Here is a 55365-nt window from a genome sequence, read left to right on the forward strand (position 1 = left end):
CCACGACCCGGGCAGCCGACCCCGGCAGGCTCCCCCCGGCGGACCTCCCCGCGCCGCTGACCAGCTTCATCGGCCGTGACGACGAGCTCACCCTCATCGGCGCCCTGCTGGCCCGCGGCCGCCTGGTCACCGTCCTGGGGCCGGGTGGCGCCGGGAAGACCCGGCTCGCGCTGGAGGCCGCCCGCCGCCACCGCCGCGACTACCGCGACGGCGTCCGGTTCGTCGACCTCGCGGCCGTCACCGAACCGGTGGAGCTCGCCTCGACCGTGCTCGCCGCGACCGGGTCGCGGGGCGGCCCGGTGCTCGACGCCCGCAAGCGGGCCGGAGAGGACGAGCTGGACGTCCTCGTCGGCGTGCTCGGCGACCGGGAGGGCCTGCTGCTGGTCGACAACTGCGAGCACCTGATCGACGCCGTGGCCCACCTGGTCGCGGCGCTGCTGCCCCGCTGCCCCCGGCTGCGCGTGCTCGCCACGAGCCGGGAACCCCTCGCGGTCGACGGCGAGTCACTCGTGCCGCTGGCCCCGCTCGCGCTGCCCGACCCGGCCGATGGGGTCGACCAGGCCCGGCAGGTGGCCTCGGTGCGCCTGTTCGCCGAACGTGCCGCCGCCGTGCGACCCGGGTTCGAGGTCGACGAGACCACGCTGCCCGACGTCCTGCGCGTGGTGCGCGGCCTGGACGGCCTGCCGCTGGCCCTCGAACTGGCCGCCGCCCGGTTGCGGACCCTGGCGCTGCCCGACCTGGCCGACGGCCTCTCCGACCGGTTCCGGCTGCTCACCACCGGCCACCGCACCGCGCCGGCCCGGCACCGCACCCTGCGCGCCGTCATCGCCTGGAGCTGGGAGCTGCTGGGCGAGCACGAGCGCACCGTCGCGGAACGGATCGCCACCCTGCCCGGCGGCGTCACGCCCGCCTCGGCGACCGCCGTCTGCGCCGGCACCGCCGTGCCCGCCGCCGACATCCTGGACCTGCTCGCCACCCTCGTCGACCGGTCGCTGCTGCGGCTCGCGCCCGGCTCCGGCCGCCACCGGATGCTCGACACCGTCCGCGAGTACGGCGTCGGCCGCCTGGCCGCCACCGGCGACCTCGGACCGACCCGCGACCTGGCCGCCGCCCACTTCGCGAAGCTGGTCGCGGAGCAGGACCCGCGGCTGCGCGGGCCCGCCCAGCTCGAGGCCGCGGAGGTCGTCGGCGCCGAGTACGACAACACGCTCGCCGCCCTGCGCCACCTGTGCGCCACCCACGACGCGGCCGGCGCGCTCCGCCTCGCGCTGGCCCTGACCTGGTACTGGCAGATGTCCGGCCGCCACGCCGACGCCACCCACTGGCTGGCCGAGGCACTGGCGACGCCCGGCGGCGGGCCGTCGCCCGAACGCGACTGCGCCCGCGCCGTGCACCTGCTCACCCGGGCGGACGCGCGGTCCGGCATCACGGCCGGGGAAGCCGCGTCCGACCGGGCGCAGGCCCGCGAGCTGGCCGGCCGGGTGCTCGCGCACGAAGAGCTGCCCGGCCACCACCGGGTGTTCGGCGCGGCCCTGCTGTTCCTGCACGACCCCGCGGCCGCGGCCACGACGTTGCGGCGCCTCGCCGGGGCCGACGACCCGTGGCCGGCCGGGCTGGCCCACCTGTTCCAGGCCGAGATCGCCGAGAACGCGGGCGCGCTCGACCGGACGCGGGCGCACGTGGAAGCCGCCCTGGACCGCTTCCGGCAGGTGGGCGACCGGTGGAGCCAGGCCGCCGTGCTGCCGATGCGCGCCCACCTGCGCCGCTACGACGACCTCGACGGCGCGGCGGCCGACCTGGCCGAGGCCGGTGCGCTGGCGGACGGGTTCGGCTCGCCCAGCCCCGGCGACCAGCTCGACCGCGACCTGCGCCGGGTCGACCTGCACCTGCGGCGCGGCGACACCGACCGGGCGTTGGCCCTGCTCGGCCCGGCCCGGGAGCGGGTGTCCTCCTCGGAGCCGCCGGCCCTGGTCGACGCGCACGAAGCCGCGCTGCGGGTGCGGCTCGGCGACCTGGACCGGGCGGGTGACCTGCTCGACCACGCCGAACGGGGGCTGCGCGGCGCCACCGCGTTCCACGCCCGGACGCTGGTCGGCGTCACGCGGGCCGCGCTCCGCCTGGCGCTCGGTGACCTGCCCGGCGCGGACCGGGCGCTGCGCGACGCGTACGCGGCCGCGCGGGCCACCGGGGAACTCCCGGCGCTGTCCCCGGTGGCGGTGCAGGCCGCCGCGCTCGCCGAGCTGTCCGGGCGGCCCCACGAGTCGGCCGTGCTGCTGGGGGTGGCGGCCCGGCTGCGCGGCGCGCACGACCTGACCGACCCGCGGGTCCGCGACCTGACCGGCCGGGGCCGGGCCGCGCTGGGCGGGGACGGGTTCGCCGCCGCGTACGCGGCGGGCTGGGAGCTGGACCCCGCGACGGCCGTGCGGCGGGCCGCGCCGCAAGACCTCGGGCCCGCCCGCACGGAGCACGAGCGGGACACGTGAGCAGCGGGCTCAGTCGTCCTCGTCCTTGTCCTTGCTCTCCCGGCCGGTCGACGCGAGTGCCGTCTCCGTCGCCTCGTCCGGGGCGACCCGGTGCTTGCCCGGCCGGGTGATCGAGAAGTGCGACTCGTCGCGCATGCGCTCCACCATGTGCGGGTAGTGCAGCTCGAACGCGGGCCGCTCGGACCGGATGCGCGGCAGCTCGGTGAAGTTGTGCCGGGGCGGCGGGCACGTCGTCGCCCATTCGAGGGAATTGCCGAAGCCCCACGGGTCGTCGCGCCCGGCCGGGTCGCCGAACCGGTAGCTGCGCAGCACGTTCCACACGAACGGGAGCACGGACGCGCCCAGCAGGAATGCCCCGATCGTGGAGATGGTGTTCATCAGGGTGAAGCCGTCGCTGTGCAGGTAGTCGGCGTAGCGGCGGGGCATGCCGATGTTGCCGAGCCAGTGCTGGATCAGGAACGTGCCGTGGAAGCCGAGGAACGTGGTCCAGAAGTGCAGCTTGCCCAGCGGCTCGTTCAGCATCCGCCCGGTCATCTTGGGGAACCAGAAGTACAGGCCCGCGTAGGTGGCGAACACGATCGTGCCGAACAGCACGTAGTGGAAGTGGGCCACCACGAAGTACGTGTCGGTGACGTGGAAGTCCAGCGGCGGCGACGCCAGGATGATGCCGGTCAGCCCGCCGAGCAGGAACGTGACGAGGAACCCGATGCTGAACAGCATCGGCGTCTCCATCGTGATCGACCCCTTCCACATGGTGCCGATCCAGTTGAAGAACTTGATGCCCGTCGGCACCGCGATCAGGAACGTCATCAGCGAGAAGAACGGCAGCAGCACCGCGCCGGTGGCGAACATGTGGTGGGCCCACACCGCCACCGACAGCGCCGCGATGGCGAACGTGGCGAAGACCAGTCCTTTGTAGCCGAACAGCGGTTTCCGGCTGAACACCGGGAAGATCTCCGACACGATGCCGAAGAACGGCAGCGCGACGATGTAGACCTCGGGGTGGCCGAAGAACCAGAACAGGTGCTGCCACAGGATCACGCCGCCGTTGGCGGGGTCGAACACGTGCGCGCCCAGGTGCCGGTCCGCGGCCAGGCCCATCAGCGCGGCGGTGAGGATCGGGAACGCCAGCAGGATCAGGATGCTGGTGACGAAGATGTTCCAGGTGAAGATCGGCATCCGGAACATGGTCATGCCGGGCGCGCGCAGGCAGCACACCGTCGTCACCATGTTCACGCCGCCGAGGATCGTGCCGAGACCGGACACCGCCAGCCCCATGATCCACAGGTCGGGGCCGACGCCCGGCGCGTGCACCGCGCTGCTCAACGGCGTGTAGGCGGTCCAGCCGAAGTCCGCCGCGCCGCCCGGCGTGAGGAACCCGGCCATCACGGTCAGCCCGCCGAACAGGAACAGCCAGTAGGAGAACGCGTTGAGCCGCGGGAACGCCACGTCGGGCGCGCCGATCTGCAACGGCAGGATGTAGTTGGCGAAGCCGAACAGGATCGGCGTCGCGTACAGCAGCAGCATGATCGTGCCGTGCATGGTGAACAGCTGGTTGTACTGCTCGTTGGACAGGAACTGCAACCCCGGCCGGGCCAGCTCGCCCCGGATGAGCAGCGCCATCACGCCGCCGACCATGAAGAACACGAACGACGTGCTCAGGTAGAGCAGCCCGATCTGCTTGGGGTCGGTGGTGCGGAGCAGCCCCAGCAGCACCGAGCCCTTCGACCGTCGCCGGGCCGCACCGGGGTGGGTGATCACGGGTTCCGGCTTGAGCGCGGTCATGCCGCCTCCCTCGTCCCGACGACGTGAGCCAGACCACATCGTCCCCCCGTCCGTCGCACGGGGCAAACGCTCAACCCCGCCGGGGGACCGTGACCTGCTGTTCCCTCGCGCCTGACCCCCGTTCGAGGACGCGGGGCAACCCGACCGGGGACGGCGGCACGAGGGACGGGTTCTCCCCGCGGCCACCTCGGACAGCTTCTTCGACGCCGAGGGCGGGCACGCCCGGCGCGCCGATGGCGATGGCGATGGCGATGGCGAGGATCATCGCGACCTCTCCCAGGTCAGAGGGTGCGCCCGGGTGGTGGGGAGTGGACGTTAGTCCACGATCCGATCGGCGAGTTAGGGTCGTTCACATGCAGACCTGGTCATCCACTCCTGTCCCGCGGGTAGCGGGGGAGCCGCGTCCCCTGCGGCTGTTCGACACCGCCACCGGCGAGGTGCGCCCGACCGCCCCCGGCGCCACCGCCAGGATGTACGTCTGCGGCATCACCCCGTACGACGCCACCCACCTGGGGCACGCGGCCACCTACCTGGCGTTCGACCTGGTCCACCGGGTGTGGCTGGACAACGGCCACGACGTGCACTACGTGCAGAACGTGACCGACATCGACGACCCGCTGCTGGAGCGGGCCGAGCGCGACCAGGACGACTGGGTGGTCCTGGGCATGCGGGAGACCGCGCTGTTCCGCGAGGACATGGTGGAGCTGCGGGTGCTGCCGCCGCGCGACTACGTGGGCGCGGTCGACGCGATCCCCGAGGTGGTCGAGGCCGTCGGGAAGCTGCTGGCCGGCGGCGCGGCGTACCGGGTCGACGACCCCGAGTACCCGGACGTGTACTTCGACCACACGGCGACCGGGCGGTTCGGCTACGAGTCGAACTACGACCTGGAGACGATGGGCAGGTTCTTCGCCGAACGCGGCGGCGACCCGGACCGGCCGGGCAAGCGCCACCCGCTGGACGCGCTGCTGTGGCGCGCGGCCCGGGAGGGCGAGCCGTCGTGGCCGTCGGAACTGGGTCCCGGCCGGCCCGGCTGGCACATCGAGTGCAGCGCCATCGCGCTGAACCGGCTCGGCACGTCGTTCGACGTGCAGGGCGGCGGGTCGGACCTGATCTTCCCGCACCACGAGTTCTCCGCCGCGCACGCCGAGGCGGTGACCGGCGAGCACCCGTTCGCCCGGCACTACGTGCACGCGGGCATGATCGGGCTGGACGGCGAGAAGATGTCCAAGTCGCGCGGCAACCTGGTGTTCGTGTCCAAGCTGCGCGCGCAGAAGGTCGACCCGAACGCGGTGCGGCTGGCGTTGTTCGCGGGCCACTACCGCGCCGACCGGCCGTGGAGCGACGCCCTGCTCGCCGAGGCGGAGGCGAGGCTCGCGACGTGGCGGCTCGCCGCGGCGCGGTCGACGGGGCCGAGCGCGGACGCCACCGTGGCCCGCCTGCGCGACCACCTCGGCGACGACCTCGACACGCCCAGGGCGTTGGCGGCGATGGACGCGTGGGCGGCCGAGGCCCTGTCGACCGGCGGGTCGGACCAGGCGGGCCCGACGCTCTTCCGCACCGCGGCCGACTCGCTGCTGGGCGTGGAGCTCTAGCCCGCCCGGCCTCGTCGGCTCGACGGCGGCGGGGCCGCCTCCGAGGAGGCGGCCCCGCCGGTCGCGTCAGGCTCAGACGTCGAGCGTCCAGCTGTTGATGTAGCCCGTGTCCAGGGTGGCCTGGTCGCGGACGCGCAGCTTCCAGGTGCCCGCGGCGGCCTCGGAGGAGGCGTTCACGGTGAAGGTGCGGTTGATGTTGTCGGTGCCGCCGCCGCTGCGGTTGTGCAGGTTGTAGACCGAGCCGTCCGGCGCGACCAGGTCGACGACCAGGTCACCGATGTAGGTGTGCACGATGTTGACCTGCACGCTCGTGGTCGACGAGGCGTTCGTGGCGCAGGACAGCGAGATGGGGCTGTTGACGTCGGAGTTGTCGCCGATCGTCACGTCGGTGTTGTTGGTCACCGCGTCGCAGGACCCGCCGGTGGACGAGACCGTCCACGAGAACGTGGTGCTGCCGGTGCGCGCCGCCGCGTCGGTCGCGGTCACCGTGACCGTGGACGTGCCGGTGGCCGTCGGCGTGCCGCTGATCAGGCCCGAGGAGCTGATCGACAGGCCGGCGGGCAGGCCCGAGGCGGTGAACGCGTACGGCGCGGTGCCGCCACTGGCGGACAGCTGGAGGCTGACCGCCGTGCCGACGACGGTCGACTGGTTGCCCGGGTTGGTCACCGACGGGCCGCCGGGGGTGGCGGTGCCGGTGAACAGCAGCTTGTTCGGCGAGCCGGTGCCCGGGCTGGTGATCTTGTCGGCGGTGGCGGCGGCGACGATCGCCGAGTGCACCGCCGGCGGGGTCGCGGTCGGGTTGTCCGCCAGGTACAGCGCGGCGGCGCCCGCCACGTGCGGCGACGCCATCGACGTGCCGCTGATCGTGTTGGTGGAGGTGTCGTTGGTGTTCCACGACGACGTGATGCCCTCGCCGGGCGCGAAGACGTCGGTGCAGGTGCCGTAGTTCGAGAACGACGCGCGCCCGTCGGTGCGGGTCGAGGCGTTCACGCTCAGCGCCTCGGCGACCCGCGCCGGGGAGTAGTTGCACGCGTTGGCGTTGGAGTTGCCCGACGCGACCGCGTAGGTGACGCCCGAGGCGATGGAGTTGCGCACCGCGGTGTCCAGGGCGGTGTCGACGCCGCCGCCGAGGGACATGTTCGCGACGGCCGGCTTGACGGCGTTCTGGGTGACCCAGTCGACGCCGTTCACCACGCCCGCCGTGGTGCCGGAACCGGCGCAGTTGAGCACCTTGACCGCGATCAGCTGCACGCCCTTGGCGACGCCGTGCGCGGTGCCGCCGACGGTGCCGGCGACGTGGGTGCCGTGGCCGTTGCAGTCGGTGTTGTTCGTGTCGACGGTGTTGGTGCCCCAGGTCGCCCGGCCGCCGAAGTCGGAGTGGGTCGTCCGGATGCCGGTGTCGATGATGTACGCCCGCACGTTGCTCGCGGTCGTGGCGTAGTTGTAGGCGCTGTCCAGCGGCAGGTTGCGCTGGTCGATGCGGTCGATGCCCCAGGACGGCGGGTTCGGCTGGGTCGCGTCCACCGAGATCGGCAGGTCGGCCTGCACGAACGCCACGCGCGGGTCGGCGGCGAGGCGACGGGCCTGCGCCGCGGACATGGAGGCGTGGAAGCCGTTGAGCGCGTGCCGCCAGGCCACGCGGACCTGGCCGCCGTACTTGTCGACCAGCGAGGACGCGGTCGAGGCGGACGCGGACCTCGGTGAGGCCGCCTCGTTGAGGGCCACGATGTAGGAGCCGGGGACGGCGTCGGCGCGCTGCGCGCCGAGCACGTCGCCCTCGGCCGCCGCCACGCCGACGTTCGACAGGGCCAGCGCGGCGGCCGACACGGCGGCCAGGCCGAGCACGGCCAGTCTTCTGGTGGTACGGGCGTCTCCCATGGAGGGTTCTCCCTTTTGGGCAGGGCTGCGCGGCCGTGCCGGGCGGGTGCGCCGGTCGGCCGTGCGATGCAGGGGATGGGACGTCCGCGCGAACGGGGTGTAGCGACCTGGTCACATGCATGGTCGGGAGAAAACCGACCGGCCAGTAGCGCCGTTAGTCGTAACTACGTCGAATCGGTCCCGATCGGGACCGATCAGGACGGCTCGGTGGGCCGGTCGGGTGAACCCGGCGCGCCCAGTCGCTCGTCCCGGTACGTCCGCCAGTGCCGGAGCATGTTCGGCAGCTCGGCGTGGAAGAACTCGAAGAACATCAGGGTCTCGGAGATCCGCCTGCCCGCGGGCGTGCCGGCGCCGAGCGCGCTGATGCCCTCCCGCAGCGGCCCGGTCATCCGGCGGAGCATCTCGTCGCGGCGGAACAGCGCCTCGTACCAGAGGTCGTCGAGCACGCGGTAGATGTCGCGGCGGGTGCCCGTCTCCCGCTCGCGGCTCACCAGGCCGACCTGGGTGAGGTAGCGGACCGCGCCGGAGATGGCGGCGGGGGAGACGCGCAGCAGGTCCGCCAGCTCGGCGGAGGTCATCTCGCCGGAGTCGGCGGCCAGCAGCGCGACGAACACCCGGGCGGGCATCCTCGCCATGCCCGACTCGGTGAACACCGAGGAGAAGCGCTCGATGAAGCGCAGCACGGCCTGATCGTCCCGCTCGTCCACCTGTGTCACCGCCGGATCATCCCTTCGAGGTCCGCTGAACGGGTGGCAGTTTATACGCTTCCTTAACTTCACGACTTTGTGAAATGACTGTAACTTTCCGCGCATGACTGCTGCGATATCCGTGTCGGGCCTGGTCAAGACGTTCGGCCCGACGCGTGCACTGGACGGTCTCGACCTGACCGTCCGCGAGGGGGAGGTGCACGGCTTCCTCGGCCCCAACGGGTCGGGCAAGTCGACCACCATCCGGGTCCTGCTGGGTCTGCTGCGCGCCGACGCGGGCTCCGCGTCGCTGCTGGGCGGCGACCCGTGGCGCGACACCGCCGAGCTGCACCGCAGGCTCGCCTACGTGCCCGGCGACGTGAGCCTGTGGCCGAACCTGACCGGCGGCGAGGTCATCGACCTGCTCGGCAGGCTGCGCGGCGGGCTGGACGAGAAGCGCCGCGCCGACCTGCTGGAGCGCTTCGAGCTGGACCCGCGCAAGAAGGGCCGCACCTACTCCAAGGGCAACCGGCAGAAGGTGGCCCTGGTCGCGGCGCTGGCCTCGGACGTGGAGCTGCTGATCCTGGACGAGCCGACCTCCGGGCTGGACCCGCTGATGGAGGCCGTGTTCCAGGAGGCGGTGCACGAGCTGCGCGGCGAGCGGACGGTGCTGCTGTCCAGCCACATCCTGGCCGAGGTCGAGGCGCTGTGCGACCGGGTGAGCATCATCCGCAACGGCCGGACGGTCGAGACCGGCACGTTGGCCGACCTGCGCCACCTCACCCGCACCAGCGTCTCCGCCGAGCTCGTCGGCGCGCCCGCCGGGCTGGCCGGGCTGCCCGGCGTGCACGACCTGGTGGTCGAGGGGAACCGGGTGCGGTTCGAGGTCGACACCGACCACCTGGACGCGGCGCTGCGCGCGCTGGTCGGCAGCGGCGTGCGCACGCTGACCAGCCGGCCGCCCACGCTGGAGGAGCTGTTCCTGCGCCACTACGAGGACGAGCTGCCCGCCGGGCGGGCCGAGGGGGCGATGTCGTCGTGACCGGCCTCGGCTCGCTGGTGCGCCTGGCGCTGCGCCGCGACCGGCTGCTGCTGGCCGTCTGGGTCGTCGGGCTCGTCGGCATCACGCTGTCCACCGCGTCGACCGTCGGCGAGCTGTACGGCTCGGTCGAGTCGCGGCAGCAGCTGGGCGCGACGGCGGGCGGCAACCCGGCGTTCCTGGCCATGCTCGGCCCGCTGTACGACGCGTCGAGCACCGGCGGCGTGCTGGCCTGGCGGTGGGGCGTGTTCGGCGGGCTGCTGGTCGGCCTGATGTGCGCGTTCCTCATCACCCGGCACACCAGGGCGGAGGAGGAGACGGGCCGGTTGGAGCTGATCGGCTCGGCCGTCGTCTCCCGGCACGCGCCGTTGGCCGCCGCCGTGGTGGTCGCGCTGCTGGCGAGCACGGTGATCGGGCTGCTCGTCGCGCTCGGCCTGACCGGCCTCGGCGAGTCGGCGTCCGGGTCGTTCGCGCTCGGCCTCGCGTTCGCCTCCGTCGGCTGGGTGTTCACCGGTGTCGGCGCGGTCGGCGCGCAGCTGTCGGAGAGCGCCCGCACGGCCAACTCGATCTCCGGCGCGGTGCTCGGCGTCGCCTACCTGCTGCGCGCCGTCGGCGACGCGGCGGGCGACGAGGGCCCGACGTGGCTGACCTGGCTGTCGCCGCTGGGGTGGCTGGAGCGGACGCGGGCCTTCGCGGGCGACCGGTTCTGGGTGCTGGTGCTGCCGGTGGTGTCGTTCGCGGCGCTGATCGCGGTCGCGGCCGTGCTGGTGACCAGGCGCGACCACGGCGGCGGCCTGCTGCCGACCCGGCTCGGCCCGGCCCGCGCGCCCGGCTCGCTGGGCAGCGCGTTCGGCCTGGCCTGGCGGTTGCAGCGGGGCACGCTGATCGGCTGGACGCTGAGCCTGTTCGCGCTCGGCGTCGTGTACGGGTCGGTCGCGCGGGGCGTCGAGCAGATGCTGGAGGCCAACCCCGCCCTGCAGAAGATCATCTCCCAGATGGGCGGGGCGGGCGCGATCGTGGACGTCTACCTGGCGTCGATCATCGGCATCATCGCCCTGTTCAGCGCGATCTACGTGGTGCAGTCGACGTTGCGGCTGCGCACCGAGGAGACCGCGTTCCGCGCCGAGCCGGTGCTGGCCACGCCGGTCAGCCGGTTCGCGTGGGTCGGCAGCCACGTGCTGTTCGCCACCGCCGGCACGGCCGTCGTGCTGGCCGCCGCCGGGCTGGGCGCGGGGCTGGTGCACGGCGCGCGCGTCGGCGACGTCGGGGGCCAGGTCGTGCGGCTGGTCGGCGCCGCGGTGGCGCACGTCCCGGCGGTGTGGGTGGTCGCGGGCCTGGCGCTGGCGCTGTTCGCTCTGGTCCCGAAGCTGGCGTCGGCGAGCTGGGCGGTGATCGTGGTGTTCCTGGTGCTGGGCCAGCTCGGACCGCTGCTCCAGCTCGACCAGTGGGCGATGGACCTGTCGCCGTTCACGCACATCCCCAAGGTGCCGGGCGCGGAGCTGACGGCGACCCCGTTGCTGTGGTTGACGCTGGTCGCGGCGGCCCTGGTGGCGATCGGGTTCGCCGGTTTCCGCAGGCGCGACATCGGCTGAGGATCTGAAAGAGGTCTTTCGAAAGATTGCTTTCAGGTATACCGTCGGGGTCATGGACCTCCCAGGGCCCCGACGGGTCACCGATGTCGACGCGCTCAAGGCGCTGGCGCACCCGCTGCGCGTGTCGTTGCTCAACCACCTGCTGGCCGTCGGCCCCCGCACGGCCAGCGAGTGCGCCGAAGCGGTCGGGTCGACCGCGTCCAACTGCAGCTGGCACCTGCGCCAACTGGCGAAGTCCGGCCACGTCGAGCGGGTCGAGGCGGGCGACGGGCGCGAACGGCCGTGGCGGGCCACCTCGGTCGGCTACGACGTCGGCGCGTTCGACGACGACCCCGAAGTGCGCGCCCAGCAGGACGCGCTGATCGCGATCGGCCTCAACGAGGACAACCGGCTGGCGCAGCGGTTCCTCGACCGGCAGCACGAGCTGCCGCGCGAGTGGCTCGAAGCGTCCGCGATGCACGGCTACACGGTCAACGTGACCGCCGAAGAGCTCTCCGGGCTGCTCGGCATGATCGACGACATCCTGCGGCCGTACCTGGCGCCGGTGCGCCGGGACGCGCCCGAAGGCGCACAGCCCGCCCACGTCGGCATCCGGGCGTTCCCCCGGTGAGCGGTCGGGCGAACGGCCCGCTGGGCGTGCCCGCGTTCCGCCGGCTGTGGATCGCCGGGTTCGTCTCCGAGATCGGCGACTGGGTGGTGCTCGTCGCCCTGCCGGTCTACGTCTACCAGCGCACCGGGTCGGCGGCGGCGACCGCGACGACGTTCGTGGTCGCGCTGCTGCCGGGCCTGGCGCTGTCACCGCCGGCCGGCGTGCTGGCCGACCGCTGGGACCGGCGGAAGCTGATGCTCCTGGTCAGCCTCGCGCAAGCGGTCACCCTGCTGCCGCTGCTCACCGGCGACCTCGTGCTGGTGAACGTGGTGACGGCCGTGCAGGCCGCGCTGGCGGCGCTGTTCGAACCCGCCAAGAACGCGTTGCTGCCGACGCTGGTGCCACGCGAGCAGGTGCCGGCGGCCAACGGGCTGGTGGCGCTGAACGCCAACCTGGCGCGACTGGTCGGCGCGTCCCTGGGCGGCCTGCTCCTGGGCTGCACCGGGCTGCCCGGCGTGGTGCTGGTGGACGTGGCGTCGTTCCTGCTCGCGGCGGCCCTGCTCGCGACGCTCGGCACCACCGACCCGGCGCGCGCCTCGGGCGGACCCGCGTGGCGGGCCTGGCTGGACGGCCTGCGCGAGATCCGCGGCCCGTTGCGGCCGATGGTCGCCGTGGTCGGGTTGATGGCCACCGGCCAGGGACTGTTCGTGGTGCTGTTCGTGGTGTTCGTGACCGAACGGCTCGGCGGCGGCGCGGCCGAGGTGGGGCTGCTGCGCGGCGTCCAGGCGGTCGGCGGTCTCCTCGGCGGCCTGCTGGTCGGCGCGCTGGCCCGCCGGCTCGAACCCGGCAGGCTCCTGGGCGCGTCACTGGTCGGTTTCGCCGCGGTCGCCGCGCTCGGCTGGAACGGTCCGCACGTGACCACCGCGCTGGTGTTCTACCTGGCCGCGTTCGTCGTGGTGGGCGTGCCGGGCGTGGTCGCGGGCGCGGGGATGATGTCGGTGCTCCAGCTGCACGCCCCCGACGAGGTGCGCGGCCGGGTGATGGCGACGTTCGTCAGCCTCTACGACGGCGGCCAGGCGCTCGGCATGGTGCTCGCCGGCGCCCTCACCCCCGTCCTCGGCCTGTCCGCGCTGCTCAACGCCCAGGCCGCGCTCTACCTGGCGGCCGGTGTGCTGGCGCTGGCCACCCTCGACACCCGGACCCCGGTCAGCCGTCCAGGAACGTGATGTCGAGCCGGGCCGGCCGCTCCGGGTCGCGCGAGGTCTCCAGCACCACGATCCGGCCGCGCGCGGTGGTGGGCACCGCCACCGGGATCACCTCGCCGCCCACCCCGGCCACGGCGGCGGGATGACCGTCGACCAGCGCGGGCCGGATGCCGTCGGTGAGCGTCGTGAACAGGATCGCGCGACGGGTCCGGCCGGCGAGCGTTCGGCCGGGGTGAGCGCCTCCAGCACGACCAGCAGCGCGAGCCCCACCGAGTCCGCGAGCAGCACCTCCTGCTCCGGCGTGACGCCGTCGGCCTGGTCAGCGGCACGCGCCGTTCTTCACCGACGCCGAACGACGTGTGGGAGGAAGCCGCGGCGCACTACGACGAGGAGCAGTTGTCGGCCATCGTGCTGATGATCGCCACGCTCGACTTCGTCAACCGGGTCGACGTGACCGTGCGGGAGCGGGCCGACCGGGCCGGCCGGCACAGCTGAGGCGCTCACCGCCGCGGTCGGCGGCCGAGCAGCAGCACGGGCGGCACGGCCAGCACCAGGCCGGCGGGCACGAGGAACGCGCTCACCGGGTCGAGGTGGTACAGCGGCACGAACGCCACCGGCGCCACCGCGCCACCCAGGAACCGCAGCGACTGCACCACCGACACCGCCCCGCCCCGGTTCGCCTCGCCCGAGGACAGCGCCAGCGCGTTCAGCCCGACGATCACCGCCTGGCTGAACGCGCCCGCCGCCGCCCACAGCGCCCCGACCGCCACCACCGACGGCAGCACGCCCACGCCGACCAGCAGCACCCCGCCGACCGCCGCGCCGAACACCGCCCACCGCCGCGCGCCGAACCGGTCGATCGCCCACCCGGTCAGCCGCGCGGTGAAGATCCCGACCAGCCCGAACCCGGTCAGCACCAGCCCGCGCTGCCCCGCGCTGAACCCGAACGTGTCACCCAGCCGCAGGGCGACCAGGAACGACACCCCGCCCAGGCACCCCCAGGCCACGAACCCGACCGCGGCCAACCGCAACGTCCGGGCCCGCCACGCGCTGCGCAACCTCGGCCGCTCGCCCTCCCGCGGCAGGTCGGCGGGCAACCCGACCACCGCCAACGCGGCCGCCACCACCGCCGCGCCCACGAACGCCCACCGCCACGACGCCTCGGCCGCCAGCCCGCCCAGCAGCGGCGCCGACGTCTGCCCGGCGGCCTGCATGGACGCGAACACGCCCAGCGCCCGCCCCAACCGGGCCTTCGGCGTCACCGCCGCGATCGCCGCCAGCAGCAGGGGAGTGGTGAACGCGTTCGCCGCCCCCTGCACGGCCCGCCCGCCCATCAGCACCGGGAACGACCACGACACCGCGCACAACGCGGACGCCAGGACGTAGACGGCGTAGGCGACCCGAACGGTCCGCCGCGCGCCCCACCGCTCACCCAACGTGCCGGAGACCAGCATGAGCAGCGCGAACGGCACCAGGTACCCGGTCAGCGTGGCCGCCGCCGTGCCGGCCGGGACACCGAAGTCCCCGCCCACCTCGGGCAGCACGGACGCCGTCATCGCGCCACCGAAGGGCCCCAGGAACCCACCGGCGTACAACGCCGCCACCCGGACCCGGGACCGGGACTTGTCCACAGGAGCCGACTTCACCGGCGACATCGCCGGCCCTGCGTGGCAGGGTAAAAGCAGGGGTCCCCTGGGCGAGTACCTCTGCGAAGCCGCGCGGTCCGGCCGCGCCGGGCGGCTGTCCCGCCGAGCCAGGTCGCTGTAGGGCCGAACCTGGTCGTGGTGGGGCCGCGCCGGGTGGCTGTGCGGTCGCGCCGGGTGGCTGTGCGGTCGCGCCAGGTCGCTGTGGGGCCGAACCTGGTCGTGGTGGGGCCGCGCCGGGTGGCTGTCCCGCCGAGCCGGGTGGCTGTGGGGCCGAGTCGGGTAGCGGTGGGGCCGAGCCGGGCGGCGGTCCGGTCGAGCCCGGTCGCGGTCCGGTCGAGTCGCGTGGCTGTGCGGCTGAGTCGGGTCGCTGTCCCGCCGAGCCGGGTGGCTGTGGGGCCGAGTCGGGTAGCGGTGGGGCCGAGCCGGGCGGCGGTCCGGTCGAGCCCGGTCGCGGTCCGGTCGAGTCGCGTGGCTGTGCGGCTGAGTCGGGTCGCTGTCCCGCCGAGCCGGGTGGCTGTGCGGTCGAGTCGGGTCGCGGTGGGGCCGAGCCGGGTGGCGGCCAGGCCGAGTCGGAGCCTGGTCCGGCCGAGTCGGGCCGTGGGCCGGCGAAGCCGCGTGGTCCGGCCGGGCCCGGTCGTGGTGCGGCCGGGCCCGGTCACATCCCGGTCGGCCCGCGTCCGGGGCCCCGGCCACGCCGCCGCAGGTACCGCTCGAACTCGGCGGCGATCGCGTCACCGCTGGCCTCGGTGATCTGGATCTCCGCGTCCCCGCGCTCCTCCAACGCCCGCACGTAGTTGCGCACGTCCTCGTCCTCGTCGGCCATCTCGCTGACCGTGCGCTCCCACTCCTCGGCCTGCTCGGGCAGCGCGCCGAGCGGCACCTCGACGTCCAGCACCTCCTCGACCCGGTGCAGCAGCGCGAGCGTCGCCTTCGGCGAGGGCGGCTGGGAGACGTAGTGCGGCACGGCCGCCCAGAACGACATCGCGGGCACGCCCGCCTGCACGCACAGGTCCTGGAACACGCCGACGATCCCGGTCGGCCCCTCGTACCGGGACCGCTCCAGCCCGTACTTCGCCGCCGCGGCCTCGTCGTACGCCGTGCCCGTCACGGGCACCGGCCGGGTGTGCGGGGTGTCCATCAGCAGCGCACCCAGCGTGACGACGGTGGTCACGCCCAGGTCCTCGATGTGGCCGAGCAGCTCGGCGGCGAACTTCCGCCACCGCATGTTCGGCTCGATGCCGTGCACGAGCACCACGTCGGTGGACGACCCGGGCGGCCGGCAGACGGACAGGCGCGTCGTCGGGAATTCAACCCGTCGGGTGACGCCGTCCACCATGCGGACCGTGGGTCGCGTCACCTGGAAGTCGTAGTAGTCGTCCGGATCGATCTCCACCAGCGGCGTCGCGTCCCACGTGAGTTGCAGGTGTTCGATCGCCGTGCTGGCGGCGTCGCCAGCGTCGTTCCACCCCTCGAACGCCGCCACCATGATCGGGTTGGTGAGCGGTTTGCTGGGGTCGAAGGGGGTCTGGGCGGCCTCGTCCGGATCGGTCACGCGGCCAGACTACGACCACTGCCGCACACCCGACGCCGTAGGCTTGGCGCATGTCGGTTCGTGTCACGCCGCCTCTCGCGGGCGCGCCCGCCGACCGCGTCCCCGTCGCGGGCCGCGCGACGAACCCCATCACGCGGCCCGCCGCCCCGATCCGGAATGATCGCGCAGGTCAAGGGGGTCACACCAAGATCCTCGCCGGCACGGGGGCCGACAGCGCGCGCCGGGTGGTCGGGCCCGCTGTGGGGCGGGCGCGGTCGCCGTGGGGACCGACACCTTCGGGGCCGATCGCGCGGACCTGGTCACGTCCGGCGGCCCGGGGAAGATCGTCGGACCGTCACGTCGGGGTGCCGAACCCCCACGTGAGGCCTTTGAGGAGCACGGCCGCGGCGCCGTCGCCGGTCCGGCCGGAGCAGGTCCAGCCGACCACCCTCGATCACACTCCGTGCGCAACACTGCGGGATACTTACGTCGAACAGGTGAATGGCGGGTTCGTGGCGCACCACCCGGAAGCGAAGTACTTCAACGAAGGACGTACATGACGGTCGAGGCTGTGCTGTGGGACATGGACGGCACGCTGCTGGACTCCGAGAAGCTGTGGGACATCCCGCTCTACGAGTTCGTCGAGAAGCTGGGCGGCACGTTGTCGCTCGCGACCAGGCAGGCGATGGTCGGGTCGAGCGTGCCCCGGACGATGTCGATGCTGTTCGCGGAAGTGGGCGTCGAGCACCCCTCGGAGGAGGAGGTCGCCGACGGCGCGGCCTGGATCATGCGGCGCACCGAGGAGGTGTTCCGCGCCGGCCTGCCGTGGCGGCCGGGCGCGCGCGAGGCGTTGCGCGCGGTCCGCGACTCGGGTGTGCAGATGGCCCTGGTGACGTCGACCGAGCGGCAGCTGACCGAGGTCGCGCTGGACACCATCGGGCGTGATTTGTTCGACGCCACGGTGTGCGGCGACGAGGTCGAGCGCCGCAACAAGCCGCTGCCCGACCCGTACCTGCGGGCCGCCCGGCTGCTCGGCGTCGACCCGACCCGGTGCGTCGCGATCGAGGACTCGCCCACCGGCGTCGCCTCCGCCGTGGCCGCCGGCTGCACCGTCCTGGTCGTGCCGTGCGACGTGCCGGTGGAGCAGGGCGAGCGCCGCGTGTTCCGCGAGTCCCTGGTGGGCGTGGACCTCACGACGCTCGCCTCGCTGCTACAGCGCTGACACCCGCTTCGCCCGGCGCGTGGCCGGGTCCACGAGCAGGCCGAACACGACGCCGAGACCGAGCCACAGCGTGGCCGTCTCGGCGAGCGACGCGAGCCGGAACTCCCACAGCACGCCGCCCGGCAGGTCGGACGGCACCGCGTCCGGCGTCGCCGGGAACACGACGAGCAGCACGACCACCGCCGCCACCACGGCCGACGCCACGGCGGTGGCCCGCACCGGCGCGCCGAGGTGGCCCAACCGGGAGGCCAGGTGGCTCGCGCCGACCGCCACCAGCAGCCCGGCCGCGATCAGCCCCAGGTAGAGCACCGTGCGGTACCCCACCGTGTCCGGGTCGCCCACCGCGGGCGGGTTCGCCGGGTACTTCACCGCCGGCAGCAACGCCGCCGCGCCGAACGCCGCCGCCGACAGCGCCACCGCCCGGACGAACGGGGCCTGCGACGTGAACCAGCGCCGCGACCCCGCGTAGGCGGTGGCGAACAGCGCGCCGACGGCCAGACCCACCACCACCGCGGCGAGCACGCCGCCGACCACCTGCGTGCCGCGGCTGAACAGCTCGCCGTGCCCGTGACCCGCGTCGGGCCGCGCCTGCTCGACGGCCAGCGCCGCCCGGATCGGCGCCTCGACCACCAGCACGCCGACCAGGCCCGCGAGCAGCCCGGCCACCGCGCCCGCGCCGACACCGCGCAGCAGAAGGCCTTTGTACGTGTTCGTCGACATGGCGGCCGCGCCTAGTGGCACGGGACGCCGAGCGCGTGGCGCCCGTCGTGGAAGAACTCGTGCACGGTCTCGGCGGCGTGGCCGAGCGCGATGCCGTTCTCCTGAAGGACCAGCCAGGTCACGGTCAACGCGACCAGGGCGACGGCGTAGGCCCACCTGGGGATGGGAGTGGGAAGGGGGTGCGCGGGGCTCGTCATGACGGCCTCCTCCATACCTCGTGGAAGGTCAACAACAACTCGTGCCGCAGCCGGTCTCCTGACTCCCGGATCGACGCCGTCCCCGCGTCTTCCCAGCCGCCTCACGCGGCCAGTGACGTTCTCGGCGGGTTGGCTCCCCGGTCACAGTGGCGAGGACCGCGCCGGATTCACACCGGCTTCCCGTCCACTGCGGCGCTGCGACCGTAGAGGCGGATCGCGGGCCGGCACAACCGACCAGACGAGTTGTCGTGCTCCTCCCGCCTCAGCGCGGCGACAGCGGGCAGTCCCCGCACGTGCCGCCGCCGTCGAGCCGGTAGTACAGGCAGCAGCTGCGCCGCCGGAACGCGATCTCGCCGGGGAACGGGATGAACTCGCCGGTACCCTGGAGCGGCGGGTCGGCGAACAGCTCGTCCGCCGACGCGACGCAGTCGACGCCGCTGCGGCTGATCGTGCGCAGCGCGCCCGCCGCGGACGACCCGGCGTTGCCCCAGAGCAGGCCGCGGGCCACCGACGTGGCCGCGTGCACCGCCTCCACCACCGGCTCCAGCGACTCGGCGACGCCGACGCCGGCGACCGGGTCCTTGAGCCGGACCTGGAGCCCTTCCGGGGTGTAGCGCCACCACAGGTTGCCGGGTCGGATGTCGGGCACCGCCCCGCCGACCGCGCGCGCCGCGACGACCGGGCTCAGCAGTCGTGCGGTGTAGCCGAGGAAGAACAGCGACCCGGCGACCCGCCGTTCCCGGGTGCGGTAGCGGGCGGAGATCAGGTCTAGGGTGTCGGGCAGGGCGGTGCCGTGCGACAGGGCCGCGCCGTCGTGCCAGGTGTCGTCGGGCCGGCCGACGTCCAGGGCGAAGAACGGGCTGAGGCCGCGGATCTGCCGCAGGGTGGCCAGGACACGGGCGAACTCGGACACGTGGCCTAGTCTGCCGCCGTGGACGCACTGGGGTTGGGACTGGCCCTCGGTCTGGCCGCGAGCATCAGCCCCGGCCCGCTGTTGGTGCTGGTGGTGACGTCGGCGCTGAGGTCGGGCTGGAGGGCGGGCAGCCTGACCGCCTGCGCGCCACTGCTCTCGGACGCCGTCGTGGTCGCCGTGACCCTGCTCCTGCTGGACCGCCTGCCCGGACGCGCGCTGGGCGTGCTCGGCGTCGTCGGCGCGGTGTTCGTGGTGTGGACCGGCGTGCAGACCGTCCGGGACGCGCGATCCGCCTCCCTGACCGACCGCCCCCCGACTCCGGGGGACCGCGCATCGCGGCAGACCCCGGACCCCCTCGCTTCACCGGCGACACCGGAAGACCGGACTTCACCGGCGCTGGAAGACCACGCTTCGCAGGCGCCGCCGGGAGACCAGGCTCCACCGGCGCTGGAAGACCATGCTTCGCAGGGGTCGCCGCCCAGGGGATCCCTGAATTCGATTCTACCGCCGGGGTCCGACAATTCCGGCTCCGCGGAGTTCGCGGTCCTGCGGCGGGCGGTGGTGGTGAACCTGCTCAGCCCCCACCCGTGGATCGCGTGGGCGACGGCGCTCGGTCCCCTCACCGTCACCACCTGGCGCGCGTCGGCGGGCGCGGGGGTGGGGTTGCTGGTCGGGTTCTACCTCACCCTGGTCGGCGGCAAGGTGGTGATCGCGCTGCTCGTCGCCCGCGGCCGCCGCCGGCTGACCGACACCGGCTACCGGCGGGCCCTCACCGCCGCCGGCGCGCTGCTGGTGCTCGCGGGCGTGGCGATGGGCGTCGAGTTCGCCACCCTGTGGTCGAGCTGACGCGGTAATCGAGCTGACGCGACCCCGGTCCCGGGACTATGCATGTCGGCGTGCACCCGACCGACGCGACGTTCCTCGACCACCTCGCCGACCGGCTGGCGGCCCTGCCCGCCGTGCACGCCGTCACCCTCGGCGGGTCGCGCGCCCAAGGCACCCACACCCCGGACAGCGACTGGGACCTCGCCGTCTACTACCGGGGCGGCTTCGACCCCGCCGACCTGCGCGCGATCGGCTGGCAGGGCGAGGTCTCGGAGGTCGGCGCGTGGGGCGGCGGCGTGTTCAACGGCGGCGCCTGGCTCACCGTCGACGGCCGGCGCGTCGACGTCCACTACCGCGACCTCGCCGTGGTCGAGCACGAGCTCGCCGAAGCCGAACGGGGCCGCTTCCACTGGGAGCCGCTGATGTTCCACCTCGCCGGCATCCCGAGCTACCTGGTCGTCGGCGAACTCGCGCTCAACCGGGTGCTGCGCGGCACCCTGCCCCGCCCGACCTACCCGGAGGCGCTGCGCGCGGCGGCGCCGCCGGTGTGGCGCGGGAAAGCGGCCCTGACCCTCGACTACGCCCTGTCCGCGCACGCGCCCAGCGGCCGGCTGGCCGAAGTCGCGGCCACGCTGGTCACCGCCGCCCTGCAGACCGGGCACGCGGTCCTCGCGGCCCGCGGCCAGTGGACGACGAACGAGAAGCGGCTCCTGCGGGACGCGGGACTGCGCGGTGTCGACGCGATCGTGGCGGGACTGCGGCCGGAGCCCGGGGCGTTGACCCGGTCGATCACGCGGGCGCGGGAGCTGTTCCGGACCGCCACCTGACCTACACCAGGTAGAACGTCATCAGGTCGCCGCGCACCGGCGGGAACAGGGCGCGCATCAGCTCGGCGTCCGGGCCCGGGTACACGTCCGGGAACCGCTCGGTCAGGCCCTCGATCCCGTGCGGCCCGAACAGCAGCGACGCCAGCAGGTCCGGCGCCACGCCCGCGCCACCGGCCGCGCCCGGCGCCTGCATCCGCCCGCCCTGCAACACCGGGCCGACCTCGCCCGCCCCGAACGGCAGCCGCACGTGCGACCGGTAGAACGAGACGACCGCCTCGCCCACCCGATCGGCGAACCCGGCCGCCGCCAACCGCCGCCCGAACACCGGCCGCAGGCGCTCCAGCACCGCGACCGGGTCGCCGATCCGCACGTAGTACGAGTTCGCCTCCCTCGCCGCGGGCCCGAGGAACGGCTCCAGCGCCGCACCCGCCACCGACCCGGGCCGCTCGGTCACCTCGGCGGCCCCGGTCAGCGCGAGCAGCGCGTGCGCCGCCGCCTCGTCCACGGCCGCCGGCTCGCCCAGCCGGCCGCCTTCCTCCGGCGGGGTGGTGCGACCCGTGGCGACCGGCACGCCGTCGCGCTCCACCAGCCACTGCGTGCTGCCGTCCCGCGCCACCAACCACCGCCACAGGGCGGGGGAGTGCGGCATCCGCAGGTCGGCCCGCGCCTGTTCGGCGTCCTGGAGCCGGGCCATCGCCGGGATGTCCGGGACACCCGCCTCGCGCAACGCGTGCCCGCCGCCGTCGGGACGGCTCGTCACCGGCCGGGTGGGCCGGATCGGGATCGCGTAGGTGTAGCCGAACAGGCGGTAGAAGTACGGGATGCCGAGCATCACGTTCACCAGCTGGCCTCGCGCGGCGGACCGCTCGTGCGCCCAGCCCATCAGCGCGCGCACCAACCCGCGGCCCTCGTAGTCGCGGTGCGTGGCGACCAGCTCGACCTGGCCCGCCGGGAGCCGCACCCCGTCGAGCACCAGCGTCTCGTCCAGCAGGGTCGCGGTCGAGACGACCTTGTCGCCGTCCACGACGACCGCGCACGCCTCCCAGCCCGCGTCCGGGTCCTCCACCACCAGGCGGTGGTCGACGGCGTCCGCCGGCTCACCCCGGTCGGCCAGCAGCGCGCCGATCTGGTCGAGGTCGTCCGGGCGCGCGGTCCGCAGCACCAGCCCATCGGTCATCAGGGCAGTGTGTTGGGCGCGTCGGACGTCGCGCCACCGGATTTTCGGTGGCGACACCGGCCCCGCCCGCGCAGAATCCGCGCCATGCCGTGGCTCCCCGCTGACTTCGCCCACCCGACCCGCGTCCCGCTCGACGCCGAGCACCACCTGAGGCCCATCCGCGAGTCCGATGTGGACGTCGACTACCCCGCCGTGATGGGCTCGCGGCAGCGGCTCTGGTCGCTCTACGGCGAGAAGTGGGGTTGGCCGCCCGCCCACATGACCCACGAGCAGGACCGCGTCGACCTCGCCCGGCACGAACGGGAGCAGGACGCGCACGAGTCGTTCAACTACGCGGTCTTCGACGCCGACGAGACCGAGCTGCGCGGGTGCGTCTACATCGACCCCGTCGACGACGAGGAAGGCGTCGACGCGCGGATCTCGTGGTGGGTCGTGGACGACCGCGTGGGCACCGACCTGGAGCGCGCGCTGGACGCGTTCGTGCCGAGGTGGATCGCCGAGGTGTGGCCCTTCGCCGGCCCGCACTACGGCATCTAGGGTTCGCCCGGTGACCCCCTTGGCCAAGTGGACCATCGTCTCGATCTGCCTCACCGTGCTGGCCGTGCTCGTGCCGTGGGCGACCTACGGCGACATCGACGTCGAGCTGTCCCGCTTGCCGCTGTGGTGGGCCTACCTCGGCGCGGCGGTCGCGGCGCACGCGTCGGCGAAGGTCGCCCGGCCGGTCTCGGCGGGGTTCGCGGTGGTCGCGGTGGCGGCGGCGGTGGTCGTCGCGACCGGCTACGACGAGGCGTCCCACATCTTCGGGCACGTCGTGCCGATGGTCGGGCCGCGTCCCGGACCGGGCGTGGTGTTCGCGGTGGCGTCGGCGGTGGCCCAGGTCGCGGGTCTGCGGGCCCGGGTCCGCGCCGCGCGGCCGGTCACCGCCTGACCTGGGTGCCTGCGGCCGTTCGGGGGATGGGAGGATCAGCCCCCGTGAAGACCTTCGACGAGCTGTTCGCCGAGCTGAGCGAACGCGCACGCACCCGCCCTGAGGGCTCCGCCACCGCCGCGGCTCTGGAGGCCGGGGTGCATGCGCAGGGCAAGAAGGTGCTGGAGGAGGCCGGCGAGGTCTGGATCGCCGCGGAGCACGAGTCCGACGAGCGCCTGGCCGAAGAGGTCTCCCAGCTGCTGTACCGGGTGCAGGTGCTGATGCTCGGCCGCGGTCTCACCCTCGAAGACGTCTACCGGCACCTGTGATCCTGGAAGTCGCCGCGCTCGACGTCCGCCCCGGCCTGGAGGCGGACTTCGAGCGGGCCTTCGACCAGGCGCGGGAGGTCATCGCCCGGTCGCCCGGGTTCGTCTCGCTCGACCTGCGGCGGTCGGTCGAGCACCCGTCCCGGTACCTGCTGCTGGTGGGGTGGGAACGGCTGGAGGACCACACGGTCGGTTTCCGGCAGGGCCCGCTGTACCCGCGCTGGAAGGCGCTGCTGCACCACTTCTACGACCCGTTCCCGACCGTCGAGCACTACCGCGCGCCCTGACGGCGCAGCAGCCCGACGACCTGGTCGTCGGTGGTCTGGTCGAAGTGGCCGTAGAACCGGCCGACCGCCCGGAAATCCGTCCGCGGGTGCGGGCAGACCACCAGGTCGGCATCCGCGCGCAGGGCCCGCACCCCCTCCGCCGAGCCCACCGGCACCGCGAGCACCAAGCGCCGCGGGCCCTGCCCCCGGGCTTCGCGCAACGCGGCCCGGGCCGTCACGCCGGTGGCCAGGCCGTCGTCCACCACCAGCACGTCACGGCCTTCGAGCCGCACCGGACCGGCGCGGTACAGCTCCAGCCGCCGCCGGGCCTCCCGCCGCTCGGCCTCGCACGTCTCGGCCAGGTCCTCGCGGGTGAGGCCCAGCACGCGCAGCGCCTCGTCGTCGTAGATCGGCTCGCCGGCCGCGGTGACCGCCCCGACGCCGTACTCGGGGTGGCCGGGCGCGCCGATCTTGCGCGCGACGGCCACGTCCAGCTCGCCGCCCAACGCCGAGGCGACCTCGAACGCCACCGGCACCCCGCCGCGCGCCAACCCGAGCACCAGGGGGTCGGTCCACGACTCGCCGGCCAGCGCCCGGGCGAGCACCCGGCCGGCGTCGAAGCGGTCCGCGAACCTCACCACCCCATGGTGCCCGCGTCACGTGCCCGGTGCGACCGTCAGCGCTCCCGCACGAACAGCGACTGCGCGCTGCGCCCCACGGGCCCGCGCTCGTCGTGCAGGACGCTGCTCGCCACACCGACCCCCGACGATCCGATCACCGTGCGCGCGTCCAGGGCGAACCACTCGCCGACCGGTTCGCGGTGCAGGTGCACGGTCAGGTCGGTGTTGATGGCGTACCACGTGCGCAGGTCCAACCGGCTGGACACGCCGCTCGCCGAGTCGGCCGCGGTGAACAGGCGTTGCGCCGGGGTCGGCTCCTCGCCGGCCACCACGCGCACCAGCGGACGCGCCCACACCACCGCGTCACCGGGCGTGAAGACGCCGCCGCTGACCGAGCGCCACTCCATCGCGGCCAGGTAGCCGCTCCGCCAGTGCTCCGGCAGGTCCATCGGCTCGCACTCGGCCGGCGGGACCGGCGGCGCGCCCGCGTCGGACGCCACCGCCGCCGTGTCGCCCGCCACGATCCGCCACGCGCTCGCCCGCAGCGCCGGACGGCCCTCGTGCGCCAGCTCCGCCGACAGCAGCTCCACCGAACGCCCCGGCCGCACCACCGACGCGGTCACCGTCAGGTCCGCCACCGGCACCGGGCCGAGCACCTCGAACACCACCCGCGACAGCACCGCCTCCGGTCGCGGCGCACACCGCTGCAACGCCCGCACCAGCAGCGCCGACGGCGGCCCCAGGTGCTGGCTGTCATTGCCCCACGGACCGGTGGTGTGCCCGGTGGAGGCGAACCGGTCGTCGTCCAGCGGTTCGTAGAACGCGTCCATCAGCAGAACCCCATCGGCGGAACCCCATCGGCGTCGGATCACCCGGGCGCGCGGCCCTCGCCCGTCAGTCGGCCCGGTCCAGCGCGGTCTCCGACCCGGCGTCCGGCTCCGGCCAGCCCGGGTACGGCGGCGGGGTGCCGTCGAACGCCGGGCACAGCGCCTTGTGGTCGCAGTAGTCGCACAGCCGGCCCGGGTTCGGCCGGAAGTCGCCGGTCTTCGCCGCGCGCAGGATGGCGTCCCAGATCGCCTCCAGCGTGCGCTCGAACCGGGTCAGCTCCGCCTCGTCGGGCTGGTAGGCCAACGCCTGCCGGTCGGCCAGGTACATCAGCCGCAGCTGACGCGGCACCACGCCGCGCAGCCGCCACAGCACCAACGCGTAGAACTTCATCTGGAACAACGCCTTGGCCTCGCCGACCTCGCGCGGCGCGGCGCCCGTCTTGTAGTCGACCACCCGGATCTCGCCGGTGGGCGCCACGTCCACCCGGTCGACGTACCCGCGCAGCAGCACGCCCGAGGGCAGCTCCCACTCCACCAGCAGCTCACGGGCGTCGGCGTCGAACCGGCGCGGGTCCTCCAGCCCGAAGTAGCCGTCCAGCAGCTCCTCCGCCGACGCCAGCCACCGCTCCTGCTCGGGATCGCCCTCGGCGAACAGCTCGGCGAACTCCGGCCGCTCGGCCCGCACCCGGTCCCACGCCGGACCGACCAGCGCCCGCGCGGTCTCCGGCAGCCGTTCGCCGGCGGGCAGGCCGAACAGGTCCTCCAGCACCGCGTGCACCACCGTGCCGCGCACCTGCGCCCTGGTCGGCTTCTCGGGCAGCCGGTCGACGGCGCGGAAGCGGTAGAGCAGCGGGCACTGCTTGAAGTCGCCCGCTCGCGAGGGCGACAGCGCTGGCCTGCGAACAGGGCGCTCGGTGATCGTCGGCACTGCCATGGCCCAGAACCATAGGCCAACCCCCCGACAAGATCGGGTCCGAACCGCGCGGGAGCTACCCGGCGACGTGCGCGAGGCATCAGGCCCGGCAGGAACTCGTCGCCCGACAACAGACGTGGTCCACCTGGTCCTTCCCGTGCTCGTGGAGCACCCGCGGGAGGTCCCGCGCAGCACTTCGACGAACGTCATCGGGCTGCCGCCGGTCTGCATCCCGCGCAGCCGGTCCAGCACGCCCGTGCGCTCCAGCGCGGTCGGGTGCGTCTCGCCCCGGAAGCCGACCGCCGCGCCACCTCCGCGCAGGGCGGGCGCGATCTCCACCACCACGTCCGGCTCGGCGTGATCCTCGCCGAGGTGGTGCACGAGCGCGGCGACCGGTACCCGGCGGTGCCTGCGCGCCCGGATCGACGCCCGGACCGGTCCCGGCCCTGATCCGACCCCTGATCCAACACAGTCCTGATACACCCGGCCGCCTAGGCTCTGCCCGTGGCGACGACGGGTGGTTGGCGACGGCAGGTCGGCCGGGACGGCGGGCTGCCGCTGTTCCGCGTGGCCGGCATACCGGTGCTGCTCGCGCCCTCGTGGTGGCTGGGCTCGGCGGCCATCGTGGTGCTCTACGCGCCGCTGGTCGGCCGCATCGCGCCCGGCACGGGCGGCCTCGCCGGCGTGCTCCTCGCCGCCACCTTCGCGGTCTTCCTCGGGCTGTCCGTGCTGGCGCACGAGCTCGGCCACAGCCTGGTCGCGCTACGCCTGGGCCTGCCCGTGCGCCGGCTGCGCCTGTTCCTGCTCGGCGGCGTGTCCGAGGTGATGCGCACCCCGACCCGCCCCGGCCACGAGGGCGCCATCGCCGCCGCCGGTCCGATCGTCTCGATCGTCCTGGCGGGCGCGTTCGCGGTGGCCGCCTCCACCATCCCGCAGCCCGACGCGGCCTGGCTGCTGATCGCGCAGACCGCGTTCGCCAACGCCGCCGTCGCGGTGTTCAACCTGCTGCCCGGCCTGCCGCTGGACGGCGGCCGGATCCTGCGCGCGGGCGTGTGGGCCGTCACGGGCCGCCGTGCGACGGGCACCAAGGCCGCCGTGGTCGGCGGCGGCGTGGTGGCCGCGCTGCTCGTCGTCTGGGCGGTCTGGGGCGTGCTCGACGGCGCCGAGGACCGCTGGCTGCGCTTCGGCGTGTGCCTGCTGACCGCGTGGTTCGTGCTGGCCGGCGCGCGCGGCGAGTTCACCGCCGAACGCCGCAGCACCTGGCCCGACGGCCTCACGCTGGGCGAACTCGTCCGGCCCGTGCTCCAGCTGCCCGCCGAGAGCCCGGTGTCGGGCGCGCTCACCGCGTCCGCCGGCCGGGGCGTGGTCCTGGTCCGCGCCGACGGCGTGGCCGCCGGCCTGCTCGACCGCGAGCTGGCCCGCCGGCTGGCCAGCACCTCGCCGCACGCGCCCGCCGAGCAGGCCGCCGTGCCGATCCGGCCGGAGACCGTGCTGCTGGAGAACGAGACCGGCGCCGAGGTGGTCGACCGCGTGCACGGCACCGCCGCCTGGGAGTACCTGGTCGTCGACCTCGAAGGCCGGCCCGCGGGCGTGCTGCGCCGCGAAGACCTCAAGGCCGCGCTGCACCGCCGCTGACCTGGCCGTCCCCGCCCTGGCCGCCGGTCACCCCGGCCTCCTGCGCCAGGATCGCCGCCTGCACCCGCGACCGCAGGCCCAGCTTCGTCAGCACCCGCGACACGTGCGTCTTCACCGTCGTCTCGCCGATGTGCAGCTTTCGCCCGATCTGGTGGTTCGTCAGCCCTTCGCCGAGGCAGCGCAGCACCTCCACCTCGCGGTCGGTCAACGCGTCCAACCCGGCCGGGCGCGCCCGCGGCGCGGCCGAGGCGAACTCCCGCATCACCCGCCGCGTCACGCTCGGCGCCAGCACCCCGTCACCGGCCGCGACCTGCCGCACCGCGTCCACCAGCGCGGCCGCCTCCACCGACTTGAGCAGGAACCCCGCGGCACCCGCCCGCAGCGCGCCGCGCACGTACTCGTCCAGGTCGAACGTCGTCAGCACCAGCACGTCGCACACACCGCTGAGCTGCCTGGTCGCCTCGATGCCGTCCACCCCGGGCATCCGGATGTCCATCAGCACCACGTCCGGCGCCAACCGCTTGGCCAACCGCACCGCGGTCGCGCCGTCCGCCGCCTCGCCGACCACCTCCACGTCGTCCGCGTCGTCGAGGATCATCACCAGCCCGGCCCGGATCGCCGCGTGGTCGTCGGCCACCACCACCCGGATCACAGCGGGAACTCCGCCCGCACGACCCACTCGGCCCCGTCGAGACCCGCGGAGAACACCCCGCCGACCAGGTGGGCGCGTTCCGCCATGCTCACCAACCCCGTTCCCGTCCCCGTGCCGCGCGGACCGTCCACCACGTCGTTGCGCACGACCACCACCAACCGCATGACCTGCCGTTCCAGCGCCACCGACGTGCGCGCGCCCGGCGCGTGCTTCACCGCGTTGGTCAACGCCTCCTGCACGATCCGGTACGCCGCGACGTCCACCCCCACCGGCAGCTCGCCCGGGTCCGCGCCGCGCAGCTCCACGTCCAGCCCGGCCGCGGCGGCCGACTCGACCAGCCTGCCCGCGTCGGCCAGCCGCACCGCCACCGGCTCGTCCACCGGCTCGTCGGCCCGCAGCACGTCGATCATCGTCCGCATCTCGGCCAACGCCCGCACGCTGTTCTCCCGGACCGACTTCAACACCGCCCGCGCGGTCTCCGGGTCACCCGAGCGCAGCGACAGCACGGCCTCGGACTGGATCGCGATCGCCGACATGTGCCCGGCCACCACGTCGTGCAGGTCGCGGGCCATCCGGTTGCGCTCGGCGTTCACCGCGGCCCGCCGGTCCAGCTCGGCGATGCGGGCGACCTGCTCGGCGCTCTCCCGGTGCCGCCGCACGTTCGTCGCCCACCACACGGGCACCACGAGCAGCGAGAACACCTGCAACCCCGTGTAGAACGACAGCCGCCAGTCGCCGATCGCCGCGACCGCCGCCGTGACGCCGACCGTCGCCGCCGCCACCAGGCCCACGAGCACCTGCCGCAGCCCGCGCGACCCGTCCAGGGTCGCCACGAACAGCACGTCGATGCCGACCATCAGCACGGGCATGCTCAGACCGAGGTGGAAGTCCGCCGCCGCGGCCACCCCGACCACGCCCAACGCCGCCACCGGCGCCCGGTGGCGCAACAGCTGGCCGGCGCACGCCACCGCGAGCACCGCCACCCGAACGCCCATCGGCGTGTGCCCGTCCCGGTCGCCCGTCACCCTGTCCAGGCCGAGCCCGTAGGCCACCAGCCCCACCGCGAAGAACGCCCCCACGATCAGCGCGTCGCGGCGGTTCGGGCGGAGCTGCACCCCGTCATCACAGCACAGGGCCGGGCCCGTGGCGTCCTACGAACTGATGACCCGGGGTCGGTCGGCCCGCCGACGCGCCCGGGATCCGCGGGCGGCAGCATTGAGGACGTGGTTGAACCGTTGGTCGTCCTCATCGTGGCGTGCGAGATCGGGTTCTGGGTGGTGCTGGGCGCCGGGCTGCTGGCCCGGTACGTGCTGCGGATGCGCAGGCTGGGCGCGGTCCTGCTGGCCTGCACACCCCTGGTGGACGTGGTGCTGCTCGTCGCGACCGTGTTCGACCTGCGGTCCGGGGGCGAGGCGTCGAGCGTGCACGGGCTCGCCGCGATCTACCTGGGGGTCAGCGTGGCGTTCGGGCACAGCCTGATGCGGTGGGCCGACCAGCGCGTCGCCCACCGCTTCGCCGGGGGTCCGCCGCCGGTGAAGCCGCCGAAGCACGGCCTGGCGAAGGTGCGCCACGAGTGGCGCGAGTGGGGCAAGTTCGCGGTGGCGTGGGCGATCGCCTGCTCGGTGATGCTGCTGCTGATGTACGTCGTGGGCACGCCGGAGCGCACGCAGGCCCTGTGGGGGCAGATGGGCAGCATCACGCTCGTCGGCGTGATCTGGCTGGTGGGCTGGCCCGTGTACCACACGGTCACCGAGCTGGTGAAGGGCCGGCGCGCGGAGGAGGTGGCCGAGAAGGGCGAGTGAACGCGTGGCCGTGCGCCGGTAGGCCGCTACGGGCCGTGTCCGGTCCCCGTGCGACCATCGTGCGCCGTTGACACGTGTTAAGCAGGAGGTTCGCCGCGGTGAGCACCGCCAGTGGTCCGTTCCAGCCGGGTGACCGGGTGCAGTTGACCGACCCGAAGGGACGGCACTACACGATCGTGCTCGAACCGGGCAAGGAGTACCACACGCACCGCGGCGCGCTGTCGCACGACAAGCTGATCGGGCAGCCCGAGGGGTCCGTGGTCGTCTCGGTGGGCGGCACGTCGTTCCTGGCGCTGCGCCCGCTGCTGTCGGACTACGTGCTGTCCATGCCGCGCGGCGCCCAGGTGATCTACCCCAAGGACGCCGCCCAGATCGTCATGTACGGCGACGTGTTCCCCGGCGCGCGGGTGCTGGAGGCGGGCGCCGGGTCGGGCGCGCTGACCTGCTCGTTGCTGCGCGCGGTCGGCGAGAAGGGCAGCGTGACGTCGTACGAGGTCCGCCAGGACCACGCCGACCACGCCATCCGCAACGTCGAGCAGTTCTTCGGCGAGCGGCCGGGCAACTGGTCGCTGACCGTGGCCGACGTGAACGAGCACGAGGGCGAGGTCGACCGGGTCGTCCTGGACATGCTCGCGCCGTGGGACGTGCTGCCCGCCGTGTCGCGCAGCCTCATCCCGGGCGGCGTGCTGGTGGTGTACGTGGCGACCACGACGCAGCTGTCGAAGGTCACCGAGGCGATCCGGGAGCAGCAGCACTGGACCGAGCCGCACGCGTGGGAGACGCTCGTGCGGCCGTGGCACGTGGTGGGCCTGGCCGTGCGGCCGGAGCACCGGATGATCGGGCACACCGCGTTCCTGCTGACCACCCGCAGGCTCGCCGACGGCGTCACCCCGCCCCGGCCGCAGCGCCGCCCGTCCAAGGGCTGACCGGGCCCCGACCAGCGAGAACGGCCCCGCGCTCAGTCGAGTGCGGGGCCGTTCTCGCTGGTCGGGAGCGCGTTACTCGCAGGCCACCCAGCCGTCGTCGGTCTTCTTGAAGTCGATCTTGGTCTCTTGGTCCTTCATCATCGTCTTCATGTCCTCCGGCACGTTCTCGTACTTGATGAGGACGTTGGCCACCGCCGCGGTGTCGGACTTCTCCTCGACGTCCTTGACGGTGAGGGTGATCTTGACGTTCTTCGCCGCGTCGATCGACTTCTTGGCCTCTTCGCGCATCTCCTCGGGCAGGCCCTCCAGCTGCTTCTCGATCTCCGCGCCGAGGGTCGCCGGGTCGTAGAGCTTCTTCATGTCGTCGACCTCGTCCTGCTTGTCGGCGCAGGTCAGGGCACGGACCTTGTCGAAGTCCTTCGCCGTGACGGCCGCGGCGAACGAGTCGGCGGCGTCCTTGGGGCTGCTGTTGCCGCCACCGCCCATCGTCATGATCAGCACGACCACGACGGCGATCACGGCCACCGCGCCGACACCGCCCAGGATCCAGGGGAGGGGGCTCTTCTTCGGCGGCGTGCCGTAGGGGCCGCCGAAACCACCCGGTTGGCCGTAACCGGGCTGGTTGAACTGGCCGGGCGGGCCGTACGGCGGCTGGCCGGGGCCCGGCTGGCCTTGCTGCGGGTAGCCACCGGGTGGCGGACCGTAACCCGGTTGCTGCCCACCCTGTGGGAACCCCTGGCCGGGCGGCGGGTACCCGCCGGGCTGCTGGCCGTATCCCGGCTGCTGGCCGAATTGGCCTGGTTGCTGGCCGAACTGACCCGGCTGCTGACCATGGGGACCCGGCTGCTGCGGCGGGACGGACATCACGTTCTCCTAGAACTTTCCGCTGGTGGCAGTGGACACTGCCCGGACCACTCACGTGGGACTGGTACTGGACGCACGGTAGCGGGTGGGAGGTCCCGGCTGACACCGGTATGGAGCAGTGATCCGGCCGAGCGGGCGGTTTGTGTGATCACACGACGCCCGGGAACCCGCTGGGTGGCGGCTTTTGTCGGTGATCGCCGGTACCGTTGTCGTACGAACACGGGAGGAGGGTGCCGACATGCAGCACGGTCATCCCGGCAGCCAGCCCGATGAGGGCGGCGAGCTGAACAAGGGCAATAACTCTGGTGAGCTGACAGCGCAGATCAGGTTCCTGGAGGACGAGATCGCGTTGCTGCGCCGCAAGTTGACGGAATCCCCACGACACGTCCGCCTGTTGGAGCAGCGGTTGGCGGAGGCGACGGAGCGCGTCAGCCAACTGACCGAGCGCAACACGAAGCTCATCGACACCCTTCGAGAAGCGCGGAGCCAGCTGCTCGCGCTGCGTGAGGAAGTGGACCGCCTCGCGCAGCCGCCCAGCGGTTACGGCGTGTTCCTGGCCAGGTTCGACGACGGCACGGTGGACGTGTTCACCTCCGGCCGCCGCATGCGGGTCTCCGTATCGCCCGCGGTCGAGACCCCGTCGCTGGTCCTCGGCCAGTCGGTGCGCCTGAACGAGGCGTTGACCGTGGTCGAGGGCGGCGACTTCGAGCGCACCGGCGAGGTCTGCACGCTCCGCGAGGTGCTGGCGTCGGAGACCGCCGACAGCTCGATCGGCCGCGCCCTGGTCGTCGGCCACGCCGACGAGGAGCGGGTCGTCTGGCTCGCCCAGCCGCTGATGGACTCGCCGCTGAAGGCCGGCGACTCCCTGCTGGTCGACTCGAAGGCGGGCTTCGCCTACGAGCGCGTGCCGAAGGCCGAGGTCGAAGACCTGGTGCTGGAGGAGGTGCCCGACGTCCGGTACGAGGACATCGGTGGCCTCTACCGGCAGATCGAGCAGATCCGCGACGCCGTGGAGCTGCCGTTCCTGCACGCCGACCTGTTCCGCGAGTACAAGCTGCGCCCGCCCAAGGGCGTGCTGCTGTACGGCCCTCCCGGCTGCGGCAAGACGCTCATCGCGAAAGCGGTGGCGAACTCCCTGGCCAAGCAGGTCCACGCCGCCAGGGGCGAGGACCACCGCGAAGCCAAGAGCTACTTCCTCAACATCAAGGGCCCCGAGCTGCTCAACAAGTTCGTGGGCGAGACCGAGCGGCACATCCGGCTGATCTTCCAGCGCGCCCGGGAGAAGGCCTCCGAGGGCACGCCGGTGATCGTGTTCTTCGACGAGATGGACTCGATCTTCCGCACCCGCGGCAGCGGCGTGTCGTCCGACGTCGAGACCACGATCGTGCCCCAGCTCCTCAGCGAGATCGACGGCGTCGAGGGCCTGGAGAACGTGATCGTGATCGGCGCGTCCAACCGCGAGGACATGATCGACCCGGCGATCCTGCGGCCGGGCCGGCTCGACGTCAAGATCAAGATCGAGCGTCCGGACGCCGAAGGCGCCAAGGACATCTTCAACAAGTACCTCACGCCCGACCTGCCGATCCACGCCGACGACCTGGCCGAGTTCGGCGGCGACCCGGTGGCCTGCATCGACGGCATGGTGCAGCACACGGTCGAGCGGATGTACGAGGAGTCCGAGGAGAACCGCTTCCTCGAGGTCACCTACGCCAACGGTGACAAGGAGGTCCTGTACTTCCGGGACTTCAACTCGGGCGCGATGATCCAGAACATCGTCGACCGCGCCAAGAAGGCGGCCATCAAGAGCCTGCTGGACACCAAGCAGCCGGGCTTGTCGGTGCGCCACCTGCTGGACGCGATCGTGGACGAGTTCGCCGAGAACGAGGACCTGCCCAACACGACCAACCCGGACGACTGGGCCAGGATCTCGGGCAAGAAGGGTGAGCGGATCGTGTACATCCGCACGCTGGTGACCGGCAAGAACCAGGAGTCGGGTCGCGCCATCGACACGGCCACGAACACCGGTCAGTACCTGTAGGACCGCACTGCCATCCGTCAACCCGCCTGGACAACCCGCCCGGCCACCGCGCCGGGCGGGGTGTCCGCGTTCCGGGGCGTGGACGCGCCGGCGACCCGGCCTCACGTCCCACCGCCCTCCCCGTCACCCGATCGGGTTGTTCGGTGGCCCGCTCCCTCGAACCCTCGGACAGCGGCCCGTCATCGAAGCGGCACGTCGGGTCGCCTCGCGGGCGGTGACCAGCCGTCCCTGAGCAGCCCGCAGCCACGGGAGCGGGGTGCGGCGAGCAACCCTCGTGGTGGACACCGCACGACTCCCGCGGTGCTGCGGCGGCGGGTCGCGGTCGGGTGGCGGCCGTCAGGACCGGGCGGTGACCAGGCCGGACTCGTAGGCGGCGATGACGAGTTGTGCCCGGTCGCGGGCCCGGAGCTTGTGCAGCAGGCGGCCGATGTGGGTCTTCACCGTGCCGGCCGACAGGTACAGCTCGTCCATGATCTCGGCGTTGGAGAACCCGCGGGCGACCAGCAGCAACACCTCCTGCTCCCGTTCGGTGATGCCGTCGAGGCGGACCTCGCGGGGCGCGGGCGTGCGGGAGAACTCGGCGACCAGGCGACGGGTCACCGAGGGCGACAGCAGGGCGTCGCCGGCGGCCACCACGCGGATCGCGGTCAGCAGGTCGGCCGGGGGAGTGTCCTTGAGCAGGAACCCGCTCGCGCCGGCCCGCAACGCCGAGTACACGTACTCGTCCAGGTCGAACGTGGTCAGGATCAGCACCCGGGCCGCGCTGAACGAGCTGATCTCGCGGGTGGCCGCGATCCCGTCCACGCCCGGCATCCGGACGTCCATCAACACCACGTCCGGCGACGTCGACCGCACCACCGACACCGCCTCCGCGCCGTCACCGGCCTCGCCGACGACCCGCAGGTCGTCGGCGGAGTCCACGAGGACCCGGAAGCTGCCGCGCAGCAGCGCCTGGTCGTCCACGACCACCACGTCGGTCATGACAGCGGCACCTCGGCGCGCACCGCGAACCCGCCGCCGGCCAGCGGACCGGCCGAGAACGTCCCGTCGTAGACCGCCACCCGTTCCCTCATCCCGATCAACCCGTGCCCCCCGCCGCCACCGGCCAACACCCGTTCACCCGGTCCGTCGTCGACCACGCGGACCTCGACCGCATCGTCCCCGACGACGATCGACACCTCGCAGGCGGCCGGCGCCGCGTGCTTGACCACGTTGGTGACCGACTCCTGCACGATCCGGTACACCGTCAGGCCCAGCCCCTCGGGCAGCGTGCCGGACACCGACAGCGACACGGTCACCCCGGCCAGCGACGCCCGCGTCACCAGTTCGGGCAAGTCGGCCAGGCCGGGCATCGGCGCCAGTTCGGCCTCCGCGTCCTCCGACCGCAGCACGCCCAGCAGCCGCCGCATCTCGACCAGGGTGCCGCGCGAGGTTCTCTCGATGACCTGGAGCGCCTCCTGGGCCTGCTCGGGTCGCGACGGCGCCACGTGCGCGGCGACCCCGGCCTTGACCGTGATCAGGCTCAGGCTGTGCGCGACCACGTCGTGCAGCTCGCGGGCGATGCGCATGCGCTCCTCGGCGACCGCCCTGGACGCCGCCTCGGCGGCCTGGCGCGCCTCGTAGGACCGGCGGACCCGGGTGGTGCGCCCCAACGCCCACGCGGCGCACACCACCAGGGCGAGGAACACCGACAGCCCGGCGGACTCCGGCCACTCCTCGCCGATGAGCACCGCCGCCCACGCCGAGGTCAGCGTGGCGGCCAGCGCGCCCACGGCCACCCGCGACGAGCAGGCCGAAGCCACCATGTACATCGCGAACGCGGTGGCGCTGTAGGGCTCCAGCGTGATGTGGGTGACGGTGGCGACGTTCTGCGCCATGAGCACGATGCCGAGCGTGAGCAGGGGCCGCTTGCGGCGCAGCGCCAACGGCGCCCCGACCAGCATCGCCAGCGGGTAGCCCAGCCACGGCGGCACGTCGCTCATCCGGGCGAAATCCAGGTACACCATGACGAGGACCACGGCCGTGGCCGCGTCCAGCCCGTACAGGTAGGCGGTGGGCAGCATCCGCAGGACTCGCGATGTCACGGACGGCACGGTAATCGGCGCGGGAGGCCGCCGGCGTCGGACCACGGTCCGACCTCGAATCGCAGACCTCGGTCCGATCCGCCCGCCACCCCACCCCCGGCAAGCTCCTCCCCATGATCGAAGTAAGGCAGCTGACCAAGCGCTACCGCGCCACCCGGGCCGTGGACGGCCTCTCGTTCGAGGTGGAACCGGGCTACGTCGCCGGGTTCCTCGGCCCCAACGGCGCGGGCAAGTCCACCACCATGCGGGCCATCCTCGGCCTGGACCGGCCGACCAGCGGCGAGGCGCTCGTCGACGGCCGCCGTTACGCCGGGATCCGCCGGCCCATGCACCACGTCGGCGCGCTGCTCGACGCGGGCGCGGTGCACGGCGGCCGGTCCGCCTACGACCACCTCCGCGTGCTGGCCCGCAGCAACGGCATCAAGGACAGCCGGGTCGTCGCGACCCTGGAGCAGGTCGGCCTGGCGGGGGTGGCGAAGAGACGCGTGGGCTCGCTGTCGCTCGGCATGAAGCAACGCCTCGGGGTGGCGGCGGCCCTGCTCGGCGACCCCGGCGTGCTGCTGTTCGACGAGCCGGTGAACGGCCTCGACCCGGAGGGCATCCGGTGGATCCGGCACCTGATGCGGGGCCTGGCCCGCGAGGGCCGCACCGTGCTCGTGTCCAGCCACCTGATGAGCGAGATGGCCCTGACCGCCGACCGGGTGATCGTGATCGGCCGGGGCAGGCTGATCCTGGAGGCGTCCATGCAGGACCTCCAGGAGAAGTTCAAGAAGGACGTGCTGGTCCGCACCCCCACGCCGGAGGCGCTGGCGACCGCCCTGACCGCCGCCGGCGCGAGCACCCGGTCCGAGGAGGGCGCGCTGCTCGTGCAAGGGCTGCAGGCGCAGGACATCGCCGACCTCGCCGCGCGGCGGGGCATCCCGATCCACGAGCTGACCCCGCGCAGCGCGTCCCTGGAGGACGCCTACCTCGAACTGACCGAGGACAGCGTCGAGTACCGCACGAAGGAGACGGCCCGATGACCGACGTGCTGAACTCGGAGTGGCTGAAGCTCCGCTCGGTCCGCTCGACCACCTACGTCCTGCTCGTCATCGTCCTGTGCCTGCTGGTGGGCGGGCTGGTGTCGTACCTGATGACGGCCGACTGGGACACCTCGCCACCGGACCTGCAGCGGAAGTTCGGCGCCGCCGACCCGGGCGTGATGGTGGTCCCGTTCGCCCAGTTCTGCCTCGGCGTGCTGGGCGCCCTGACGATCACCTCCGAGTACGGCAGCGGCATGATCCGCACCGCTCTCGTCTCCGTGCCGCAGCGCAAGTCCTACCTGCTGGCCAAGACGGCCGTGGTGGCCGGCGCGTCGCTGGTGATCGGCCTGGTGACCGTCCTCGTCGCCTACCAGACCGGCGAGCTGATCACCGGCGACCGCCCCGAGCCGATCTCGGCGTACAGCTCGTTCACCGACGCCCTGCCGACCCTGCTGGCGAACACCGCGTCGCTGGTCCTGCTCGCCCTGCTCGGCCTGGGCCTGGGCTTCCTGCTGCGTTCCACGGCGGGCGCCCTGGTCTCCCTCTGCGCCCTGCTCTTCGTCCTGCCGTCCCTGACCCTGATCCTGCCGTCGCCCTGGAATGAACGCGTGTACTCCGTGATGCTGCCGAACCTGGCGCCCCAACTGTCCGCCGACTACCCGGACGCACTACTGTCCCCACCAGCCGCCGGCCTGGTCATGCTCGCCTACCTGGTCCTCGCCCTGGTCCCCGGCACCATCACCCTCCTCCGCCGCGACGCCTAGCGCGTGTTTCAGATGTGGCGTTGCCAGATGTTGATGGCGGCGATGTCGATGGTGGCCTGGTAGCGGACGGCGAGTTTGTCGTAGCGGGTGGCGACCGCCCGGTGCTGCTTGAGCAGGTTGATGCCGCATTCCACCGCGTGGCGCTGTTTGTGGCTCTCCCGGTCGATCGTCGGTGGCCGTCTACCAGCGGAGCCTTTGGCCTTGCGGTGGGCGGCCTGGTCGCGGGGTTGGTCGATGGTGGCCTTGATCCCGCGGTGTCGCAGGTAGGCGCGGTTGGCCTTGGAGCTGTAGGCCTTGTCCGTCAGGACCCGGTCCGGTCGGGTTCGTGCCCGGCCGGGGCCGACGCGCGGCACCGAGATCTGCTCGATCACAGGCGTGAACTGCGGGCTGTCACCCCGCTGACCGGCGGTAAGCAGCAGCGACAATGGCCGCCGCCGTTGTTCACAGGCCAGGTGCAGCTTGCTGGTCCACCCGCCCCGCGACCGCCCAACCCGTGGTCGTCCGGTTCCGCGCCACCGGCCGGCGTGTCGGGCGGTTCGACCTGGAGATCCCCCTTTTCCGCGCACCGGCGGCGTGCTGATGCGCCCGCATGACCGTGGAGTCCACCGACACGTCCCACACGATCGACCCGGCGGCATCGGCGCGGGCCTGCAACGCGGTCAGGACCTGCCGCCAGACCCCGGCCCGCTGCCAACGGCGGAACAACCCGTAGACCGTCTGCCAGGGTCCGTACTCGGGCGGGACGTCACGCCACGGGGCCCCGACACGCACCCGCCACCGGATGCCGTCGATCAACTGCCGCTTGCTCCACTTCGGCGGACGGCCCGGCTTGGCACCGACGGGCAGCAGAGGTTGCAGCACCGCCCACTGCGCGTCGGTCAGGTCGGCCCGCCCCGCTGCCGCTACGCTGACCACGAGGTCTCCGGTGTCAGGTTTGCTTGGTCGCTGACCCACTTACCGGAGACCTCGCTATGTTCCGGCCACCGACACGCCGCTACTCACCTCACCTTTGAAACACGCGCTAGACGCAATACCAGTGACTTAGAGTGGTTTGCGCTGCTTGTTGGCGGAGGCGGTGCGGTAATGCGGTGCGATCCGGACCGCCTCGGCGGGGTCACGGGTGGGCTGTGGCCAGATCCGGTGCTCGGCGCGTTTGAGCTTGTAGTTGGACATCTTGCGTTTGACCACGCGGGGGTTGCCGCGTGGTCGCCGTCGAGGCAGGAGTCGGGCCAGGATCTCACGGACTCCCTCGATCAGGGCGCCGGCTAATTGTACTGCCCCGTGAGGTTGGGGACGCGGCTGGCGGGTGGCTGGCCTGCGAGTGCGGTGTGGCCGCGGTGGTGATTGTAGGTGTGCAGCCATCGCGGCAGCGCCGCTCGTCGTTCGGCCTCCGAGGCGTAGGGCTGGGCGTAGGCCCATTCGTCGAGCAGGGTGCGGTTGAAGCGTTCGACCTTGCCGTTGGTCTGGGGCCGGTAGGGGCGGGTGCGTTTGTGCGTGATCCCGGCACCGGTGAGGGTGTCGTGCCACAGGCGTGAGCGGTAGCAGGACCCGTTGTCGGTCAGCACCCGCTTGACCGTGATGCCGTGGGCGGCGAAGAACGCCTGTGCCCTGGTCCAGAACGCGGTCGCGGTGCCCTTGGTCTCGTCGGGCAGGATCTCGGTGTAGGCGAGCCTGCTGTGGTCGTCCACGGCGTTGTGCAGGTAGGAGTAGCCCAGGTTGGGATGGCGGTGGGTCGTGCGGGGCCGGTCGGGATCGCGATGGGCGGAGCTGTTGCGCCGACCCGCGTGCCGGCCGTGCACCCTGTGGCCGCCGCCGTCGGGGATGTTGCCGAGCTTCTTGATGTCCACGTGGACCAGGTCGCCGGGCGCGGCGTGTTCGTAGCGCCGCACCGCGCGACCGGTGGCCCGGTCCAGGTGTGACAGCCGCGCCAACCGGTAGCGGACCAGCACCCGGTGCACCGTCGAGCACACCAGGCCCAGATGTGAGGCGATCCGGGCCGGGCCCCACCGGCGCAGCACCCGCACCTTGACGATCCGCCGCTCGGTCCGGGTCGGAGTGCGGCGCGGACTCGTACGCGGACGCGAGGACCGGTCGACCATGCCCGCACCACCCTGGTCGCGGTAGCGGTCCGTCCAGCGTTTCGCGGTGGACACCGACACCTGGAACCGCTCCGCGGCCCGCCGCAACGGCCACCGGTCCTCCACGACACACCGGGCCAGGCGCAGCCTGCCCGCCGGAGTCAGCGGTGCGTTAGCGTGGGTCACGAGGGCCTCCGTCGGTCAGGTGTAGACGTCGCAATCCACACCGAACCCGGAGGCCCTCCCTCATTCCAACATCATCCGACTACGTGTCGGACCGTTCACAACCTCCCCGGACAGAACAGCTAATCGTTCAGGGGGAAAACGCGGCCTGGGCGGTGGTCTGGCGGCGGGCCAGGCGCAGGGTGCGGATGAACGAGAGCCGGTCGGGGTCCAGGCCGGCGTCGGTGGCGGCGGTGTGCATCAGCGACCGGATCGCGTGGTGCACCAGCAGATGTGCCCAGACCTCCTGCTCGACGCCGTCGGGTGAGCGTGAGCGCAGCACCTGTCCGGGGCCGCGTTGGTGGGTCTTGAGTTCGTCCAGCGCGGTCTCGATCTCCCAGCGTTGGCAGTACAACGCCGCCAGCTCGCGTGCCGGGGCCTTGCGGTGGTCGAGGATCGTGGTGATCAGCCGGTAGGGCGCGTCGTGTTCGGGGCGGGCCGGATCGTCCAGCGTGTACTCGACCACCCGCACCGTCACCGGATCGGCGCGCCGGTAGTGGTCGCCCGTGGCCACGATCTCCGACAGATACGACCCATCGGGCAACTCACGGCGCACCGGCAGCACGACGTTGGCACGCACCCGCCACAACAGATCCGTCCCGTTCGCCGACGCGGCCCGCCACAACGGCAACCCCGCGAACCCCCGGTCGGCGATCAGCAGCTCGCCCTCGCCCAGGCCGGGGAACAACTCCCGGGCCAGGGTCGCCTCCGCTTTGGTGATCGGGCCCAGCGTGGCCGCGACGACGGCGTGGGTGCCGCACTCGGCCACGGCCACCACCCGCACCTGCGGAAAAGCCGCCCGACCACCGCTCGCCGCGGAACGGGCGCTGCCCGGACGCCCGAACCGCTCCACGTTCTCCGGCGTGTCCGGCACATCGAAGGTCGTGCCGTCGACCGCCAACACCCTCCAGGTCCGATACCACGACCCCCGCGTCGTCGGAGCGGCCAACGGCTTCGCGACCCGCTCGAACAACGCCTTCAACGGCGCCGCGCCCAGCTTGACCCGCGCCCGGGAGATCGCCGCCGTGGTCGGCACCCGCCACGGCTTCGACCACCGCGCCGCCCACGACAGGCCCTCGGTCAACAACCGGGCCACCTCTTCATAGCCCTGACCGGAGAACAGACACATCGCCAGCACGAAGTAGACCACCACCCGCGGCGGCAGCAACCGGTCACGCTGCCCCTCCCGCCCGGTCTCGGCGATCACCCGATCCACCAACTCCGGCGGAAACGACCTGGTCAACAACCCGATCACGATCCGATCCGACAACCGCGCATCCGTCTCGGGCTTCACCTGCCCAGGCCGTGGCATCCAGACACCTCCAGAACCCACAACCTACCCGATCAACCCTTAAGTCACCGGTATTGGCGCTAGACGAGTAATGCGTAAATGGGTCAGTGGTCGTAGGTGGTCAGGGACCGGGTGATCGGTTGGCCGGTAGCGCGGTTGTGCCGGATGGCGGCGGTGCGGGCCAGTTGTCGTTGGGCGATGCGGACGCCGACGCCCTCGATGGTGCGTCCGCCGTGCTGTTCCAGGTTCAACTGGCCCTTCACCGTGTTGTTGACCGACTCGATGAGGTGGCGGACGGACTTGAGCAGCGGCTCACCGGGATGCGGGGTCCGGTTGCGGTAGGACGGCCGGATCAGCCGGACCCCGCGCTCGGCCGGGAAACGGTCCGGTTCGGCGGAGACGTAACCCTTGTCGGCGATGATCAGCAGGCGGGGTCGATCGTCGAGCAGGTGGGGTTCGTGGTCGCAGATCGCCATGAGCACCTGCGGCTCGTCGATGTTCGGATCGGCCGACGCCCAGGTGATCGGCAGCCCGGCCGGGGTGCAGACCAGGTGCAGCCGCAGACCCCGGAACCAGCGTGAGTGGGAGCGGCAGAAGCCGTATTTCGCCCAGCCGGCCAACTCCGAGCGCTTCACGGTCGGCAGGGAGCGTCCGCATTCGACCGGGGTGGAGTCGACGATCCAGGTGGTGTCGGTCCACAGGTCGGTGTCGGCCGCCAACCAGCGCATGACCTGTTTGACCAGCGGCAACGCCGCGTGCAGGCGTCGGTTGTAGCCGGACTGGCCTGGCCGCGCCGACATCGACCAGGGCGGTCAGGTCGGACGGCGGACCGATCCACGTGATCATGGACAACGGGTCGGCCACCAAGACCCGAGTCGACCCGTCGAGCAGTCCGAGGCGGCCGGCGGGCAGGTCGGTTCGTGTCGCAGAACGTGCGGCGCAGGTCCCGATCACGTAGCCGGTGCCGCCCGGCGGGAGCGGCTTGGACATCTCACGGTCCACCGGAAGCCAGACCAGGCGTCCGGGCGCGCCACGTCCGGCGAACGGCGGCTTGGGAGGCAGGCCGTTACGGTGTCGGGCGTGCCCGATTTCGCCCTCGGCCTGGCCGCGCTCGGCCGCCCCGCCTACATCAACCTCGGCCGTGAGCACGCGTTGCCCGACGACCGGGACGTGGACGCCATGCGAGCCCACTGCCACGCCGTCCTGGACGCCGCCTACGCGGAAGGGGTGCGGCGGGTCGACGCGGCCCGCTCGTACGGCCGCGCGGAGGAGTTCCTGGCCCAGTGGCTGGCCGCACGGGGCCACCAGGACGTGCAGGTGTCGAGCAAGTGGGGTTACGCCTACGTCGCCGACTGGCGGCGGGACGCGGACACCCACGAGGTGAAGGAGCACTCCGTCGAGCGGTTCACCCGGCAGTGGCGGGAGACCGAGGAGCTGCTCGGCGCGCACGTCGGCCTCTACCAGGTGCACTCGCTGACGTCCGACAGCCCGCTCTTCGGCGACCCCGACCTGCTCCTCGCCCTCGGTGGCCTGCGCGACTCGGGCGTCCGCCTCGGCTTCTCCACCTCGGGTCCGCGCCAGGGCGAGACGGTCCGCCGCGCGTTGGAGCTCGCCGTCGAGGGCCGTCGGCTGTTCGACAGCGTCCAATCGACCTGGAACGTCCTGGAAACCTCGGTGGGGCCGGCGCTGGCGTTCGCCCGGGAGTCCGGCGCGGAGGTGTTCGTCAAGGAGGGCCTCGCCAACGGCAGGCTCGCGGTCGACCCGCCACCACCGGTGCGCGACCTGGCCGCCGAGCACGGTGTCGGCCCGGACGCCATCGCGTTGGCCGCCGTGCGCGCGCAGCCGTGGGTCGACGTGGTGCTCTCGGGCGCGGCGAGCCCGGAGCAGCTGCGCGCCAACCTGGAGGCGCGGGACGTCGACCTGGCGCCGGACGTGCTCGCGGGCTGCGCCGAGCCCGCCGAGCGGTACTGGGCTACTCGGGGGTCGCTGGCTTGGGGATGAGCCTGACGCTGCCCGAGTCGAGGTCCACCGGCCCGCGCGGCGGCGCGCCCGACTCCTCGTCCTCGCCGAGCATCAACGCCACCTGGCGCTGGTGCAGCTCGATGTGCTTGCTGCCGTTGAACAGGGTGGTGAACTCCTCCATCGCGGTCGCGGACACGACCGGGTGACCTCGGCGCCGGCGGACGGCCCGCCACAGCCGCTCGCCGGCGGCGAGGACGAGCAGCAGCAGGGCGAGGCCGGGGATCGACATCGCGAACATCATGCCCATGTGAACCACTCCCGGATCAGTGCCCGACCGTCCGGCACGACCGGCCACCCGGGGTCTTCGACCAACGCCCGCACCTCGTCCGCCCCCATCCAGCCGCCCCACGCCACTTCTTCCGGCTGGTGGACGAACGGACCGTCGCTGCGCACGTCGTAAACGTGCGCGACGTAGCGAATGGTTCCGTCCACGAACGTCGTCCTGAACCGGAACTCCGGCGTCGCCGAGATCCCCAGCTCCTCGGCCAACTCCCGCGCCGCGCACTCGTCCGGCGTCTCACCCGCCGCGACGACGCCGCCGCACGTCGGGTCGTGCAGCCCGGGGTAGACGTCCTTGGTGTCGGTGCGCCGGTGCACGTACAACCTGGTGCCGTCGAGAGAGCGCACGACGATCACCGCGCACACGTGCCACAGGCCTTCCGCGCGCATCCGGGCGCGGGTCGCCGTGCCGATGGGGGTGCCGTCCGGGTCCACCACTACTACGTGCTCCATGCCTGGATCCTCCCCAGGTAGTACCGGGCCGTGCTACCCCGGGCCGACGCCCGCCGACGCCCCCGGTTCCTAACGTCGTGGCGTTCGCGTCACGAGGAGGAGTTGTGCCCACATCCCTGCGGCTCGCGGTCGCCGAGTTCCGCAACCGGCCCGGTCGCGCCGCGCTGCCCGGCGTCGCCCTGGTGGTCGGCGTCGCCTGCCTGCTGGCGGCCCTGATGCTCAGCGACGCGATGGTCCGCGCCACGAACGAGGGCGCGCCCGCCGTGCCCGCCGGCGTCGACCTGGTCGTCCGCCCACCGCTTTTCGGCACGACCGCGGTCCTCGATCAGGCGACCGCCGATCGGGTGGCGCAGGTCGCCGGGGTGACGGTGGCGCAACCGATCCGCGAGGTCCGGGCGGACCTGCTGCTCGACGGCGGCCGGGCGGGCGACCGGCGCGCCACCGCCGACATCGAGCCGGACCGCGCCGACCTGCACCGCGTGCCGATCCTGGAGGGCCGCTCGCCCGGCTCGGACGGCGAGATCGCGATCGACCGGGTCACCGCCTACGAGCACGGCCTCAAGCCGGGCGCCTCGGTGCGGGTGGCCGACGCGGCGGGCAGGCCGCTGGACGTGGTCGTCCGGGGCATCACCAAACGCGGCTCGCTCGGCGAGGAGCCGATGATCGTGGTCGGCGAGGGCCTGGCCGCGAAGCTCGGCGGCACGCCCCGCGTCGAGGCGATCTACGTGCTCGGCGGCGACCGCGCCGCCGTGGCCCGGGCCGCCGGCGAAGGGCTGCCGGTGGACACCAGGGCGGAGATCGCCGCGGAGCCGCCCGACAACGACCTGGCGGCCGTGCTGCTGCCGTTCAGCATCCTGGCGCTGGCCACCTCCGTCTTCGTCGCCTCCGCCACCTACCGCGCCGTCTACGCGCAACGCCAGCGGCACACCGCGCTGCTGCGCTGCCTCGGCGCGCACCGGGGCCCGCTGGTCTGGGCGAACCTGTTCGAAGCGCTGCTCACCGGCGCGGTCGCGGGCGTGGTCGGCGCGGTGCTCGGCGGGTCGGTGGCGTGGCTGCTGGCCAGGTTGTTCGACGGCACCGGCCTGTCCTCGCTGCTCGGCGCGGTGGAGCTGAGCCCACCGCTGCTGCCCGCGGTCGGCCAGCTGGTGATCGGCGTCGTCACGGCGGCCACGCTCAGCGCGTTCGCCGCGGTCCGGCCCGCGCTGGCCGCCGCCCGCATCTCGCCGCTCGCGGCACTGCGGACGTCCGAAGGCCAGACGCCCGACCAGGCCGTGGTGCGCCGCCGGCGGATCTTCGGCATCGTGCTCGTGGCCGCCGCGGCCCTCATGGGCGGGTTGGGCGTGCTCGCCCAGGGCTCGCTGGCGGCGATCTTCCTGGTCCTGTTCTCCGGCATCACCGCCGTGTTCGGACTGTTCGGCGTGCTCGGGCCGGTGGTCGTGCCCGCGCTGGGCCGGATCTTCGGCACGGTCGCGAGCCGCTTCGGCGGCGCGCAGTGGAAGCTGGCGGCGGCCGAGGTGCGGCGGGTGCCGCAGCGGTCGGCGTCGGTGGCGATGCCGTTGCTCCTGGCCGCCGCCATGGTCACGTTCTTCGCCGTCACGGTGGGGTCGGCGCAGCGCATGGAGGACGAGTTCAGCAACGAGCCGCGGCCGGACGCGGTGGTGGCGGACTCCGGCGGGCGCGCGCTCGCCGGAGGTGTCGGCGCGGCGGCCAACCGGCCGGAAGCGGCGCTGACGGTCGTGCTGCACGGCGTCGAGGCCGAGCAGCGGGACGCGGAGGGGCACACGTTCCCGACCCAGGTCGTCGGTGCCGACCCCGAACCCCTGCGCGACTGGCTGAAAGGCCACCACGTCGCCGCCGACGACTTCGCGCCCGGCGCCGTGCTGCTCGAGGAGTGGTACGCCGAGCGGTTCGGCGCGCAGGTCGGCAGGCCGTTCACGGTCGAAGGGCTGCCCGGCGGGCCGCGCACCGCCACGGTCGTGGGCACGTTCACCGGATCGGTGCTGGACGACGCCGACGTGGTGCTGGCCGAACCGGACCTGGCGCCCGCCTCGAAGGTGCTGGTGGCGTTCGACCCGGGCGCGGACCCCGCCGCCTACGAGGCCGGCGTGCGGGCGGCGCTGGCCGGCTCACCCACCGTTCTGGTGAAGACGAAGGCCGAGACGACCGCGCAGAACCAGCGCTACCTCGACCTGGGGATCGTGATGCTGATGGTGCTGCTCGGGCTGTCCGTCGCGGTCGCCGTGACCGGTATCGGCACCGCGTTGACGATCTCCGTGCAGGAGCGCCGCAAGGAGCTCGCGCTCCGGCGCGCCCTCGGCGTGACCAAGGGCGGCCTGCAGGGTGGCGTGGTGGCCGAAGCGGTGCTGTTGTCGCTGGTGGGGGTGTTGGGTGGTGGTCTGTTCGGGCTCGTCTACGCGGAGCTGACGCTGGCCGCCGTCGGCGTGTTCGCGTGGCCCACGGCGGCGGTGCTGCCGCTGCTGGTCGGCGGCGCGGGCGTGGTGGTCCTGGCGGTGCTCGCGGCGTTCGGGCCGGCCCGGGGCGCGTCCCGGATCAGGCCCGCCGCGGGACTCGCGGCCGGCTGAAACGTGACCTGGGCACGGGCGGTGTGCCGGTGGAAGGTCGTAGTCTGCGTACATGCGGCGGATCATGGGAACCGAAGTCGAGTACGGCATCTCGGTGCCGGGTGACGCGACGGCGAACCCGGTGCTCACCTCGACACAGGTCGTGCTGGCCTACGCGGCGGCCGCCGACATACCGCGGGCGCGCCGGGCGCGCTGGGACTACGAGGTCGAATCGCCGCTGCGCGACGCGCGCGGCTTCGACCTCGGCGCGCCCGGCGGCCACCCGGGCGACAGCGATGTCGAGGACCTGGGCGCGGCCAACGTCATCCTCACCAACGGCGCGCGCCTCTACGTCGACCACGCGCACCCGGAGTACTCCGCGCCCGAGGTCACCAACGCGCGCGACGCGGTGATCTGGGACAAGGCGGGGGAGCGGGTGATGGAGGAGGCCGCGATGCGCGCGGCCACCGTCCCCGGCCAGCCACGGCTGCAGCTCTACAAGAACAACGTGGACGGCAAGGGCGCCAGCTACGGCACCCACGAGAACTACCTGATGCAGCGCAGCACGCCGTTCACCGCGGTGATCGCCGGGCTCACCCCGTTCTTCGCGTCCCGCCAGGTCGTGGTCGGCTCCGGCCGCGTCGGCCTCGGCGCGGCGGGCGAGGAGGCCGGCTACCAGCTGTCCCAGCGCTCCGACTACATCGAGGTCGAGGTCGGCCTCGAGACCACGCTCAAGCGCGGCATCATCAACACCCGCGACGAGCCGCACGCCGACGCGGACAAGTACCGGCGGCTGCACGTCATCATCGGCGACGCGAACCTGGCCGAGTACTCCACCTACATCAAGTGCGGCTCCACGTCGCTCGTGCTCGACATGATCGAGGCCGGTCGCCGGTTCGACGACCTGCGGTTGCAGGAGCCGGTCCGGGCGGTGCACCAGATCAGCCACGACCCCACCCTGAAGGTGAAGGTCGAGCTGGCGAACGGGCGCAAGTTCACCGGGTTGGACCTGCAGTTCGCCTACTACGAGCGGGCCTCCGCGTTCGTCGAGCAGGAGGGCCACGGCGACCGGGACGTGCTGAGGGTGTGGGGCGAGGTGCTCGACGCGCTGGCCCGCGACCCGCAGGAGTGCGCCGACCGACTCGACTGGGTGGCGAAACTGCGGTTGCTCGAAGGATATCGCTCCAGGGACGGCCTGGCCTGGGGCTCGCCCCGGCTGTCGCTGGTCGACCTGCAGTACTCCGACGTGCGGCTCGACAAGGGCCTGTACAACCGGCTGGTGGCCCGCGGCTCGATGAAACGCCTGGTCAGCGAGGAAGAGGTGCGTGCCGCCATCCTCGCGCCGCCGGAGGACACCCGCGCCTACTTCCGCGGTCGCTGCCTGGAGCGCTACCCCACGTCGGTGGCCGCCGCCTCGTGGGATTCGGTGATCTTCGACCTCGGTCGTGAATCACTCGTCCGGATCCCCACCCTGGAACCCCTGCGCGGTACGAAAGCGCACGTCGGAGCCCTGCTGGAGGCCTCGGAAACAGCCGAGCAGCTGGTGGAGGCGCTCACCCGGGGCTGATCAACAGACCCGAGTGGCAGGCGCACGGTGTCGTACCTGGTGGGTAGTGTTTAACTCGCAGGACCCGAGGACCGGGAGGTCGACATGGCCCAGGAACAGGTTCAGCGCCAAGGCGGCGGTGACGGCGACGAGAACGGCGACGGCGCGGCCGGCGCCGGCCAGGAGCGCCGGGAGAAGCTCGGCGAGGACGTCGACGCCATCCTCGACGAGATCGACGACGTGCTCGAGGAGAACGCCGAGGACTTCGTCCGCGCGTACGTGCAAAAGGGCGGCGAGTAAGAAGCCGCCGGCGGGACAGGAGAGAAACGCACACATGGACCACAGCCCGACCGGGCACTACCCGGCCGCGTCGTTGCCCCCGGCCTACCTCAGGCCGGGGTCGTCGTCGTTCACCGATTTCCTCCGCGCCCAGGCCCCCGAGCTGCTGCCGTCGAGCCGTCCGCTGCCCGAGGGCAGCGTGGTGCAGGCCCCGCACGGCACGACCATCGTCGCCCTCACGTTCAAGGGCGGCGTGGTGATCGCGGGCGACCGGCGCGCCACGATGGGCAACGTGATCGCCCAGCGCGACATGAAGAAGGTGTTCATCACCGACGACCACTCGGCGGTGGGCATCGCCGGCACGGCGGGCATCGCGGTGGAGATCGTCCGGCTCTACGCGGTCGAGCTCCGGCACTACGAGAAGATCGAGGGCGTCTCGCTGTCGCTGGACGGCAAGGCGAACCGGCTCTCCGCGATGATCAAGGGCAACCTCGACGCCGCGCTCGCCGGCCTCGCCGTCGTGCCGCTGTTCGCGGGTTTCGACACCGACGCGCCCGACCCGGACCGCGCGGGCCGCATCATCTCCTACGACGTGACCGGCGGCCGGTACGAGGAGTCGCAGGGCTACCAGGCCGTCGGCTCCGGCTCGCTGTTCGCGAAGTCGGCGATGAAGAAGCTCTACGACCCCGACGCGGACGCCGAGGGCGCCGCCCGGACGGCGATCGAGGCGTTGTACGACGCGGCGGACGACGACTCGGGCACCGGCGGTCCGGACGTGATCCGCAAGATCTACCCGGTCGTGGTGACGATCACCGCCGACGGCGCGGTCCACCTGCCCGACGCGGACACCGCCACGCTGGCCGAGTCCGTCGTCGAGGGCCGTCGGGCCAGGCCGGCGGGCTGAGCGCCGTGTCGACCCCCCACCCCACCCGCATCCGCCGAGCCCGGGAGCCGCAGCAGTGACGATGCCGTTGTACGCCTCACCCGAGCAGATCCTCCGCGATCGCGCGGAGTACGCCCGGAAGGGCATCGCCCGAGGCCGGAGCGTCGTCGTGCTCCGGTACGCCGACGGCGTGCTGTTCGTGGCGGAGAACCCGTCCGCGACCCTGCACAAGGTGTCCGAGATCTACGACCGCATCGCGTTCGCCGCGGTCGGCCGCTACAGCGAGTTCGAGAACCTGCGCCAGGCGGGCATCCGGTTCGCCGACATCCGCGGGTACCAGAACGACCCGCGCGACGTGACGGGCCGCTCGCTGGCGAACGTGTACGCGCAGACCCTCGGCTCGATCTTCGCCGAGCAGATCAAGCCGCTCGAGGTGGAGATCTGCGTGGCCGAGGTCGGCGTCGAGCCCGAGCAGGACACGCTGTACCGGCTGACCTACGACGGGTCGATCGTGGAAGAGCCGCAGTACGTCGTGATGGGCGGCCAGGCCGAGGCGACGGGCACCGCGCTCAAGGACGCCTACACCGAGGCCCAGCCGCTGGCCGACGCCGTGCGCACCGCGGTGAAGGCCCTCAGCGCCGGCAGCACCACCACCGGCAACGGCAAGCCCGACCTCCTCGACCGCGGCAAGCTGGAGGTCGCGGTCCTGGAACGCGCCCGGCCGCGTCGCGCGTTCCGCCGCATCACGGGCGCCGCGCTGGCGGCCCTGCTGCCCGGCGACGACCCGGCGCCCGCGGCCGAGGCGGAGGAACCGCCCGCCAAGGGCGGCAAGAAGAAGGCCGTGACGGACGTGAACCTCCCGCCGAACGACGACAAGGCGTAGGTCCCGCCCGAGACCGCGAAGGCCCCCGGCACACCGCCGGGGGCCTTCGCCGCGTCACAGGAAGATCTTGACCAGCTGATCGCGTCCCTCGGGATCGCGCAGTACCACCTGGTTGCCCGCGCGCAGTTCCGAGTCGACGAACTCGTAGATCAGCAGCGCCCGGTTGACCAGGTCGACCTTCTTGAGCCCGGTCCGGTCCTGCAGCTTGCCCAACGCCTCGACCGCCTCCGCGATCAGCGCCACGTTCACCCGATCCGCCACGGCGGGCCGCTCGGTCGACGACATGACTCCACCCTTCCCCGACTCTGGATGAAGAACCGGCGGTAGATCGAGGGGGTTGCCGCCGATCGGGGGTCATGTGGGAAGAAGGTGCACCGGATGAGTGAAGTGAGACCGGACCCGGGACCTGTCGGGTCCGACCTGGCCGCGGGGTGGGGCGATCCGACCCGCGCGGCCCGGATACGCCTGGAGAAGTCGGGTTTTCTCGTGGAGGCGACGGTGCCCGCCGCCCACACGTCCCGCCTGCTCGACGCGGTGGTCGTCGCCTTGGCTGCGGCGGGCGCCGTGGTGTGTCCGGTGCTCACGGTGAGGGCGGTCCCGCCGGACTTCCCCACGTGGGCCGCGGTGGCCCTGGTCGCCGGGCAGATCGGTCTGCTCGGTGTCCTCGCGCTGGTCGCTCGCCGCAGGTGAAGAGGAGCGGGTGGGGCACTCGACGGGTGAGTGCCCCTTTCGCGTCACGTCACGTCACGCGCGGGCCAGGGGGGACGGCAGTTCGGTGAAGTCCTTGGTGCGGTCCAGGCCGGTGAGGACGGCGAGCAGGTCGTCCGCCGGCGCGACGAGCTTGCGGGCGTCCAGGTCCAGCCAGCCGCCCGTGGTCACGACGGTGGCGGCGGTCCGGCCGTCGGCTTTGACGATCTTGTTGTGCAGGCGGAACCGCGCGCCGTCCGACGCGAGGCCGGCCAGCCGCAGTTCCACCACCACGGTGTCGAGCAGGCGCAGCTCGGCCCGGTACCGGATGTCGTCGCCGTGGGAGATCGGGCCGATCCGGCGGGCGGCGAACTCGGTGACCGGGAAACCGGCCGACGCGAAGTACCGCATCCGGTTGTCCTCGGCCGCGTCCAGGTACGCGGTGGTGCGCATGTGGCCGTTCTGGTCGACGTCCGGCCAGCGCACGTGAGTGGTGGTGGTGAAGGGCATGGGTCGAGTATGCGCAACCCGCCCACGCCTCCCGCCCGGGCTACGCGGTCGCCTCGGCCAGCAACCGGCCCGTGCGCTCGCGCACCGACGGCGTGTCCAGCCCGCGCACGACCACGGTGGTCCGCCGCCGCAGCACGTCGTCCACCTCGGTCGCCCACTCGTACCGCTGCGCGTGCGCCACCTGCGCCCAGATGTCCGGCCCGTCCGGGTGAACCCGGTCCAGCAACGACGGGTCGTCCAGCGCCAGCGCCAGCACCTCGTGGCTCACCGTGCCGTAGTGCGTGGCCAGGTGCCGGAGCACGTCGTCCGGCACCGACGGCAGCTCACGCCCCAGCTGCGCGCTCACCCGATCGGGCAACGCCGCGCCGGGCAACGCCGCCGGCACGCCGTCGAACGCGTGCGTCAGGTCCCGGCCCAGGGCCTCGCCGACCCGGGCCAGCACCGACGCGCCGATGCGCCGGAACGTGGTCCACTTGCCGCCCGCCACGCTGATCATCCCGCCGCGCCCGCGGGTGATCACGGTCTCGCGCTTGGCGTGGCTGGTGTCGCCGGACCCGCCGGGCAGCACGCGCAGCCCGGCGAACGTGTACGCCAGCCGGGAGCGGTCCAGCGCCGACCCGACGATGCCGACCGACGCCTCGCCGAGGATCTGGTCGACGTCGGCCGGCGAGCACCGCACGTCGGCCGGGTCGCCCTCGTAGGGCTCGTCGGTCGTGCCGAGCAGCAGTTGGCCCTCCCACGGGATCGCGAACGACACCCGCACGTCGTCCACCGGGATGGTCATCGCCGCGCGCCACGGCGTGTCCGTCCTCAGCACCAGGTGCGAGCCCTTGGACAGCCGGATGCTCGGCGGGGCCGCCGGGTCCTCCAGCCGCCGCACCGCGTCCAGCCACGGCCCGGTCGCGTTGACCACCACCGACGCGTCCAGCCCGAACGCGCCGCCGTCCACCTTGTCGCGCAGCTCCACCCCGGTCACCCGGTCGCCGCGCTTGCGCAGCCCCACCACCTCGACGTGGTTGAGCAGCACCGCGCCGGCCTCGGCCGCGGCACGCGCCGCGGTGATGGCCACGCGCGAGTCGTTCATCTGGTGGTCGTGGTACAGGGCGGCGCCGCGCAGACCCGACGTGCGCAGGTGGGGCACGTACTCGACGGCCCGCTTCGCCGACAGCACCTTGCCGACGCCGTCGCCGAACCCGGACAGCGCCGAGTACAGCACCACGCCCGCGCCGAGCACCGACCGCGAGTGCGGCCCGCCCCGGTACACCGGCACCAGGAACGGCAGCGGTCGCACCAGGTGCGGCGCCAGGTGGTCGCCGAGCGCGCGCCGTTCCGCGTGGTTCTCGCGCACCATCGGCACTGCGGCCGGACCCATCGCCAGGTACCGCAGGCCGCCGTGCACGAGCTTGGACGACGCGCTGGACGTGGCGCCCGCGAAGTCGCCCGCCTCCACCAGCGCCACCCGCAGGCCCGACCGCGCCGCCGCCCACGTGGTGGCGATGCCCAGCGCGCCGCCGCCGATCACGACCAGGTCGAAGGCGCCGTGTCCCAGCGCCTCGCGCGCCCTGGCCCGTTGCTCACTCATCGTTGTCGTCCTCGTCAATCCAGCCGACGGTCCGCTCGACCGCCTTCTTCCACTTGCGGTAGCCCTTGTCACGCGTCTTCGCGTCCATCGTCGGCAGCCACTCGGCCGCCTTGTGCCAGTTCTCGCGCAGGGTCTCGGTGTCCGACCAGTAGCCGACCGCCAGGCCCGCCGCGTAGGCCGCGCCCAGGCACGTGGTCTCGGCGACGATCGGCCGCACCACGGGCACGTCCAGCACGTCGGCCAGGAAGCCCATGAGCAGGTTGTTGGCGGTCATGCCGCCGTCGACCTTCAACGCGACCAGGTCGACGCCGGAGTCGGCGTTCATCGCGTCCACGACCTCGCGGGTCTGCCACGCGGTCGCCTCCAGCACCGCGCGGGCGATGTGGCCCTTGTCGATGTAGCCGGTCAGGCCCGCGATGACACCGCGCGCGTCGGACCGCCAGTGCGGCGCGAACAGGCCGGAGAACGCGGGCACGAAGTACGCGCCGCCGTTGTCCCGCACCGACCGGGCCAGCGTCTCGATCTCGGGGGCGCTGGAGATCAGCCCCATCTTGTCCCGGAACCACTGCACCAGCGCGCCGGTGACGGCGATCGCGCCTTCCAGCGCGTACGCGGCCGGCTGGTCCCCGATCTTGTACGCGACCGTGGTGAGCAGGCCGTTCTCCGAGACCACCGGCTTGTCGCCGGTGTTGACCAGCAGGAAGCTGCCGGTGCCGTAGGTGCACTTGCCCTCGCCGGGCGAGTAGCAGGTCTGGCCGAACAGCGCCGCCTGCTGGTCGCCGAGCGCGGACGCCACGGGGACGCCTGCCAGCGTGCCGGTCGCGGTGCCGTAGACCTCGGCGGAGGAGCGGATCTCCGGCAGCATCGCCCGGGGCACGCCGATCGCGTCGACCAGCTCGTCGTCCCAGTCCAGCGTCTCCAGGTTCATCAGCATGGTGCGGCCGGCGTTGGTGACGTCGGTGACGTGGCGGCCGGTGAGCTTCCAGATCAGCCAGGTGTCCATGGTGCCGAACAGCACCTCGCCGCGTTCGCCGCGCTCACGCAGGCCGTCGACGTGGTCGAGCAGCCAGCGGACCTTGGGTCCGGAGAAGTAGGTGGCCAGCGGCAGGCCGCACTTGTCCCGGAACCGGTTCTGGTCGCCCAGCTCCTTGACCAGCTGGGCGGTGCGGGTGTCCTGCCAGACGATGGCGTTGTGCACGGGTTTGCCGGTGGCCCTGTCCCACACCAGCGTGGTCTCGCGCTGGTTGGTGATGCCGACGGCGGCCAGGTCGTGCACGGTCAGCGACGCCTTCTGCAGGGCGCCGTGCACGACGTCGAGCACGTTGGCCCAGATCTCCTCGGCGTCGTGCTCGACCCACCCGGGCTTGGGGAAGATCTGCCGGTGCTCCTTCTGCGCCACGGAGACGATCGCGCCGCCGTGGTCGAAGACGATGCAGCGCGAGGAGGTCGTGCCCTGGTCGATGGCTGCCACGAAAGAACGAGCGGGGTAGGTGCTCACGGGACGCTCCTCAGTAGACGGCGATGTCGACGAGCCCGGCCAATGCTCCGCCGATCAGGGGACCGACGACGGGGATCCAGGCGTACCCCCAGTCCGATCCACCCTTTCCGGGGATCGGCAGGACGGCGTGCGCGAGGCGCGGACCGAGGTCGCGCGCGGGGTTGATGGCGTAGCCGGTGGGCCCGCCGAGGGACATGCCGATGCCGACGACCAGCAGGGCGACGATCAGCACGCCGGTGCCGGAGGTCTCCAGGCCCTTGGTCTGGCCGGTCGCCAGGATGACGAACACCAGCACGAACGTGGCGATGACCTCGGTGGCCAGGTTCTGCGCGCGGTGGCGGACCTCGGGTCCGGTGGCGAAGACGCCGAGCACGTCGCCGGTGTTGGCGCGGAACTGGCCGAGGTAGGCGAGGTAGCACAGGACGGCGCCGGTGAACGCGCCGAGGAACTGGCCGGCCAGGTAGAGCGGGACGGTGGCCCAGTCGCCGTTGTGGATGGCCAGGCCGACGGTGACGGCGGGGTTGAGGTGCGCGCCGGACAGCGGCGCGACCGCGTAGGCGCCGGCGAGCACCGCGAAGCCCCAGCCGAACGTGATCACCGCCCAGCCGGCGCCGTGGGACTTCGACTTCGCCAACACCACGCCCGCGACCACGCCGTTGCCGAGCAGCAACAGCAGTGCGGTGCCGAGGAACTCACCGATGAAGATCGACTGGTTGGTCATCCACGCGCCCTCTCTGGCCTGAATGCCGTTCGACAATGTCGTACGGTGCGCGTGAATCCTGTGCCGACGCTCACAAGATGTCAACCCTTCCGGAACGCCCGCGTCACCAGGGGATGGCGCCGAGCTCGCGCGAGATGGACCGCGCGGCCTCCCGCACGTACGACACGAGGTCCGTGCGCGGCTGCTTGGACTCGTCGCACAGCCGCTCGACGGGCCCGGAGATCCCGACCGCGCCCACCGTCACCAGCCGCCGGTCCCGGATGGGCGCGGCCAGCGACACCTCGCCCTCGACCAGCTCCTCGACCTCGGCCGCCCAG

General features: G+C 72.9%; 58 protein-coding genes, 3 pseudogenes and 1 riboswitch (2 of these 62 running past the window's edge). Of the genes and pseudogenes, 28 read left to right on the plus strand and 33 right to left on the minus strand.

All coding sequences use genetic code 11. The annotated features are described in order from the left end of the window. Nucleotides 1-2483, plus strand: the 3' portion of a protein-coding gene (locus IOD16_RS11385) for a BTAD domain-containing putative transcriptional regulator (RefSeq protein WP_201440004.1). 784 nt of this gene lie to the left of the window's left edge; the window shows 2483 of its 3267 coding nt (coding positions 785-3267); its start codon lies off the left edge, out of view; its stop codon occupies nucleotides 2481-2483. Between the two features lie 9 nt (nucleotides 2484-2492). Here the strand turns inward: IOD16_RS11385 and ctaD are convergent, their stop codons facing one another. Both ctaD and IOD16_RS11395 read right to left on the minus strand, forming a co-directional pair. Then, nucleotides 2493-4268 carry an aa3-type cytochrome oxidase subunit I gene (gene ctaD / locus IOD16_RS11390; RefSeq protein ID WP_201440005.1) on the minus strand — a complete coding sequence of 592 codons (1776 nt, stop codon included), beginning with the start codon at nucleotides 4266-4268 and terminating at the stop codon, nucleotides 2493-2495. 70 nt (nucleotides 4269-4338) lie between these two features. Further along, nucleotides 4339-4533: a hypothetical protein gene (locus tag IOD16_RS11395; protein ID WP_201440006.1), complete on the minus strand. Its 195-nt coding sequence runs from the start codon at nucleotides 4531-4533 to the stop codon at nucleotides 4339-4341. Between the two features lie 88 nt (nucleotides 4534-4621). Between IOD16_RS11395 and mshC the strand changes: the two genes are divergently transcribed. After that, nucleotides 4622-5860 (plus strand): cysteine--1-D-myo-inosityl 2-amino-2-deoxy-alpha-D-glucopyranoside ligase, encoded by a 1239-nt coding sequence (gene mshC / locus IOD16_RS11400; protein ID WP_201440007.1) that lies wholly within the window; start codon nucleotides 4622-4624, stop codon nucleotides 5858-5860. A 72-nt stretch (nucleotides 5861-5932) separates the two neighbouring features. On the opposite strand, the gene IOD16_RS11405 is transcribed toward mshC, so the two are convergent. After that, complete coding sequence (locus IOD16_RS11405) at nucleotides 5933-7738, minus strand: S8 family peptidase (protein WP_201440008.1); 1806 nt, start codon at nucleotides 7736-7738, stop codon at nucleotides 5933-5935. A 194-nt stretch (nucleotides 7739-7932) separates the two neighbouring features. Beyond that, nucleotides 7933-8454: a GbsR/MarR family transcriptional regulator gene (locus IOD16_RS11410; RefSeq protein ID WP_236594908.1), complete on the minus strand. Its 522-nt coding sequence runs from the start codon at nucleotides 8452-8454 to the stop codon at nucleotides 7933-7935. 94 nt (nucleotides 8455-8548) lie between these two features. On the opposite strand from IOD16_RS11410, the gene IOD16_RS11415 reads away from it, so the two are divergent. Genes IOD16_RS11415 through IOD16_RS11430 form a run of 4 tightly spaced genes read left to right on the plus strand, consistent with a single transcriptional unit; the run spans nucleotide 8549 to nucleotide 12870 of the window. Continuing rightward, nucleotides 8549-9466: an ABC transporter ATP-binding protein gene (locus IOD16_RS11415; RefSeq protein ID WP_201440010.1), complete on the plus strand. Its 918-nt coding sequence runs from the start codon at nucleotides 8549-8551 to the stop codon at nucleotides 9464-9466. Next, nucleotides 9463-11055: an ABC transporter permease gene (locus IOD16_RS11420; RefSeq protein WP_201440011.1), complete on the plus strand. Its 1593-nt coding sequence runs from the start codon at nucleotides 9463-9465 to the stop codon at nucleotides 11053-11055. Before IOD16_RS11415 ends, IOD16_RS11420 begins: the two co-directional genes overlap by 4 nt. A gap of 52 nt (nucleotides 11056-11107) precedes the next feature. Then, nucleotides 11108-11665: an ArsR/SmtB family transcription factor gene (locus IOD16_RS11425; RefSeq protein ID WP_201440012.1), complete on the plus strand. Its 558-nt coding sequence runs from the start codon at nucleotides 11108-11110 to the stop codon at nucleotides 11663-11665. Next, nucleotides 11662-12870, plus strand: a complete 1209-nt coding sequence (locus IOD16_RS11430) for an MFS transporter (RefSeq protein ID WP_236594909.1) — start codon at nucleotides 11662-11664, stop codon at nucleotides 12868-12870. Before IOD16_RS11425 ends, IOD16_RS11430 begins: the two co-directional genes overlap by 4 nt. Here the strand turns inward: IOD16_RS11430 and IOD16_RS40930 are convergent. Beyond that, on the minus strand, nucleotides 12851-12982 hold the full coding sequence (locus tag IOD16_RS40930) for a hypothetical protein (RefSeq protein ID WP_268957702.1): 132 nt from the start codon (nucleotides 12980-12982) through the stop codon (nucleotides 12851-12853). The genes IOD16_RS11430 and IOD16_RS40930 overlap by 20 nt on opposite strands. A gap of 86 nt (nucleotides 12983-13068) precedes the next feature. Beyond that, a pseudogene (locus IOD16_RS41425) lies at nucleotides 13069-13161 on the minus strand (RNA polymerase subunit sigma-70); the annotation flags it as partial. 45 nt (nucleotides 13162-13206) lie between these two features. Between IOD16_RS41425 and IOD16_RS11435 the strand changes: the two are divergent. Then, nucleotides 13207-13344 (plus strand): hypothetical protein, encoded by a 138-nt coding sequence (locus IOD16_RS11435; protein ID WP_201440013.1) that lies wholly within the window; start codon nucleotides 13207-13209, stop codon nucleotides 13342-13344. A gap of 5 nt (nucleotides 13345-13349) precedes the next feature. Here IOD16_RS11435 and IOD16_RS11440 read toward each other — a convergent pair whose 3' ends face one another. Then, nucleotides 13350-14495 carry an MFS transporter gene (locus IOD16_RS11440; protein ID WP_442978100.1) on the minus strand — a complete coding sequence of 382 codons (1146 nt, stop codon included), beginning with the start codon at nucleotides 14493-14495 and terminating at the stop codon, nucleotides 13350-13352. A gap of 655 nt (nucleotides 14496-15150) precedes the next feature. Next, nucleotides 15151-16047 (minus strand): PAC2 family protein, encoded by an 897-nt coding sequence (locus IOD16_RS11445; RefSeq protein ID WP_123742265.1) that lies wholly within the window; start codon nucleotides 16045-16047, stop codon nucleotides 15151-15153. A 535-nt stretch (nucleotides 16048-16582) separates the two neighbouring features. Here IOD16_RS11445 and IOD16_RS11450 point away from each other — a divergent pair. Continuing rightward, nucleotides 16583-17248 (plus strand): HAD family hydrolase, encoded by a 666-nt coding sequence (locus tag IOD16_RS11450; RefSeq protein WP_201440015.1) that lies wholly within the window; start codon nucleotides 16583-16585, stop codon nucleotides 17246-17248. Here the strand turns inward: IOD16_RS11450 and IOD16_RS11455 are convergent. The 3 genes from IOD16_RS11455 to IOD16_RS11465 form a co-directional block, all read right to left on the minus strand. Then, complete coding sequence (locus IOD16_RS11455; protein WP_201440016.1) at nucleotides 17237-17968, minus strand: CbtA family protein; 732 nt, start codon at nucleotides 17966-17968, stop codon at nucleotides 17237-17239. The genes IOD16_RS11450 and IOD16_RS11455 overlap by 12 nt on opposite strands. 11 nt (nucleotides 17969-17979) lie before the next feature. Next, entirely contained in the window at nucleotides 17980-18165 is a 186-nt protein-coding gene (locus IOD16_RS11460; RefSeq protein ID WP_201440017.1) for a CbtB-domain containing protein, read from the minus strand. Nucleotides 18166-18196: 31 nt separating this feature from the next. Next, nucleotides 18197-18380, minus strand: a riboswitch (cobalamin riboswitch). Between the two features lie 47 nt (nucleotides 18381-18427). Further along, nucleotides 18428-19078, minus strand: coding sequence for a (2Fe-2S)-binding protein (locus IOD16_RS11465; RefSeq protein ID WP_201440018.1), 651 nt, complete (start codon nucleotides 19076-19078; stop codon nucleotides 18428-18430). Nucleotides 19079-19096: 18 nt separating this feature from the next. Here IOD16_RS11465 and IOD16_RS11470 point away from each other — a divergent pair, with 18 nt between their 5' ends. After that, complete coding sequence (locus IOD16_RS11470) at nucleotides 19097-19924, plus strand: LysE family transporter (protein WP_201440019.1); 828 nt, start codon at nucleotides 19097-19099, stop codon at nucleotides 19922-19924. A gap of 50 nt (nucleotides 19925-19974) precedes the next feature. Beyond that, nucleotides 19975-20730, plus strand: coding sequence for a nucleotidyltransferase domain-containing protein (locus IOD16_RS11475; protein ID WP_236594910.1), 756 nt, complete (start codon nucleotides 19975-19977; stop codon nucleotides 20728-20730). Nucleotide 20731: 1 nt separating this feature from the next. On the opposite strand, the gene IOD16_RS11480 is transcribed toward IOD16_RS11475, so the two are convergent. Then, entirely contained in the window at nucleotides 20732-21907 is a 1176-nt protein-coding gene (locus tag IOD16_RS11480; protein ID WP_201440021.1) for a GNAT family N-acetyltransferase, read from the minus strand. 84 nt (nucleotides 21908-21991) lie between these two features. Here IOD16_RS11480 and IOD16_RS11485 point away from each other — a divergent pair, with 84 nt between their 5' ends. From IOD16_RS11485 to IOD16_RS11500, 4 genes are read left to right on the plus strand one after another with little or no spacing between them, the layout of a single operon-like run. Continuing rightward, on the plus strand, nucleotides 21992-22444 hold the full coding sequence (locus tag IOD16_RS11485) for a GNAT family N-acetyltransferase (protein ID WP_201440022.1): 453 nt from the start codon (nucleotides 21992-21994) through the stop codon (nucleotides 22442-22444). A 10-nt stretch (nucleotides 22445-22454) separates the two neighbouring features. Beyond that, on the plus strand, nucleotides 22455-22835 hold the full coding sequence (locus tag IOD16_RS11490; protein WP_201440023.1) for a hypothetical protein: 381 nt from the start codon (nucleotides 22455-22457) through the stop codon (nucleotides 22833-22835). Nucleotides 22836-22879: 44 nt separating this feature from the next. Beyond that, complete coding sequence (locus IOD16_RS11495; RefSeq protein WP_123742256.1) at nucleotides 22880-23143, plus strand: phosphoribosyl-ATP diphosphatase; 264 nt, start codon at nucleotides 22880-22882, stop codon at nucleotides 23141-23143. Beyond that, a complete protein-coding gene (locus tag IOD16_RS11500; RefSeq protein ID WP_201440024.1) occupies nucleotides 23140-23427 on the plus strand; it encodes an antibiotic biosynthesis monooxygenase family protein in 288 nt (95 codons plus the stop codon). Before IOD16_RS11495 ends, IOD16_RS11500 begins: the two co-directional genes overlap by 4 nt. Here the strand turns inward: IOD16_RS11500 and IOD16_RS11505 are convergent. From IOD16_RS11505 to IOD16_RS11515, 3 genes are all read right to left on the minus strand, one after another. Continuing rightward, nucleotides 23412-24044 (minus strand): phosphoribosyltransferase, encoded by a 633-nt coding sequence (locus tag IOD16_RS11505; protein WP_236594911.1) that lies wholly within the window; start codon nucleotides 24042-24044, stop codon nucleotides 23412-23414. The genes IOD16_RS11500 and IOD16_RS11505 overlap by 16 nt on opposite strands. A 38-nt stretch (nucleotides 24045-24082) precedes the next feature. After that, on the minus strand, nucleotides 24083-24859 hold the full coding sequence (locus IOD16_RS11510) for a thioesterase family protein (protein WP_442978119.1): 777 nt from the start codon (nucleotides 24857-24859) through the stop codon (nucleotides 24083-24085). A gap of 61 nt (nucleotides 24860-24920) precedes the next feature. Then, entirely contained in the window at nucleotides 24921-25787 is an 867-nt protein-coding gene (locus tag IOD16_RS11515) for a RecB family exonuclease (protein WP_201440027.1), read from the minus strand. Between the two features lie 115 nt (nucleotides 25788-25902). Here IOD16_RS11515 and IOD16_RS11520 point away from each other — a divergent pair, with 115 nt between their 5' ends. Together IOD16_RS11520 and IOD16_RS11525 are read left to right on the plus strand one after the other, a co-directional pair. After that, the gene (locus IOD16_RS11520) at nucleotides 25903-26127 is read left to right on the plus strand and encodes a hypothetical protein (RefSeq protein WP_201440028.1); all 225 of its coding nucleotides are present in this window, start codon (nucleotides 25903-25905) and stop codon (nucleotides 26125-26127) included. A 143-nt stretch (nucleotides 26128-26270) separates the two neighbouring features. Continuing rightward, nucleotides 26271-27401 (plus strand): site-2 protease family protein, encoded by a 1131-nt coding sequence (locus tag IOD16_RS11525; RefSeq protein WP_123742251.1) that lies wholly within the window; start codon nucleotides 26271-26273, stop codon nucleotides 27399-27401. Here the strand turns inward: IOD16_RS11525 and IOD16_RS11530 are convergent. Further along, nucleotides 27376-28053 carry a response regulator gene (locus IOD16_RS11530; RefSeq protein WP_201440029.1) on the minus strand — a complete coding sequence of 226 codons (678 nt, stop codon included), beginning with the start codon at nucleotides 28051-28053 and terminating at the stop codon, nucleotides 27376-27378. The genes IOD16_RS11525 and IOD16_RS11530 overlap by 26 nt on opposite strands. Then, nucleotides 28050-29168, minus strand: coding sequence for a sensor histidine kinase (locus IOD16_RS40935; RefSeq protein ID WP_201440030.1), 1119 nt, complete (start codon nucleotides 29166-29168; stop codon nucleotides 28050-28052). The genes IOD16_RS11530 and IOD16_RS40935 overlap by 4 nt, the downstream gene beginning before the upstream one ends. A 108-nt stretch (nucleotides 29169-29276) precedes the next feature. On the opposite strand from IOD16_RS40935, the gene IOD16_RS11540 reads away from it, so the two are divergent. Together IOD16_RS11540 and IOD16_RS11545 are read left to right on the plus strand one after the other, a co-directional pair. Beyond that, the gene (locus tag IOD16_RS11540; protein WP_201440031.1) at nucleotides 29277-29855 is read left to right on the plus strand and encodes a hypothetical protein; all 579 of its coding nucleotides are present in this window, start codon (nucleotides 29277-29279) and stop codon (nucleotides 29853-29855) included. Between the two features lie 98 nt (nucleotides 29856-29953). After that, on the plus strand, nucleotides 29954-30781 hold the full coding sequence (locus tag IOD16_RS11545; protein WP_123742247.1) for a tRNA (adenine-N1)-methyltransferase: 828 nt from the start codon (nucleotides 29954-29956) through the stop codon (nucleotides 30779-30781). A 72-nt stretch (nucleotides 30782-30853) separates the two neighbouring features. Here IOD16_RS11545 and IOD16_RS11550 read toward each other — a convergent pair whose 3' ends face one another. Next, nucleotides 30854-31645 (minus strand): hypothetical protein, encoded by a 792-nt coding sequence (locus IOD16_RS11550; protein WP_201440032.1) that lies wholly within the window; start codon nucleotides 31643-31645, stop codon nucleotides 30854-30856. 238 nt (nucleotides 31646-31883) lie between these two features. Here IOD16_RS11550 and arc point away from each other — a divergent pair, with 238 nt between their 5' ends. After that, a complete protein-coding gene (arc, locus tag IOD16_RS11555; RefSeq protein WP_123742245.1) occupies nucleotides 31884-33683 on the plus strand; it encodes a proteasome ATPase in 1800 nt (599 codons plus the stop codon). Nucleotides 33684-34019: 336 nt separating this feature from the next. On the opposite strand, the gene IOD16_RS11560 is transcribed toward arc, so the two are convergent. Continuing rightward, complete coding sequence (locus tag IOD16_RS11560; RefSeq protein ID WP_201440033.1) at nucleotides 34020-34664, minus strand: response regulator; 645 nt, start codon at nucleotides 34662-34664, stop codon at nucleotides 34020-34022. Next, a complete protein-coding gene (locus IOD16_RS11565) occupies nucleotides 34661-35767 on the minus strand; it encodes a sensor histidine kinase (protein ID WP_201440034.1) in 1107 nt (368 codons plus the stop codon). The genes IOD16_RS11560 and IOD16_RS11565 overlap by 4 nt, the downstream gene beginning before the upstream one ends. Nucleotides 35768-35880: 113 nt before the next feature. Between IOD16_RS11565 and IOD16_RS11570 the strand changes: the two genes are divergently transcribed. Beyond that, nucleotides 35881-36789, plus strand: a complete 909-nt coding sequence (locus IOD16_RS11570; RefSeq protein ID WP_201440035.1) for an ABC transporter ATP-binding protein — start codon at nucleotides 35881-35883, stop codon at nucleotides 36787-36789. Further along, complete coding sequence (locus IOD16_RS11575; protein WP_201440036.1) at nucleotides 36786-37553, plus strand: ABC transporter permease; 768 nt, start codon at nucleotides 36786-36788, stop codon at nucleotides 37551-37553. Before IOD16_RS11570 ends, IOD16_RS11575 begins: the two co-directional genes overlap by 4 nt. Nucleotides 37554-37561: 8 nt before the next feature. Here IOD16_RS11575 and IOD16_RS11580 read toward each other — a convergent pair. The 5 genes and pseudogenes from IOD16_RS11580 to IOD16_RS11595 form a co-directional block, all read right to left on the minus strand. Beyond that, a pseudogene (locus IOD16_RS11580) lies at nucleotides 37562-38468 on the minus strand (IS5 family transposase). Between the two features lie 126 nt (nucleotides 38469-38594). Beyond that, entirely contained in the window at nucleotides 38595-38726 is a 132-nt protein-coding gene (locus IOD16_RS40940; RefSeq protein WP_268957703.1) for a hypothetical protein, read from the minus strand. Nucleotides 38727-38818: 92 nt separating this feature from the next. Beyond that, nucleotides 38819-39817, minus strand: a complete 999-nt coding sequence (locus tag IOD16_RS11585) for an IS481 family transposase (RefSeq protein ID WP_201440037.1) — start codon at nucleotides 39815-39817, stop codon at nucleotides 38819-38821. A 127-nt stretch (nucleotides 39818-39944) separates the two neighbouring features. Then, the gene (locus tag IOD16_RS11590; protein WP_201440038.1) at nucleotides 39945-41165 is read right to left on the minus strand and encodes an IS4 family transposase; all 1221 of its coding nucleotides are present in this window, start codon (nucleotides 41163-41165) and stop codon (nucleotides 39945-39947) included. Between the two features lie 83 nt (nucleotides 41166-41248). Beyond that, nucleotides 41249-41935: pseudogene (locus IOD16_RS11595) on the minus strand (transposase); the annotation flags it as partial. Between the two features lie 289 nt (nucleotides 41936-42224). On the opposite strand from IOD16_RS11595, the gene IOD16_RS11600 reads away from it, so the two are divergent. Beyond that, nucleotides 42225-43145: an aldo/keto reductase gene (locus tag IOD16_RS11600; RefSeq protein WP_236594913.1), complete on the plus strand. Its 921-nt coding sequence runs from the start codon at nucleotides 42225-42227 to the stop codon at nucleotides 43143-43145. On the opposite strand, the gene IOD16_RS11605 is transcribed toward IOD16_RS11600, so the two are convergent. Together IOD16_RS11605 and IOD16_RS11610 are read right to left on the minus strand one after the other, a co-directional pair. Next, entirely contained in the window at nucleotides 43117-43413 is a 297-nt protein-coding gene (locus tag IOD16_RS11605) for a DUF6191 domain-containing protein (protein ID WP_201440039.1), read from the minus strand. The two genes, IOD16_RS11600 and IOD16_RS11605, sit on opposite strands and share 29 nt — an antisense overlap. Further along, on the minus strand, nucleotides 43404-43898 hold the full coding sequence (locus tag IOD16_RS11610; protein WP_201440040.1) for an NUDIX hydrolase: 495 nt from the start codon (nucleotides 43896-43898) through the stop codon (nucleotides 43404-43406). Before IOD16_RS11610 ends, IOD16_RS11605 begins: the two co-directional genes overlap by 10 nt. A gap of 104 nt (nucleotides 43899-44002) precedes the next feature. On the opposite strand from IOD16_RS11610, the gene IOD16_RS11615 reads away from it, so the two are divergent. The 5 genes from IOD16_RS11615 to prcA all read left to right on the plus strand — a co-directional run bounded on the left by IOD16_RS11615 (nucleotide 44003) and on the right by prcA (nucleotide 50050). Then, entirely contained in the window at nucleotides 44003-46480 is a 2478-nt protein-coding gene (locus IOD16_RS11615; RefSeq protein ID WP_201440041.1) for an FtsX-like permease family protein, read from the plus strand. Nucleotides 46481-46532: 52 nt separating this feature from the next. After that, nucleotides 46533-48026 (plus strand): depupylase/deamidase Dop, encoded by a 1494-nt coding sequence (gene dop, locus IOD16_RS11620; RefSeq protein ID WP_201440042.1) that lies wholly within the window; start codon nucleotides 46533-46535, stop codon nucleotides 48024-48026. 84 nt (nucleotides 48027-48110) lie between these two features. Beyond that, nucleotides 48111-48305: a ubiquitin-like protein Pup gene (locus IOD16_RS11625; protein ID WP_053716644.1), complete on the plus strand. Its 195-nt coding sequence runs from the start codon at nucleotides 48111-48113 to the stop codon at nucleotides 48303-48305. Between the two features lie 34 nt (nucleotides 48306-48339). Continuing rightward, nucleotides 48340-49188, plus strand: coding sequence for a proteasome subunit beta (gene prcB, locus IOD16_RS11630; RefSeq protein WP_123742236.1), 849 nt, complete (start codon nucleotides 48340-48342; stop codon nucleotides 49186-49188). A gap of 55 nt (nucleotides 49189-49243) precedes the next feature. After that, on the plus strand, nucleotides 49244-50050 hold the full coding sequence (gene prcA / locus IOD16_RS11635; protein ID WP_123742235.1) for a proteasome subunit alpha: 807 nt from the start codon (nucleotides 49244-49246) through the stop codon (nucleotides 50048-50050). Nucleotides 50051-50104: 54 nt separating this feature from the next. On the opposite strand, the gene IOD16_RS11640 is transcribed toward prcA, so the two are convergent. Next, nucleotides 50105-50335 carry a hypothetical protein gene (locus IOD16_RS11640; protein ID WP_201440043.1) on the minus strand — a complete coding sequence of 77 codons (231 nt, stop codon included), beginning with the start codon at nucleotides 50333-50335 and terminating at the stop codon, nucleotides 50105-50107. A gap of 93 nt (nucleotides 50336-50428) precedes the next feature. Here IOD16_RS11640 and IOD16_RS11645 point away from each other — a divergent pair, with 93 nt between their 5' ends. Then, a complete protein-coding gene (locus IOD16_RS11645; protein ID WP_201440044.1) occupies nucleotides 50429-50740 on the plus strand; it encodes a hypothetical protein in 312 nt (103 codons plus the stop codon). A gap of 54 nt (nucleotides 50741-50794) precedes the next feature. Here the strand turns inward: IOD16_RS11645 and IOD16_RS11650 are convergent, their stop codons facing one another. From IOD16_RS11650 to IOD16_RS11670, 5 genes are all read right to left on the minus strand, one after another. Next, entirely contained in the window at nucleotides 50795-51247 is a 453-nt protein-coding gene (locus tag IOD16_RS11650; protein ID WP_201440045.1) for an acyl-CoA thioesterase, read from the minus strand. Between the two features lie 40 nt (nucleotides 51248-51287). After that, nucleotides 51288-52829: a glycerol-3-phosphate dehydrogenase/oxidase gene (locus IOD16_RS11655; protein WP_201440046.1), complete on the minus strand. Its 1542-nt coding sequence runs from the start codon at nucleotides 52827-52829 to the stop codon at nucleotides 51288-51290. Next, a complete protein-coding gene (gene glpK / locus IOD16_RS11660; RefSeq protein ID WP_201440047.1) occupies nucleotides 52822-54327 on the minus strand; it encodes a glycerol kinase GlpK in 1506 nt (501 codons plus the stop codon). The genes IOD16_RS11655 and glpK overlap by 8 nt, the downstream gene beginning before the upstream one ends. 10 nt (nucleotides 54328-54337) lie before the next feature. Next, nucleotides 54338-55084, minus strand: a complete 747-nt coding sequence (locus IOD16_RS11665) for an MIP/aquaporin family protein (RefSeq protein ID WP_328809448.1) — start codon at nucleotides 55082-55084, stop codon at nucleotides 54338-54340. A 67-nt stretch (nucleotides 55085-55151) separates the two neighbouring features. After that, nucleotides 55152-55365, minus strand: the end of a protein-coding gene (locus tag IOD16_RS11670) for an IclR family transcriptional regulator (RefSeq protein WP_201440048.1). The gene runs 554 nt beyond the window's last position; only the last 214 of its 768 coding nucleotides appear in the window; its start codon lies beyond the right edge, outside the window; its stop codon occupies nucleotides 55152-55154.

It is taken from the genome of Saccharothrix sp. 6-C, from assembly GCF_016695385.1.
Taxonomy (GTDB): Bacteria; Actinomycetota; Actinomycetes; order Mycobacteriales; family Pseudonocardiaceae; genus Actinosynnema; species Actinosynnema texasense.

Bases quoted from the DNA above. Each gene is read 5' to 3' on its own strand.
- IOD16_RS11625 (WP_053716644.1), top strand. From the start codon at position 48,111: ATGGCCCAGGAACAGGTTCAGCGCCAAGGCGGCGGTGACGGCGACGAG.
- IOD16_RS11395 (WP_201440006.1), bottom strand. From the start codon at position 4,533: ATGATCCTCGCCATCGCCATCGCCATCGCCATCGGCGCGCCGGGCGTG.
- IOD16_RS11405 (WP_201440008.1), bottom strand. From the start codon at position 7,738: ATGGGAGACGCCCGTACCACCAGAAGACTGGCCGTGCTCGGCCTGGCC.
- IOD16_RS11570 (WP_201440035.1), top strand. From the start codon at position 35,881: ATGATCGAAGTAAGGCAGCTGACCAAGCGCTACCGCGCCACCCGGGCC.
- IOD16_RS11640 (WP_201440043.1), bottom strand. From the start codon at position 50,335: ATGTCGTCGACCGAGCGGCCCGCCGTGGCGGATCGGGTGAACGTGGCG.
- IOD16_RS11645 (WP_201440044.1), top strand. From the start codon at position 50,429: ATGAGTGAAGTGAGACCGGACCCGGGACCTGTCGGGTCCGACCTGGCC.
- IOD16_RS11415 (WP_201440010.1), top strand. From the start codon at position 8,549: ATGACTGCTGCGATATCCGTGTCGGGCCTGGTCAAGACGTTCGGCCCG.
- IOD16_RS11650 (WP_201440045.1), bottom strand. From the start codon at position 51,247: ATGCCCTTCACCACCACCACTCACGTGCGCTGGCCGGACGTCGACCAG.
- IOD16_RS11515 (WP_201440027.1), bottom strand. From the start codon at position 25,787: ATGGCAGTGCCGACGATCACCGAGCGCCCTGTTCGCAGGCCAGCGCTG.
- IOD16_RS11450 (WP_201440015.1), top strand. From the start codon at position 16,583: ATGACGGTCGAGGCTGTGCTGTGGGACATGGACGGCACGCTGCTGGAC.
- mshC (WP_201440007.1), top strand. From the start codon at position 4,622: ATGCAGACCTGGTCATCCACTCCTGTCCCGCGGGTAGCGGGGGAGCCG.
- IOD16_RS11610 (WP_201440040.1), bottom strand. From the start codon at position 43,898: ATGGAGCACGTAGTAGTGGTGGACCCGGACGGCACCCCCATCGGCACG.
- prcB (WP_123742236.1), top strand. From the start codon at position 48,340: ATGGACCACAGCCCGACCGGGCACTACCCGGCCGCGTCGTTGCCCCCG.
- IOD16_RS11655 (WP_201440046.1), bottom strand. From the start codon at position 52,829: ATGAGTGAGCAACGGGCCAGGGCGCGCGAGGCGCTGGGACACGGCGCC.
- IOD16_RS11590 (WP_201440038.1), bottom strand. From the start codon at position 41,165: ATGCCACGGCCTGGGCAGGTGAAGCCCGAGACGGATGCGCGGTTGTCG.
- IOD16_RS11485 (WP_201440022.1), top strand. From the start codon at position 21,992: ATGCCGTGGCTCCCCGCTGACTTCGCCCACCCGACCCGCGTCCCGCTC.
- IOD16_RS11455 (WP_201440016.1), bottom strand. From the start codon at position 17,968: ATGTCGACGAACACGTACAAAGGCCTTCTGCTGCGCGGTGTCGGCGCG.
- IOD16_RS11550 (WP_201440032.1), bottom strand. From the start codon at position 31,645: ATGTCCGTCCCGCCGCAGCAGCCGGGTCCCCATGGTCAGCAGCCGGGT.
- IOD16_RS11425 (WP_201440012.1), top strand. From the start codon at position 11,108: ATGGACCTCCCAGGGCCCCGACGGGTCACCGATGTCGACGCGCTCAAG.
- arc (WP_123742245.1), top strand. From the start codon at position 31,884: ATGCAGCACGGTCATCCCGGCAGCCAGCCCGATGAGGGCGGCGAGCTG.
- IOD16_RS11575 (WP_201440036.1), top strand. From the start codon at position 36,786: ATGACCGACGTGCTGAACTCGGAGTGGCTGAAGCTCCGCTCGGTCCGC.
- dop (WP_201440042.1), top strand. From the start codon at position 46,533: ATGCGGCGGATCATGGGAACCGAAGTCGAGTACGGCATCTCGGTGCCG.
- IOD16_RS11480 (WP_201440021.1), bottom strand. From the start codon at position 21,907: ATGACCGATGGGCTGGTGCTGCGGACCGCGCGCCCGGACGACCTCGAC.
- IOD16_RS40940 (WP_268957703.1), bottom strand. From the start codon at position 38,726: ATGTCCAACTACAAGCTCAAACGCGCCGAGCACCGGATCTGGCCACAG.
- IOD16_RS11560 (WP_201440033.1), bottom strand. From the start codon at position 34,664: ATGACCGACGTGGTGGTCGTGGACGACCAGGCGCTGCTGCGCGGCAGC.
- ctaD (WP_201440005.1), bottom strand. From the start codon at position 4,268: ATGACCGCGCTCAAGCCGGAACCCGTGATCACCCACCCCGGTGCGGCC.
- IOD16_RS11460 (WP_201440017.1), bottom strand. From the start codon at position 18,165: ATGACGAGCCCCGCGCACCCCCTTCCCACTCCCATCCCCAGGTGGGCC.
- IOD16_RS11605 (WP_201440039.1), bottom strand. From the start codon at position 43,413: ATGGGCATGATGTTCGCGATGTCGATCCCCGGCCTCGCCCTGCTGCTG.